48 protein-coding genes (1 of these 48 running past the window's edge) are annotated in these 57,671 nt (G+C 60.8%); 18 read left to right on the top strand and 30 right to left on the bottom strand.

Going from position 1 to position 57,671, the window contains the following annotated elements:
- From H8F23_RS07980 to H8F23_RS07955, 6 genes are all read right to left on the bottom strand, one after another.
- Window positions 1–290 carry the 5' portion of an acetyl/propionyl/methylcrotonyl-CoA carboxylase subunit alpha gene (locus tag H8F23_RS07980; RefSeq protein ID WP_194933977.1) on the bottom strand. 1,672 nt of this gene lie to the left of the window's left edge, so only the first 290 of its 1,962 coding nucleotides appear in the window; the start codon lies at window positions 288–290; the stop codon falls past the left edge of the window.
- A 110-nt stretch (window positions 291–400) separates the two neighbouring features.
- On the bottom strand, window positions 401–1,198 hold the full coding sequence (locus H8F23_RS07975; RefSeq protein WP_194933976.1) for an enoyl-CoA hydratase/isomerase family protein: 798 nt from the start codon (window positions 1,196–1,198) through the stop codon (window positions 401–403).
- A complete protein-coding gene (gene atuD, locus H8F23_RS07970; RefSeq protein WP_194933975.1) occupies window positions 1,195–2,352 on the bottom strand; it encodes a citronellyl-CoA dehydrogenase in 1,158 nt (385 codons plus the stop codon). The genes H8F23_RS07975 and atuD overlap by 4 nt, the downstream gene beginning before the upstream one ends.
- Window positions 2,353–2,382: 30 nt before the next feature.
- Window positions 2,383–3,999, bottom strand: a complete 1,617-nt coding sequence (atuC, locus tag H8F23_RS07965) for a geranyl-CoA carboxylase subunit beta (protein ID WP_194933974.1) — start codon at window positions 3,997–3,999, stop codon at window positions 2,383–2,385.
- A 3-nt stretch (window positions 4,000–4,002) separates the two neighbouring features.
- Window positions 4,003–4,872 (bottom strand): SDR family oxidoreductase, encoded by an 870-nt coding sequence (locus tag H8F23_RS07960; RefSeq protein ID WP_194933973.1) that lies wholly within the window; start codon window positions 4,870–4,872, stop codon window positions 4,003–4,005.
- Between the two features lie 12 nt (window positions 4,873–4,884).
- Entirely contained in the window at window positions 4,885–6,669 is a 1,785-nt protein-coding gene (locus tag H8F23_RS07955) for an acyclic terpene utilization AtuA family protein (protein ID WP_194933972.1), read from the bottom strand.
- Between the two features lie 184 nt (window positions 6,670–6,853).
- On the opposite strand from H8F23_RS07955, the gene H8F23_RS07950 reads away from it, so the two are divergent.
- From H8F23_RS07950 to H8F23_RS07940, 3 genes are all read left to right on the top strand, one after another.
- A complete protein-coding gene (locus H8F23_RS07950; RefSeq protein WP_093435063.1) occupies window positions 6,854–7,477 on the top strand; it encodes a TetR/AcrR family transcriptional regulator in 624 nt (207 codons plus the stop codon).
- Window positions 7,478–7,569: 92 nt separating this feature from the next.
- The gene (locus H8F23_RS07945; protein ID WP_093435061.1) at window positions 7,570–8,367 is read left to right on the top strand and encodes a substrate-binding periplasmic protein; all 798 of its coding nucleotides are present in this window, start codon (window positions 7,570–7,572) and stop codon (window positions 8,365–8,367) included.
- A gap of 87 nt (window positions 8,368–8,454) precedes the next feature.
- Window positions 8,455–9,468 carry a GNAT family N-acetyltransferase gene (locus tag H8F23_RS07940; protein ID WP_194933971.1) on the top strand — a complete coding sequence of 338 codons (1,014 nt, stop codon included), beginning with the start codon at window positions 8,455–8,457 and terminating at the stop codon, window positions 9,466–9,468.
- A gap of 135 nt (window positions 9,469–9,603) precedes the next feature.
- On the opposite strand, the gene H8F23_RS07935 is transcribed toward H8F23_RS07940, so the two are convergent.
- On the bottom strand, window positions 9,604–10,158 hold the full coding sequence (locus H8F23_RS07935) for an RNA polymerase factor sigma-70 (protein ID WP_141127401.1): 555 nt from the start codon (window positions 10,156–10,158) through the stop codon (window positions 9,604–9,606).
- 371 nt (window positions 10,159–10,529) lie between these two features.
- Here H8F23_RS07935 and H8F23_RS07930 point away from each other — a divergent pair, with 371 nt between their 5' ends.
- Together H8F23_RS07930 and H8F23_RS07925 are read left to right on the top strand one after the other, a co-directional pair.
- Window positions 10,530–23,528: a non-ribosomal peptide synthetase gene (locus H8F23_RS07930; RefSeq protein WP_194933970.1), complete on the top strand. Its 12,999-nt coding sequence runs from the start codon at window positions 10,530–10,532 to the stop codon at window positions 23,526–23,528.
- 182 nt (window positions 23,529–23,710) lie between these two features.
- Window positions 23,711–24,526 (top strand): alpha/beta fold hydrolase, encoded by an 816-nt coding sequence (locus H8F23_RS07925; protein ID WP_194933969.1) that lies wholly within the window; start codon window positions 23,711–23,713, stop codon window positions 24,524–24,526.
- Window positions 24,527–24,629: 103 nt separating this feature from the next.
- Here the strand turns inward: H8F23_RS07925 and dsbG are convergent, their stop codons facing one another.
- Genes dsbG through dsbD form a run of 3 tightly spaced genes read right to left on the bottom strand, consistent with a single transcriptional unit; the run spans window position 24,630 to window position 28,023 of the window.
- Entirely contained in the window at window positions 24,630–25,400 is a 771-nt protein-coding gene (gene dsbG, locus H8F23_RS07920; protein ID WP_034155195.1) for a thiol:disulfide interchange protein DsbG, read from the bottom strand.
- Window positions 25,376–26,257, bottom strand: coding sequence for a TlpA family protein disulfide reductase (locus H8F23_RS07915; protein WP_194933968.1), 882 nt, complete (start codon window positions 26,255–26,257; stop codon window positions 25,376–25,378). The genes dsbG and H8F23_RS07915 overlap by 25 nt, the downstream gene beginning before the upstream one ends.
- On the bottom strand, window positions 26,257–28,023 hold the full coding sequence (gene dsbD, locus H8F23_RS07910; RefSeq protein WP_194933967.1) for a protein-disulfide reductase DsbD: 1,767 nt from the start codon (window positions 28,021–28,023) through the stop codon (window positions 26,257–26,259). Before dsbD ends, H8F23_RS07915 begins: the two co-directional genes overlap by 1 nt.
- 153 nt (window positions 28,024–28,176) lie before the next feature.
- On the opposite strand from dsbD, the gene H8F23_RS07905 reads away from it, so the two are divergent.
- From H8F23_RS07905 to H8F23_RS07885, 5 genes are all read left to right on the top strand, one after another.
- The gene (locus H8F23_RS07905) at window positions 28,177–28,857 is read left to right on the top strand and encodes a response regulator (protein WP_007908710.1); all 681 of its coding nucleotides are present in this window, start codon (window positions 28,177–28,179) and stop codon (window positions 28,855–28,857) included.
- Window positions 28,857–30,179, top strand: a complete 1,323-nt coding sequence (locus tag H8F23_RS07900; protein WP_034155190.1) for an ATP-binding protein — start codon at window positions 28,857–28,859, stop codon at window positions 30,177–30,179. The genes H8F23_RS07905 and H8F23_RS07900 overlap by 1 nt, the downstream gene beginning before the upstream one ends.
- A 208-nt stretch (window positions 30,180–30,387) precedes the next feature.
- Entirely contained in the window at window positions 30,388–30,873 is a 486-nt protein-coding gene (locus H8F23_RS07895; RefSeq protein WP_194933966.1) for a GNAT family N-acetyltransferase, read from the top strand.
- 142 nt (window positions 30,874–31,015) lie between these two features.
- Window positions 31,016–32,428: an aspartate aminotransferase family protein gene (locus H8F23_RS07890; protein ID WP_194933965.1), complete on the top strand. Its 1,413-nt coding sequence runs from the start codon at window positions 31,016–31,018 to the stop codon at window positions 32,426–32,428.
- A gap of 83 nt (window positions 32,429–32,511) precedes the next feature.
- Window positions 32,512–32,736 carry an MbtH family protein gene (locus tag H8F23_RS07885; RefSeq protein WP_016985437.1) on the top strand — a complete coding sequence of 75 codons (225 nt, stop codon included), beginning with the start codon at window positions 32,512–32,514 and terminating at the stop codon, window positions 32,734–32,736.
- A gap of 178 nt (window positions 32,737–32,914) precedes the next feature.
- Here H8F23_RS07885 and H8F23_RS07880 read toward each other — a convergent pair whose 3' ends face one another.
- The 8 genes from H8F23_RS07880 to H8F23_RS07845 are packed head-to-tail and all read right to left on the bottom strand — an operon-like array spanning window position 32,915 to window position 39,178.
- Window positions 32,915–33,820 carry a metal ABC transporter substrate-binding protein gene (locus H8F23_RS07880; protein WP_194933964.1) on the bottom strand — a complete coding sequence of 302 codons (906 nt, stop codon included), beginning with the start codon at window positions 33,818–33,820 and terminating at the stop codon, window positions 32,915–32,917.
- Window positions 33,821–34,720 carry a metal ABC transporter permease gene (locus H8F23_RS07875; protein WP_007917717.1) on the bottom strand — a complete coding sequence of 300 codons (900 nt, stop codon included), beginning with the start codon at window positions 34,718–34,720 and terminating at the stop codon, window positions 33,821–33,823.
- Window positions 34,720–35,568, bottom strand: a complete 849-nt coding sequence (locus tag H8F23_RS07870) for a metal ABC transporter ATP-binding protein (RefSeq protein WP_228759153.1) — start codon at window positions 35,566–35,568, stop codon at window positions 34,720–34,722. Before H8F23_RS07870 ends, H8F23_RS07875 begins: the two co-directional genes overlap by 1 nt.
- Window positions 35,565–36,494, bottom strand: coding sequence for a metal ABC transporter substrate-binding protein (locus tag H8F23_RS07865; RefSeq protein WP_093435032.1), 930 nt, complete (start codon window positions 36,492–36,494; stop codon window positions 35,565–35,567). Before H8F23_RS07865 ends, H8F23_RS07870 begins: the two co-directional genes overlap by 4 nt.
- Before the next feature lie 35 nt (window positions 36,495–36,529).
- A complete protein-coding gene (locus H8F23_RS07860) occupies window positions 36,530–37,105 on the bottom strand; it encodes a DUF6162 family protein (protein ID WP_194933963.1) in 576 nt (191 codons plus the stop codon).
- Entirely contained in the window at window positions 37,102–37,443 is a 342-nt protein-coding gene (locus tag H8F23_RS07855; protein ID WP_093435028.1) for a hypothetical protein, read from the bottom strand. Before H8F23_RS07855 ends, H8F23_RS07860 begins: the two co-directional genes overlap by 4 nt.
- Window positions 37,440–37,982 carry a thiamine pyrophosphate-binding protein gene (locus H8F23_RS07850; protein ID WP_194933962.1) on the bottom strand — a complete coding sequence of 181 codons (543 nt, stop codon included), beginning with the start codon at window positions 37,980–37,982 and terminating at the stop codon, window positions 37,440–37,442. Before H8F23_RS07850 ends, H8F23_RS07855 begins: the two co-directional genes overlap by 4 nt.
- Window positions 37,979–39,178: a PepSY-associated TM helix domain-containing protein gene (locus H8F23_RS07845; RefSeq protein ID WP_093435024.1), complete on the bottom strand. Its 1,200-nt coding sequence runs from the start codon at window positions 39,176–39,178 to the stop codon at window positions 37,979–37,981. The genes H8F23_RS07850 and H8F23_RS07845 overlap by 4 nt, the downstream gene beginning before the upstream one ends.
- A gap of 406 nt (window positions 39,179–39,584) precedes the next feature.
- Here H8F23_RS07845 and leuC point away from each other — a divergent pair, with 406 nt between their 5' ends.
- Both leuC and leuD read left to right on the top strand, forming a co-directional pair.
- Window positions 39,585–41,003, top strand: coding sequence for a 3-isopropylmalate dehydratase large subunit (leuC, locus tag H8F23_RS07840; protein WP_194933961.1), 1,419 nt, complete (start codon window positions 39,585–39,587; stop codon window positions 41,001–41,003).
- On the top strand, window positions 41,000–41,614 hold the full coding sequence (gene leuD, locus H8F23_RS07835; RefSeq protein ID WP_194933960.1) for a 3-isopropylmalate dehydratase small subunit: 615 nt from the start codon (window positions 41,000–41,002) through the stop codon (window positions 41,612–41,614). The genes leuC and leuD overlap by 4 nt, the downstream gene beginning before the upstream one ends.
- A gap of 117 nt (window positions 41,615–41,731) precedes the next feature.
- Here leuD and H8F23_RS07830 read toward each other — a convergent pair whose 3' ends face one another.
- The 4 genes from H8F23_RS07830 to soxR form a co-directional block, all read right to left on the bottom strand.
- Window positions 41,732–42,646, bottom strand: coding sequence for a LysR substrate-binding domain-containing protein (locus tag H8F23_RS07830; protein ID WP_194933959.1), 915 nt, complete (start codon window positions 42,644–42,646; stop codon window positions 41,732–41,734).
- Between the two features lie 61 nt (window positions 42,647–42,707).
- Complete coding sequence (locus H8F23_RS07825) at window positions 42,708–43,583, bottom strand: alpha/beta hydrolase (RefSeq protein ID WP_194933958.1); 876 nt, start codon at window positions 43,581–43,583, stop codon at window positions 42,708–42,710.
- A 176-nt stretch (window positions 43,584–43,759) separates the two neighbouring features.
- Window positions 43,760–44,218, bottom strand: coding sequence for a VOC family protein (locus H8F23_RS07820; RefSeq protein ID WP_194933957.1), 459 nt, complete (start codon window positions 44,216–44,218; stop codon window positions 43,760–43,762).
- 105 nt (window positions 44,219–44,323) lie between these two features.
- Window positions 44,324–44,776, bottom strand: coding sequence for a redox-sensitive transcriptional activator SoxR (gene soxR / locus H8F23_RS07815; protein WP_150694230.1), 453 nt, complete (start codon window positions 44,774–44,776; stop codon window positions 44,324–44,326).
- A 93-nt stretch (window positions 44,777–44,869) separates the two neighbouring features.
- Between soxR and H8F23_RS07810 the strand changes: the two genes are divergently transcribed.
- On the top strand, window positions 44,870–45,223 hold the full coding sequence (locus tag H8F23_RS07810) for an antibiotic biosynthesis monooxygenase (RefSeq protein WP_093435009.1): 354 nt from the start codon (window positions 44,870–44,872) through the stop codon (window positions 45,221–45,223).
- On the opposite strand, the gene H8F23_RS07805 is transcribed toward H8F23_RS07810, so the two are convergent.
- From H8F23_RS07805 to msuE, 4 genes are read right to left on the bottom strand one after another with little or no spacing between them, the layout of a single operon-like run.
- Window positions 45,220–46,323 carry a sigma-54 interaction domain-containing protein gene (locus H8F23_RS07805; RefSeq protein WP_099756810.1) on the bottom strand — a complete coding sequence of 368 codons (1,104 nt, stop codon included), beginning with the start codon at window positions 46,321–46,323 and terminating at the stop codon, window positions 45,220–45,222. The two genes, H8F23_RS07810 and H8F23_RS07805, sit on opposite strands and share 4 nt — an antisense overlap.
- Window positions 46,324–46,359: 36 nt before the next feature.
- Complete coding sequence (locus tag H8F23_RS07800) at window positions 46,360–47,547, bottom strand: acyl-CoA dehydrogenase family protein (RefSeq protein ID WP_194933956.1); 1,188 nt, start codon at window positions 47,545–47,547, stop codon at window positions 46,360–46,362.
- 45 nt (window positions 47,548–47,592) lie between these two features.
- The gene (ssuD, locus tag H8F23_RS07795; RefSeq protein ID WP_007949711.1) at window positions 47,593–48,738 is read right to left on the bottom strand and encodes an FMNH2-dependent alkanesulfonate monooxygenase; all 1,146 of its coding nucleotides are present in this window, start codon (window positions 48,736–48,738) and stop codon (window positions 47,593–47,595) included.
- Window positions 48,739–48,748: 10 nt separating this feature from the next.
- Window positions 48,749–49,312, bottom strand: coding sequence for an FMN reductase (msuE, locus tag H8F23_RS07790; RefSeq protein WP_093434995.1), 564 nt, complete (start codon window positions 49,310–49,312; stop codon window positions 48,749–48,751).
- Between the two features lie 390 nt (window positions 49,313–49,702).
- Here msuE and H8F23_RS07785 point away from each other — a divergent pair, with 390 nt between their 5' ends.
- From H8F23_RS07785 to H8F23_RS07770, 4 genes are all read left to right on the top strand, one after another.
- Window positions 49,703–49,960 (top strand): hypothetical protein, encoded by a 258-nt coding sequence (locus H8F23_RS07785; RefSeq protein ID WP_093434993.1) that lies wholly within the window; start codon window positions 49,703–49,705, stop codon window positions 49,958–49,960.
- 101 nt (window positions 49,961–50,061) lie between these two features.
- On the top strand, window positions 50,062–50,676 hold the full coding sequence (locus H8F23_RS07780; RefSeq protein ID WP_034155169.1) for a LysE family translocator: 615 nt from the start codon (window positions 50,062–50,064) through the stop codon (window positions 50,674–50,676).
- 205 nt (window positions 50,677–50,881) lie between these two features.
- On the top strand, window positions 50,882–52,048 hold the full coding sequence (locus H8F23_RS07775; RefSeq protein WP_194933955.1) for a cysteine desulfurase family protein: 1,167 nt from the start codon (window positions 50,882–50,884) through the stop codon (window positions 52,046–52,048).
- A 56-nt stretch (window positions 52,049–52,104) separates the two neighbouring features.
- Window positions 52,105–53,913, top strand: coding sequence for an aminopeptidase P family protein (locus H8F23_RS07770; RefSeq protein WP_194933954.1), 1,809 nt, complete (start codon window positions 52,105–52,107; stop codon window positions 53,911–53,913).
- Between the two features lie 42 nt (window positions 53,914–53,955).
- On the opposite strand, the gene H8F23_RS07765 is transcribed toward H8F23_RS07770, so the two are convergent.
- Both H8F23_RS07765 and H8F23_RS07760 read right to left on the bottom strand, forming a co-directional pair.
- Window positions 53,956–54,552 (bottom strand): 2-hydroxychromene-2-carboxylate isomerase, encoded by a 597-nt coding sequence (locus H8F23_RS07765; protein WP_194933953.1) that lies wholly within the window; start codon window positions 54,550–54,552, stop codon window positions 53,956–53,958.
- A gap of 35 nt (window positions 54,553–54,587) precedes the next feature.
- A complete protein-coding gene (locus H8F23_RS07760) occupies window positions 54,588–55,316 on the bottom strand; it encodes an SDR family oxidoreductase (protein ID WP_194933952.1) in 729 nt (242 codons plus the stop codon).
- Between the two features lie 91 nt (window positions 55,317–55,407).
- Here H8F23_RS07760 and H8F23_RS07755 point away from each other — a divergent pair, with 91 nt between their 5' ends.
- The gene (locus tag H8F23_RS07755; protein ID WP_194933951.1) at window positions 55,408–55,971 is read left to right on the top strand and encodes a TetR/AcrR family transcriptional regulator; all 564 of its coding nucleotides are present in this window, start codon (window positions 55,408–55,410) and stop codon (window positions 55,969–55,971) included.
- Window position 55,972: 1 nt separating this feature from the next.
- On the opposite strand, the gene H8F23_RS07750 is transcribed toward H8F23_RS07755, so the two are convergent.
- Both H8F23_RS07750 and rhtA read right to left on the bottom strand, forming a co-directional pair.
- A complete protein-coding gene (locus tag H8F23_RS07750; protein ID WP_093434980.1) occupies window positions 55,973–56,254 on the bottom strand; it encodes a hypothetical protein in 282 nt (93 codons plus the stop codon).
- Window positions 56,255–56,422: 168 nt separating this feature from the next.
- The gene (gene rhtA / locus H8F23_RS07745; protein ID WP_095048642.1) at window positions 56,423–57,310 is read right to left on the bottom strand and encodes a threonine/homoserine exporter RhtA; all 888 of its coding nucleotides are present in this window, start codon (window positions 57,308–57,310) and stop codon (window positions 56,423–56,425) included.
- Window positions 57,311–57,671 lie beyond the last annotated feature (361 nt).

The raw sequence follows: 57,671 nt of genomic DNA, 5'->3' as shown, positions 1-57,671 counted from the left end.
CAGGCACGGGCGAATTCGGCGTTTTCCGAAAGAAAGCCGTAGCCGGGATGGATCGCGTCAGCACCGCTGCGGCGAGCGGCGTCGAGGATCGCAGGGATGTTGAGGTATGACTGTTGAACGGGGGGCGGACCAATGCGAACGGCTTGGTCAGCCATCTGAACGTGCAGGGCATCGGCGTCGGCATCACTGAAGACGGCGACGGTGCGATAGCCCAAGGCTTGGGCGGTGCGCTGGATGCGGCAGGCGATTTCACCGCGGTTGGCGATCAGGATTTTGTGGATGGCGGGCATGGTGATCTTCCTGAGTATTTTGCGGTGAAAGTGATGGCCTCATCGCGAGCAGGCTCACTCCTACATTTGGAATGCATTTCCCCTGTAGAGTGAGCCTGCTCGCGATGCTTTTAAGTGGCCCACCGAGGTTTACGCTTCTGCACAAAAGCCATGGTTCCCTCCACACCTTCATCGCCAGTCACTGCCTCGCTAAACCACTGCGCCGCCTCATCAAGCAGTTCACTCGAAGGCTGACCGGCACTCGCCAACAACAATTTCTTGGTCATGGCATTCGCCTCCGGCGCGCAACACAGCACATGTTGCAACACCTCATCCAGCCGCTCGGCCAGCGCTTGGGCATCCTGCTCGACGAAATGCACCAGCCCCAGACGGCGTGCCTGATGGCCATCGAAACGTGCGGCGGTCAGTGCCAGTCGACGGGTTTCGGTGAGGCCGATGCGCTGCACCACAAACGGCGCAATCTGCGCCGGCAGTAAGCCGAGGCTGGTTTCCGGCAGGCCGAATTGCGCCTGATGATCGGCAATCGCGATGTCGCTGACACAGGCCAGACCGAAACCACCGCCGAGCACAGCGCCTTGCAGCACGGTGATCAGCACTTGCGGCGTGTGCTGTGCTTCCTCCAGCAGGGCGCCGAACGCCCGGTTCAGAACGCGATAAGCCTCGGTGCCTTGAGCACGAGCGCTGGCCATGTCCTTGATATCGCCACCGGCACAGAAATGCCCGCCGGCACCGCTGAGCACCAACGCCCGAACAGCGCGGTCATCACGCACAGCCGCCAGCACCGTGCGCAGTTCGCTGACCATCTGCAGGCTCATCGCATTTCGACTGTCCGGCCGATGGAGGGTGATGTGCAGCACGCCGCCATGCAGTTCCAGCAACAGCGTCTGACATTGCGGCAGGCTGCTCATTTCTTTTTCCCCGGGAGGATGCCCATCAGTTTGCAGATAATCCCCAACATGATCTCGTCGGCGCCGCCGCCAATCGATACCAGCCGGACATCGCGGTAGGCGCGGGCCACCGGGTTGTCCCACATGAAACCCATGCCGCCCCAATATTGCAGGCAGCTGTCGCTGACTTCGCGGCCGAGGCGCCCGGCCTTGAGCTTGGCCATCGACGCCAGCCGCGTGACGTCCTGGCCTTTCACGTACTGCTCGGTGGCTTGATAGACCAGCGCGCGCAGGCATTCGATTTCGGTCTGCAATTCGGCGAGGCGGAAGTGGATGACCTGATTGTCGATCAGTGCATTGCCGAAGGTCTTGCGCTCTTTGCAGTACTCGATGGTGCTGTCGACGCAATATTCCAGCCCCTTGATCATGTTTGCCGCGCCGAACAGGCGTTCTTCCTGAAACTGCAGCATCTGCATCATGAACCCGGCGCCTTCATGGCCGATGCGATTGCGCTGTGGCACGCGCACGTTGTCGAAAAACACCTGGGCGGTTTCCGAGCTGCGCATGCCGAGCTTGTCCAGGTGCGAGCTGAGGCTGATCCCCGGCGTGTTCATCGGCACCATGATCAGCGATTTGTTGATGTGTGGTTTGTCGTCCGAGGTGTTGGCCAGCAGGCAGATGAAATCGGCGCGCGGCGAGTTGGTGATCCACATCTTGCTGCCGTTGATCAAATAGTCGTCGCCGTCCTTGCGCGCGGTGGTTTTCAGCCCGGCGACGTCGGAGCCTGCACCGACTTCAGAGACGCCGATGCAACCAACCTGCTCGCCAGTGATCGCCGGGCGCAGGAACTCTTCGCGCAATTCATCGGAGCCGAAACGGGCGAGGGCAGGCGTACACATGTCGGTCTGCACGCCGATCGACATCGGAATGCCGCCGCAATGAATGGTGCCGAACTCTTCGGCGGCGACAATCGAATAGCTGTAATCGAGACCCATGCCGCCGAATTTTTCCGGTTTGGATATACCGAGCAAACCGAGGTCGCCGGCCTTGCGGAAAATCTCGTGGATCGGGAAGCGTCCGGCTTTTTCCCATTCGTCGACGTGCGGATTGATCTCGTGCTCGACAAATTGGCGGACGGTACGGCGCAGGGCTTCGTGTTCCGGGGTGAAGATCATTGTTATTGTTCTCCGTAGGGTCCGTGGCGGTCAGAACCGGCTGACGCCGAAGCTATTGGGTTGCAGCTTGCGAATGTCGGCTTCGTGGCAAATGTCCAGCAAGTAGCCGAGCAGCGTGCGCGTATCGCGTGGATCGATCAGCCCGTCGTCCCACAGATTGGCGCTGCCGTAGAGCGCGGTGGACTGGCTGTCGAGTTTCTGCGCGGTGACCTGTTCGAGCATGTCGAGCATCTTCGGGTCCGGCGTCAGGCCGTCCTTAAGTTGTTTGGCTTCGGTGACGATGCGCAATACCTTGCCGGCCTGCGCACCGCCCATGACCGCCGTGCGACTGTTGGGCCAAGCGAAGATGAAGCGCGGATCGAGACCGCGTCCGCACATCGCATAGTTACCGGCCCCGTACGAGCCGCCGACGACGATGGTCAGTTTAGGCACCCGCGCGTTGGCCACCGCTTGAATCAGTTTCGAGCCGTGTTTGATCACGCCTTGCTGTTCCGATTCGGTGCCGACCATGAAACCGGTGGTGTTGTGAAAGAACAGCAACGGCGTCTGGCTCTGGTCGCACAACTGAATGAACTGCGCCGCTTTGCTCGCACCGTTCGGCGTGATCGGGCCGTTGTTGCCGATAAACCCGCAGGCGCGGCCCTGAATCTTCAACTGGCCGCAAACAGTTTGCTGATCGAACTCGCCCTTGAATTCCAGAAAGCAGGATTCGTCGGCGATGCGCGCGATGATTTCCCGCACGTCGTAAGGTTTTTTCGGATCGTCGGGGATCAGCCCGAGCAATTCATCGATGGGGTAGAGCGGCTCTTTGTATTGCGGCTCCGGCAACCACGGCAGTTGCTCGTTCCACGGCAACATACGGAGGATTTCACGGACCTGACGCACGCCATCGGCATCGTTTTCAGCGAGGTATTCAGCCGTGCCGGCGACTTGCGCATGCATCTCGGCGCCACCGAGTTCTTCATCGGTGGCAACTTCGCCGGTGGCCGCTTTGAGCAGTGGCGGACCGGCGAGGAACAGCTTGGCCTTGCCGCGCACCACCACCACGTAATCCGACAGCCCCGGCTGATAAGCACCACCTGCCGTGGCCGAACCATGCACCACGGTAATCTGCGGCAAACCCATTGCCGACATCCGCGCCTGATTGGCAAAACTGCGCGCGCCTTCGACAAAAATCTCGGCGGCGTAATTGAGGTTGGCGCCGCCACTTTCGGCAAGGGTGATCACCGGGAGTTTGTTTTCCTGGGCGATCTGTTGCAGACGCAGGGATTTTTTCAGGCCAGTGGGCGAGATCGTCCCGCCCTTGATTGCGCTGTTGTTCGCCACCACCATCGCGCGAATGCCGCAGACGTAACCGATACCGGCGATCAGTCCGCCACCGGCGGAACTGCCGTCCTTGTCGTCGTGCAACTTGTAGCCGGCGAGGCTGGCCAGTTCGAGAAACGGCGCGCCGGGATCGAGCAACAGATTCAAGCGCTCACGGGGCAGCAGTTGCCCGCGCTTGTCGAACCTGGCTTTGGCTTCGGTGGCCTTGTTCAGCAGGCTCTGTTCGAGTTGCTGCACGTGTTCGATCACCGCGAGCATGGCCGTGCGGTTGCGGGCAAACGCTTCGCTGTGCGGGTCGAGTCGGGACTGGATCTGCGGCATGGCTTACTCCTTGTCCTTCAGCACATCGGGTAAATACGCGCGGTGGAAACCGTTGAACGACTCGCTGTGGGTCGCCTTGTGCAACGGCCATGCACGGCTGCCGAGGCTGGCCGCGCCGTCGATTTTCAAGGTGCTGCCACTGATAAATGCGGCGGCCGGGCTCAGCAAAAAAACAATCGCCGCACTGACTTCCGACTCGGTACCGATACGCTTGAGCGGCACGTGTTCGCGCAGGGTCGGAATCACCGCTTTGAATGCGCCTTCGTAAGTGTCCATGCCGCTGGAGGCAATCCAGCCCGGCGCCACCGCGTTGACCCGCACGCCGGCATAACCCCATTCGAACGCGGCAGTCTTGGTGAAGTTGTCCATGCCCGACCGCGCCGCGCCAGAGTGACCCATGCCGGGCATGCCGCCCCACATGTCGGCGAGCATGTTGACGATGTTGCCGCCGTGTTTGCTCATCGACTGGTTGAACACTTCCCGCGCCATCAGAAAACCGCCGACGAGGTTGGTGCGCAGCACGGTTTCGAAACCTTTCTGATTGATCGAGGCCAAGGGCGACGGGTACTGGCCGCCGGCATTGTTGACCAGACTGTGGATCGGTCCGTGTTCAGCAATCAATTCGCTGACCAGTTGTTTTACCGCTTCTTCATCGCGGATATCGCAAGCCTTCCAGTGCGCGCGGCCACCGTCCTCGGCGATTTCGTCGGTGACCTTTTGCAGCTTCTCCGGCTTGCGCCCGACCAGCAGCACCTTGGCACCAAGGGCCGCCAGTTCATGGGCGGTGCAGCGACCGATGCCACTGCCGCCACCGGTGACGATGATGGTCTGGCCGCTGAACAGACCAGCGTGGAAAATCGACGCGTAAGCCATGCAAACAATCCTCTAGTCGAGCTGTTCGGCGATGCTCTGCGGCACCGGGATCTGGATTTCCAACAGTTGCTGGGCGAAGGCTTTGCCTTGCGGATCGATGCGCAGACTGGCCACGCCGCCACCGCCGAGGGCGTTTTCCAATAGAAAATTCAGACTGTGGGTGCCGGGCAGATACCAGCGTTCGACCCGGCCGTGGATCGGGTCGAGTACGTGGCTCATCCAGTCGACAACCACGGCCGGGGTCAGCGCTTCGGCGATCCATGGCAGGTATTCGGGTTTGCGCGGCATCACGCCGATGTTGCTGTGATTGCCCTTGTCACCGGAGCGCGCGACGGCCAGTTTTACCAGCGCCACACTGGCATCGGCGCGGACCTGTGGTTTGGGCGGCTGATGGGGCAGGGGCAAATCCGCGCTGTCGAGTGCGCAGAGCGAAGGCAGGGCGCATGGATAACGTTGACCGGCCATGTCGATCTGTACTGTGCAGGCGCTTTTATCGATCAGGAATGAAAACAGACGAATCAGCGGATACACCGTTGGCCGCCCGCCGACGATGCCGGTCAGCCCCGGCGCCATGCCGGTCGCGGCCTGGGCAATTTCCCGGGAAAACAGTACCAGCGCCTGTTTGCTCGGATGGCGCACGGCGAGCTTGATCACCACTTCGCGGCTGTCGCGGCGCTGGCCGTGGGGGCCGTAGGTGGCTTCGCTGCCGAGCAGTTCGATGTTGATTTCGCTGTAGGGCGCCCAGCCGCGCTGGCTGAACATTTGCGAAGTCTTGTCGATGATCGACTGACTGACGCGCTGCGCTTTTTCCACTGCATCGATACCGGCGATCAGGCAACTGGCGGTGCAACGAAACCCGTCCGGGTAGGTGGCGCTGACCTTGTATTTACCGCTCGGTGGCAGGCCTTTGGCGCCCTGCACGTGCACGGCATTCTTGCCTTGTCGCTGAAGTTTGACCTCGGTGAAATCGCAGACCACGTCGGGCAACAGATAGGCCTGCGGATCGCCGATTTCATAAAGCATTTGCTCGCCGACGGTCAGCGGTGTGACCAGTCCGCCTGAGCCTTCCGGTTTGCTGACGATGAACTGGCCGTCGGCGCTGACTTCCACGATCGGAAAGCCGATGTGCTCGTAATCCGGCACTTCGCGCCAATCGGTGAAATTGCCGCCGGTGCATTGCGCGCCGCATTCGATGATGTGCCCGGCCAATGCGGCCTGGGCGAGTTTGTCGTAGTCGTGCCATGACCAGCCGAATTCATGCACCAGCGCCGCACTGACCACCGCGCTGTCGACCACGCGCCCAGTGATGACAATGTCGGCCCCCAGGCGCAGCGCTTCGGCAATGCCCGGCGCGCCAAGGTAGGCGTTGGTCGACACGCACATTGGCGGCAGCGGGGCGCCGCTGAACATTTCGGTGATGCCGCTGAGCTGTTTGAGCTGTGGTTGCAGGTCATCGCCCAGTAAAACGGCGATTTTCAGTGCGACGCCGGCCTTGTCGCAGGCCGCTTGCAGGGCGGCGGCACAGGCTTGCGGATTGATCCCGCCGGCATTGCTGATCACGCGGATGTTCTGCTCGGCCAGTTGTGGCAGCAGTGGTGTCAGCACGTCGATGAAGTCGCCGGCAAACCCCGCCTGCGGGTCCTTCATGCGTGCCCCGGCCATGATCGACATCGTGATCTCGGCCAGGTAATCGAACACCAGATAATCCAGCTTGCCGCCCTCCACCAGTTGCGCGGCGGCGGTAGACGTATCTCCCCAGAATGCACTGGCGCATCCGATGCGAACGGTGGTGGGCATTTTTATCTCCGACTCAGCAACCTGCGACAGAAGTGTCCTGAGGCTACCAAGCAAGCGCTTGGTTTGTAAACAGTTGAAACTATCTTCTGCCCAAGCGCTTGCTTGGTTGCCGCTGGCGGCTTAAATTGCGCGCAACCCTGCGGTTTCAGGGGGCAACAGACTGATCGACTGTAGGAGAGAACGGGTGGACGAGCAAAAAGCCCTGAGGGTCATGCGCGATTTGGTTGATGAAGGCCAATTGACCGACCCCGACAGCGCCCGCGGCAAATTGCTGCAAGTGGCTGCTCACCTGTTCCGCAACAAAGGCTACGAACGCACCACGGTGCGCGATCTGGCCGGCGCCGTCGGCATTCAGTCGGGAAGCATTTTTCATCACTTCAAAAGCAAGGATGAAATCCTCCGGGCGGTGATGGAAGAAACCATCCGCTACAACACCGCGTTAATGCGGGCAGCCCTGGCCGATGCGGCCAATGTGCGCGAACGCGTGCTGGCGCTGATTCGCTGCGAACTGCAGTCAATCATGGGCGGCAGCGGTGAAGCCATGGCAGTGCTGGTTTATGAGTGGCGTTCGCTGTCCGAAGAAGGCCAGGCCAAAGTGCTGGCACTGCGCGATGTCTACGAGGACATCTGGCTGCAAGTGCTGGGTGAGGCCAAGGACGCAGGATTTATCCGTGGCGATGTATTTATTACCCGACGTTTCCTCACTGGCGCACTGTCCTGGACGACCACCTGGTTCCGTGCCGGCGGCAGTTTGAGCCTCGATCAGTTGGCCGACGAGGCGCTGATTCTGGTCCTCGAAGCGCGTTGAAGCACTTTCTATCCGGCCGGGAAACTGGCTAACTGGGCGAAACCGCCTAGCTTGAATGCATTGATCGGTATTTTTTCGGGGAGTGGGGTGTTTTGAAGTCTTTGCCAATTCGGACGGCCGCGGGGTTGATGCTCGCAGCGCTGGCTGCATTTTGGGTATTGCCCGCTCAGGCAGCGCAATTGGTCCGGGTCGGCGCGGCGCATTTTCCGCCTTACACCGTTCGCCCGGAAAACGGTGCCGACACAGGCCTTCTGCCGCAATTGGTCGAGGCCCTCAATCGCCTGCAAAGCGACTATCAGTTCGTCCTCGTGCCCACCTCGATTCCCCGGCGTTTCGGTGACTTCAAGCAGGGCCGGATCGACATGGCAATTTTCGAGAACCCCGATTGGGGCTGGAAGGAAATTCCCCACACAGATGTCGACATGGGTCTTGAGGATGCGGAAATTTTCGTCGCACAACGCGAAGATGGTCGGCAGCAGAATTATTTCGCCGACCTCACTGGCAAGCGCCTGGCTCTGTTCAGCGGTTATCACTACGAGTTCGCCAACTTCAACGCTGACCCGAAATACCTCGCACAGAATTACAACGCCACGCTGACCTATTCCCACGACAGCAACCTGCTGATGGTGCTGCGCGGGCGTGCCGATGTTGCCCTGGTGACCCGTTCCTATCTGTTCGATTACCTGCTGCGTAACGAAAAAGTGCGCGACGAGTTGCTGGTGTCGCAGCGCATCGATCAGGTCTATCACCATTACGCGATTCTTCGTCCGACCGCGCCGATCACCGGCGCGGCGTTTGGCAAGTTGTTGCAGGGTTTGCGCGACAACGGTGAAATGCTGAAGATTTTCGATCCGTACAAGATTGCCGTAGTGCCGGTGCCTCACCACTGAGGCACCGATTTGCGGGCAAAGCCTAAATTTTCCCTCCCGGATCACGTCCCATCGTTGAACTGTCGACGATTATCGTGAGCCCGACCCATGTCCAATCTGAATGACCTGACTTCCCTGGCCTTGCCTGCGGGCAGTCAACTGATCGCTGATGTCAGCGAAAACCGTCTGAGCCTGAGTCTGGACGGACAACCGCTGATCCGCTTGCGCCTCGATCGAGACGCAAAGGGACCGATCCAGATCGATGAGCGTTTTGCGTTGCCGCCCGGGCAGGCGTTGTGGGCAGCCTGTTACTGGCTGTTCGCACGGGATCCGGCGTGCCGTCAATTGACCTGGCAACTTGATCAGCCACCGACCGAAGCCTTGCTCAGTGGCTTGCTGGTGAGCACCGAAGTGGCCGGCGAATATCGCTGCGAGCGCACGCTGTTCTGGCAGTTGCCGCAACCGTGGCTCGGCACTTCGCTGGCAGGCAGCTATCCGCAGCAAATGGTCATCAGCCAGGGCAAGCGTCATCCGCTGCGGCCGGTCAAACCGCGCGGTGAAGTGTATCGGCGTTTCGATGCCCGTCTTGGTGCGTGGATTTCCCTGCGCACTGTAGAGATCGAAGCAGACCTGTCGCGCTTCAACCGCTGGCAGAACAGCCCGCGCGTTGCCAGTTTCTGGCAGGAAGAGGGCAGCATCGAGAAGCATCGCGAATACCTGAGCAAGCTCGATGCTGACCCGCATACGCTGACGCTGATTGGCTGTTTCGATGATCAGCCGTTTGCCTATTTCGAAGCCTATTGGGCCAAGGAAGACCGCATCGCGCCGTTCTATGATGCCGACAATTATGATCGCGGCATTCACATGCTGGTCGGCGAGGAAGAGCACCGTGGCCCGCATAAAGTGGCGAGCTGGTTATCGGCGCTGGTGCATTACCTGTTTCTGGATGATCCGCGCACTCAGCGCGTGGTCGCCGAGCCGCGGGCCGACAACGCGAAGATGATCGGCCATATGCAGAATCAGTGCTTTCACTGTGAGAAAGAGTTCGACTTCCCGCACAAGCGTGCGGCGCTGATGATGCTGGGGCGTGAGCGGTTTTTTGATCGGTGCAAACTGGCCTGAGGTCGCGGGGCTTGAGATCTATGGCGGATTCAAGTCCGCCTTCGCGAGCAAGCTCGCTCCCACATGGGTTCTGCGTACACAGATCCAATGTGGGAGCGAGCTTGCTCGCGAATGGCTTGACGCCGAATTCAGATCTTAACGACGACCCGCAATCACCGCATCCCGACGACTGCCCGAGACCTTGCGGCAGTGCACTAGTGCATCACGAATCATGAAATTGACCAGGGTTGGCGAAACGCCCAGTTCCTTGGCGATGTCCTTTTGCGGCACGCCGTGCAGCCGGTACATCTCGAACGCATAGCGCGTGCGGCTGGGCAGTTCCGTCAGCGCGTCGGCGATGTTTTCCAGGGTCGAGAAATTGATATGCGAGGTTTCCGGCGAAGCACCCTGGATGACCACATTCAGCCCTTCCTCTTCAGGGCCGGAGTACTTCTGCTCAAGCGCCTGTTTGCGGTAGTGATCGATGGCGAGGTTGCGCACGATCTGGAACAGATAGCTCAGTTGAGCCTTGATCGACGACGTGATCGGTGGCGCCGATTGCAGTCGGAAAAACGCATCCTGCACCACATCTTCGGCGCGCGAACGGCAGCCGGTAATGCGGGCTGCAATCTTGACCAGAATCAGTCGATTGTCGACGAATGCCTGAAGTAGCGGTGAATCGCACTTGCTTGTGGATACTTGTTCCGTCATGGAAATCACCTTGCTGCCAAATAGGTTCGTGGGACGCCTTGGGGGATGGGGGCGTCCTACACATCGAGCGACAAATTATGTTGAATGATAATGATTGTCAATTGAGAAAGAGAAGTAATGCGCCACAAAGGTGCGTTCTGAGAACTGCGACACGCCGCCACACCCCAGCCGCATTGGCTCTCCTGCCCGCCGACTAATTATTTCAAGACGTCATCCGTTCTCATTGGTGAATGGTTCCGGGCGCACAACCCCGGCCACACCACATTCCGCAGCCTTGCGTGGTCGGCACAGACCGCGCCCTGCATGCCCTTCGAGGGGCGTGACGCAGCAACCCGATTCCATTAGCAAGCCGAATTCAGGCAGGAAACCTCATGACCGACGCGTTCGAACTCCCCAGCACCCTGGTCCAAGCCCTCCAGCGCCGCGCGGCCCTGACGCCGGATCGACTGGCCTTGCGTTTTCTCGCCGAAAACGAAGAGCAGGCTGTGGTACTCAGTTATCGTGAGCTGGATGAGCGCGCGCGCACCATTGCGGCAGCGCTGCAAGCCGAGGCTGCCTTTGGTGATCGTGCGGTATTGCTGTTTCCCAGCGGTCCGGATTACGTCGCGGCATTTTTCGGTTGCCTTTACGCCGGCGTGATCGCAGTGCCGGCCTATCCGCCGGAATCCGCGCGCCGTCACCATCAGGAGCGTTTGCTGTCGATCATTGCCGACGCCGAACCGCGTCTGCTGCTGACCAGCGCCGACCTGCGCGACGCCTTGCAGCAGATCGAGGGGGCGCCACCGTTGTTGTGTGTCGACACCCTCGACAAGACACTGGCGCAACACTGGGTTGAACCGAGCCTGCCGCAAGACCACATCGCTTTCCTGCAATACACCTCCGGCTCGACTGCACTGCCCAAAGGCGTGCAAGTCAGCCACGGCAATCTGGTCGCCAACGAACTCCTGATCCGTCACGGTTTCGGCATCGACGTGAACCCTGACGATGTCATCGTCAGCTGGCTGCCGCTGTACCACGACATGGGTTTGATCGGTGGTCTGCTGCAGCCGATTTTCAGCGGCGTGCCATGCATTCTGATGTCGCCGGCGTACTTCCTCGGTCGGCCATTGCGCTGGCTGGAAGCGATCAGCGAATACGGCGGCACCATCAGCGGCGGACCGGACTTCGCCTATCGCTTGTGCAGCGAACGGGTCAGCGAGTCGGCGCTGGAACGTCTCGATCTGAGTCGCTGGCGCGTGGCCTATTCCGGTTCCGAGCCAATCCGTCTCGACACTCTTGAGCGCTTCGCCGAGAAGTTCGCCGCATGCGGTTTCAGTGAGCACAGCTTCATGGCCTCGTACGGTTTGGCCGAAGCCACGCTGTTCGTCGCCGGCACCCCGCGCGGCACCGGCATCCCGGCACTGCGCGTCAATGATCAGGCGCTGGCACAAAACCGCGCCGAGCCGGGCGATGGCAGCCCGATCATGAGTTGCGGCATCAGCCAGCCGGAACACGCGGTGCTGATCGTCGAGCCGAGCAGCCTCGATGAACTGGCCGACAACGCTGTCGGTGAAGTCTGGGCCGCCGGCCCGAGCATCGCCCACGGTTACTGGCGCAACCCCGAAGCCAGTGCCAAGACGTTCGTTCAGCACGCCGGCCGTACCTGGTTGCGCACTGGCGATCTGGGGTTTATGCGCAACGGTGAACTGTTCATCACCGGTCGCCTGAAAGACATGCTGATCGTGCGCGGCCACAACCTGTATCCACAGGACATCGAAAAAACGGTCGAGAACGAAGTGGAAGTGGTGCGCAAGGGCCGCGTCGCTGCGTTCGCGGTCAATCAGGATGGCGAGGAGGGTATCGGCATCGCGGCGGAAATCAGCCGCAGCGTGCAGAAAATCCTCCCGCCGGAGGCGTTGATCAAAGCCATTCGCCAAGCCGTGGCTGAGGCTTGTCAGGAAGCCCCGAGCGTGGTGGTGCTGCTTAATCCCGGCGCCTTGCCGAAAACTTCCAGTGGCAAATTGCAGCGCTCGGCGTGCCGTAATCGTCTGGCCGATGGCAGCCTCGACAGCTACGCGGTGTTCCCGTCGAGCACCGCTGAAAGCCAGGACGCAGTCACCAGCGCCTCAGAACTTGAAGCCTTGATCGGCAAAATCTGGGCTGAGCAACTCAACGTCAAACAGGTCAATGCCGACGACCACTTCTTCCTGCTCGGCGGCAACTCGATCGCCGCTACGCAAGTGGTCGCCCGCGTGCGTGAAGAACTCGCGCTTGAGCTGAACCTGCGCCTGTTGTTCGAAGCTCCGACCTTGGCTGCGTTCGCCGCAGCCGTTGCGCAACAGCAGCAGGACGGCGGCAGCGCCCAAGGTGCAATCTCCGTGTTGTCGCGCAGCGAGCCGATGCCGCAATCGCTGGCGCAAAACCGTTTGTGGATCACCTGGCAACTCGACCCACAGAGCAGCGCCTATAACATTCCCGGTGCCCTGCGTTTGCGTGGCGAACTGGACGAAGACGCTTTGCGTGCCAGCTTCCAGCAACTGATCGAACGCCACGAATCCCTGCGCACGCGTTTCTTCGAGCGCGACGGCGTGGCTCTGCAACAAGTGACTGCCGGCACCGAATTCAACCTGCAACTGATCGACATCAGCGACTTGCCGGCGCCTGAGCGCGAGGCCCGTGCGCAACAAATCCGCGAAGACGAAGCACGCACCCGGTTCGACCTGGAAAAAGGTCCGCTGCTGCGGGTGACGCTGGTGCGCCTCGATGATGAGGATCACCAATTGCTGGTGACGCTGCACCACATCATTGCCGACGGCTGGTCGCTGAACGTACTGATCGATGAATTCTCGCGCCTGTACGCCGCCGCTTCGCAAGGGCTGACGGCCAACCTCGCGCCATTGCCAACCCAGTACGCCGACTACGGCAGCTGGCAGCGTCAATGGCTGGCGCAAGGCGAGAGCGCGCGGCAACTGGCCTGGTGGAAAGCGCAGTTGGGCGACGAGCATCCAGCGCTGGAACTGGCCACCGATTACCCACGCTCCGCCAAGCAAACTCACAGCGCCGCACGTCACACCGTGCGTCTGGGCGCGAGCCTCAGCGATGCGATCCGTAACACGGCACAGGCTCAGCAATCGACCCCGTTCATGCTGTTGCTCGCGGCATTCCAGAGCCTGCTGCATCGCTACAGCGGTCAGCGCGACATCCGCATCGGCGTACCGAACGCCAACCGTCCACGCCTGGAAACCCAGGGCCTGATCGGCTTCTTCATCAACACCCAAGTGCTGCGTGCAGAGATTGATTCGCGCCTGTCATTCGTTGCGCTGTTGGCCCAGACCCGCAACGCCGCACTCGGTGCCCAGGCGAATCAGGATCTGCCCTTCGAACAACTCCTCGAAGCCTTCCCGCAGGCCCGCGAACAAGGTCTGTTCCAGGTCATGTTCAACCACCAGCAACGTGATTTGAGTGCGCTCAAACGTCTGCCGGGTCTGCTCGCCGAAGAACTGCCGTGGCACAGCCGCGAAGCCAAGTTCGATTTGCAATTGCACAGCGAAGAAGATCGCAACGGTCGCCTGACCCTGTCGTTCGACTACGCCAGCGAACTGTTCGATGTGGCGACCATCGAGCGTCTGGCCGAGCATTTCAGCAACCTGTTGCGCGACGTCTGCGAACGTCCGGAGCAAGCCATCGGTGATCTGCAACTGCTGACCGCCACTGAGCACGATCAGCAACAGCACTGGGGCGTTGCGCCATGTACCCCGGCGCAACAATGGCTGCCAGAACTGCTCAACGAACAGGCGCGCCTGACCCCGGAACGCACCGCGCTGGTGTGGGACGGTGGCAGCCTCGATTTCGCCGAACTGCACACGCAAGCCAACCGCCTTGCGCATTACCTGCGCGATAAAGGCGTCGGCCCGGATGTCTGCGTGGCCATCGCCGCCGAGCGTTCGCCACAACTGCTGATCGGCCTGCTGGCGATCATCAAGGCCGGCGGCGCCTATGTGCCACTGGACCCGGATTATCCGGCCGATCGTCTGGCTTACATGCTCCGTGACAGCGGCGTCGAACTGCTGCTGACCCAGACCGAATTGCTCGGCCGCTTGCCGGCCAGCGCCGGCGTCAGTGTCATTGCCATGGACGCGTTGCACCTGGAAAACTGGCCGAGCCAGGCACCGGGTCTGCACCTGCACGGCGATAATCTCGCCTATGTGATTTACACCTCGGGTTCCACCGGCCAGCCGAAAGGCGTCGGCAACACCCACGCGGCACTGGCCGAGCGTCTGCAATGGATGCAGAACACCTACCGCCTCGATGAAACCGATGTGCTGATGCAAAAGGCACCGATCAGTTTCGACGTGTCGGTGTGGGAATGCTTCTGGCCACTGATCACCGGCGCGCGTCTGTTGATCGCCGGCCCCGGTGAACATCGCGATCCACATCGCATTGCCCAACTGGTTCAGGCCTATGGCGTGACCACGCTGCACTTTGTACCGCCGCTGCTCGCGCTGTTCATCGACGAACCACTGAGCGCCGAATGCACCAGCCTGCGCCGGGTGTTCTCTGGCGGTGAAGCGTTGCCAGCCGAACTGCGCAACCGCATCCTCGCGCAGCTGCCGGCGCTGCAATTGCACAACCGTTACGGCCCGACTGAAACCGCGATCAACGTCACCCACTGGCATTGCACCACTGCCGATGGTGAGCGCTCGCCGATCGGTCGTCCGCTGGGCAACGTGATCTGCCGCGTGCTCGACGCCGATCTCAATCCGCTGCCGGCCGGTGTGCCGGGTGAACTGTGCATCAGCGGCATCGGTCTGGCTCGCGGTTACCTTGGTCGTCCATCGATGACCGCTGAACGCTTTGTGGTCGATCCATTGGGCGAGCAGGGCGCGCGGTTGTACCGCACCGGCGACCGTGCGCGCTGGACATCCGATGGCGTGATTGAATACCTCGGCCGCCTCGATCAGCAAGTCAAGCTGCGTGGCTTCCGCGTCGAACCGGAAGAAATCGAAGCACGCTTGCTCGCCCAGGACGGCGTCGCCCAAGCCGTGGTGCTGGTGCGCGAAACTGCTGCCGGTGCGCAGCTGATCGGCTACTTCACCGCGACCGATGCCAGTGAAAATCCTGACGAGCAAATCACGCGCCTGAGAACTGCGCTGGCCGCCGAGCTGCCGGAATACATGGTCCCGGCGCAACTGATGCGTCTGGATGCCATGCCCCTCAGCCCCAGCGGCAAACTCGACCGCCGCGCCTTGCCCGAGCCGCAATGGCAAGTGCGTGAACACGTCGAACCGATCACTGCACTGGAACAGCAGATCGCCGCGATCTGGCGCGAAGTGCTCGGTCTGCCTCAAGTCGGCCTGCGTGACGACTTCTTCGCCCTTGGTGGCCACTCGCTGCTGGCCACGCAAATCATCTCGCGTACTCGTCAGGCCTGCGACGTCGAGCTGCCGTTGCGCGCCTTGTTCGAACACAGCGAACTGGCTGATTTTGCCGAACAGATCCGCCTGATCCAGGCCAGCGGTCGCACCAATAAACAACCGCCGATCGACAAGGTCGACCGCAGCCAACCGGTGCCGTTGTCGTACTCGCAACAGCGCATGTGGTTCCTCTGGCAGATGGAGCCGGACAGCCCGGCGTACAACGTTGGCGGCATGGCGCGCCTGCGCGGCGTCTTGCATGTCGAGTGTTTCGAGGCCGCGTTGCAAGCGCTGATCCTGCGTCACGAAACCCTGCGCACCACCTTCCCGAGTGTCGACGGCGTCGCCCGCCAACAAGTGCATGGCGAAACCGGTGTGCGCATGGGCTGGAAGGATTTCTCAAAACTAGCCGCCGATGTGCGTGAGCAAAAGGTTCAGCAACTGGCCGATGACGAAGCTCATCTGCCGTTCGATCTGGAAACCGGCCCGCTGCTGCGCGCCTGTCTGGTGAAGACTGCCGAGCAAGAACATTACTTTGTCCTGACCCTGCACCACATCGTCACCGAAGGCTGGGCGATGGACATTTTCGCCCGGGAACTCAGTGCGCTGTACGAAGCCTTTGTCGATGACCGTGATTCGCCGCTTGAGCCGCTGCCGGTGCAGTATCTCGACTACAGCGTCTGGCAGCGCAACTGGCTGGAATCCGGCGAGCGTCAGCGTCAGCTCGACTACTGGACCGCGCAACTCGGCCGTGAGCATCCGCTGCTGGAATTGCCGGGCGACCGTCCGCGTCCCCCAGTGCAAAGCCATCAGGGTGAGCTGTTCCGTTTCGACCTCAGCGACGATCTTGCCGCGCGGGTTCGTGCGTTCAATGCGCAAAACGGTCTGACCCTGTTCATGACCATGACCGCCGCGCTTGCCACGCTGCTTTACCGCTACAGCGGCCAGACCGATCTGCGCATTGGCGCGCCGGTGGCCAACCGCATTCGCCCGGAAAGTGAAGGGTTGATCGGTGCGTTCCTCAACACCCAAGTGCTGCGCTGCCAGCTCGACGGCATGATGTCGGTCGGCGAACTGTTCGAGCAGGTGCGTCACACCGTGATCGAAGGCCAGTCGCATCAGGATCTGCCATTCGATCATCTGGTTGAAGCCTTGCAACCGCCGCGCAGCGCTGCGTACAACCCGCTGTTTCAGGTGATGTGCAACGTGCAGCGCTGGGAATTCCAGCAGAGCCGCATGCTCGCCGGCATGACTGTCGAATATCTGGCTAACGATGCGCGGGCGACCAAGTTCGACCTCAATCTGGAAGTCACCGACCTCGACCATCGCCTCGGTTGCTGCCTGACTTACAGCACCGATCTGTTCGACGAGCCGACCATCGCGCGCATGGCCAAGCATTGGCGCAATCTGCTCGCAGCGCTGATCGCCGATCCGCAGCAGCGCCTCAGTGAATTGCCGCTGCTCGATGCGCCTGAGCAACAGCACCTGCTCGACAGCCTCGGCATCGAGTCGGGCGAGCATCGTCTCGATCAGTGCATCCATCACCTGTTCGCCGAACAGGCGCTGGCCCGCAAAGACGCGCCGGCCCTGACCTTCGCCGGGCAGACCCTGAGCTACGCCGAACTCGACGCCCGCGCCAATCGTCTGGCCTGGGCCTTGCGTGAGCGCGGTGTCGGCCCGCAAGTGCGGGTCGGTCTGGCACTGGAGCGTTCACTGGAAATGGTCATCGGCCTGCTGGCGATTCTCAAGGCTGGCGGTGCGTATGTGCCGCTGGACCCGGAATACCCGCTCGACCGTCTGCATTACATGATCGAAGACAGCCGCATCGGCCTGCTGCTCAGTGATCGCGCCATGTTCAAAGCCCTTGGCGATCTGCCGCCAAGTGTGGCGCGCTGGTGCCTGGAGGAGGACAGTGCGGCACTCGCCGCTTACCCGGCCAGCGAGCTGCCGTTTATCAGTCTGCCGCAGCATCAGGCGTACCTGATTTACACCTCGGGTTCGACCGGCAAACCGAAAGGCGTGGTGGTTTCCCACGGCGAAATCGCTATGCATTGCCAGGCCGTGATTGAGCGGTTTGGCATGCGCCCGGATGACTGCGAATTGCACTTCTATTCGATCAACTTCGACGCCGCCACCGAGCGCCTGTTGGTGCCGTTGCTCAGCGGTGCGCAAGTGGTGTTACGTGCGCAGGGTCAGTGGGACGCGGAAGAAATCTGCGATTTGATCCGTATGCACAAAATCAACGTGCTCGGTTTCACCCCGAGCTACGGCAGTCAGTTGGCGCAGTTCCTCTCGACGCAAAACGAAATCCTGCCGGTGCGGATGATCATCACCGGTGGCGAAGCATTGACCGGTGAACACCTGCAACGGATTCGCGCGGCGTTCAAACCATCGATGTTTTTCAACGCTTACGGCCCGACGGAAACCGTGGTCATGCCCCTGGCCAGTCTGGCGCCGGAGGTGCTGGAAGAGGGCGCCGGCAGTGTGCCGATCGGCAGCGTGATTGGCGCGCGCGTGGCGTACATTCTCGACGCCGATCTGGCGCTGGTGCCGCAAGGTGCGACCGGTGAATTGTTCGTCGGCGGTGCCGGTCTGGCGCAGGCTTATCACGATCGTCCGGGTATCACCGCCGAGCGTTTTGTCGCTGACCCGTTCGCCACCGATGGCGGGCGCATGTATCGCACTGGCGACCTGGTACGCCAGCGTGCCGATGGTTTGGTGGAATATTTGGGACGAATCGACCATCAAGTGAAAATCCGTGGATTCCGTATCGAACTGGGCGAAATCGAAACGCGTCTGCTCGATCACGACTCGATCCGCGAAGCCGTGGTGCTCGCCCTCGATGTGCCAAGCGGCAGACAACTGGTTGGTTACCTCGTCACCGAGGTCGCCGAACAAAGCGAAGCCAGACAGGCTGAACTGCGCGAAGCCCTGAAATCGCACCTCAAGGCGCAATTGCCGGATTACATGGTGCCGACCCACCTGATTCTGCTGGCGAGCATGCCGCTGACCGCCAACGGCAAACTCGACCGTCGCGCCTTGCCGGCGCCGGACCCTGAGTTGAATCGTCAGGACTACGTCGCGCCGAGCAATGAGCTGGAAATCAGCTTGGCGCAGATCTGGTGCGAAGTGCTCAACGTCGAGCAGGTCGGCCTCAACGACAACTTCTTCGAACTCGGTGGCGACTCGATTCTGTCGATTCAAGTGGTCAGCCGTGCGCGTCAGCAAGGCATTCATTTCAGCCCGCGTGATCTGTTCCAGCATCAGACCGTGCAAACCCTCGCCGCTGTGGCCAGTCGTACCGAGCAGGTGACGGCCGAGCAAGGCCTGGTGGCTGGCGAATCGGCCCTGACGCCGATTCAACATTGGTTCTTCGACACGGAAATCCCAGAGCGTCAACACTGGAACCAGGCGTTGTTACTGGAGCCGACTGTGGCGCTGGAGCCGCACCGTCTGGAGCAGGCGCTGCTGGCGGTGATCGAGCAGCATGACGCCTTGCGTCTGCGCTTCAGCGAGGCCGACGGCCAATGGCAAGCGACGCATCAACCGGTCTCCGATGCGGTGGTGTTGTGGCAAGTGCGCGTGACCTCGATGGACAAGTGTGAAGCACTGTTCGCTGATGCCCAGCGCAGTCTCGATCTTGAACAAGGCCCGTTGGTGCGTGCCGTGCTGGTCGATGGCCCTGAAGGTCAACAACGCCTGTTTATCGCCATCCATCACTTGGTCGTCGACGGCGTGTCGTGGCGCGTTCTGCTCGACGATCTGCAAACGGTGTATCGCCAACTCGACGCCGAACAAGCGGTGAAACTGCCGGCGAAAACCAGTGCCTTCAAAGACTGGGCGGCACGTTTGCAGGCCTACGCCGGCAGCGAATCCCTGCGCGAAGAACTCGACTGGTGGCAGACCCAACTGGCCGGGCCGAACGCTGATCTGCCCTGCGAAAATCCACAGGGCGGCCAGCAGAATCGTCACGCACAAACCGTCAGCGTGCGCCTCGATGCCGAGCAAACGCGGCAGTTGCTGCAACAAGCTCCGAGCGCTTATCGCACTCAGGTCAATGACCTGTTGCTGACCGCATTGGCGCGCGTACTCTGCCGCTGGAGTGGGCAACCGTCGGCGCTGATTCAACTGGAAGGTCACGGCCGCGAAACCCTGTTCGACGAGATCGACCTGACCCGCACTGTCGGCTGGTTCACCAGCGCTTACCCGTTGCGTCTGACCCCGCACAACATCGAAGAAGCTGCGGGGCAGGGCGCTTCGATCAAGGCGATCAAAGAACAACTGCGCGCCGTGCCGCACAAAGGCCTCGGCTACGGCGTGCTGCGTTATCTCGCCGATGACCTCAGCCAGCGCAGCATGGCCGCGCTGCCAAACGCGCCGGTCACCTTCAACTACCTCGGCCAGTTCGACCAGAGCTTTGGCAGCGATGCGCTGTTCCGTCCGCTGGACGAGCCGGTCGGTGCCGCTCACGATCCGCAGGCGCCGTTGCCGAATGAATTGAGCATCGACAGCCAGGTTTACGGCGGTGAATTGCTCCTGCGCTGGACCTACAGCGCCGAGCGTTACGAGGCGCAGACCATCAACGATCTGGCCGATGCCTATTTGGGTGAACTGCAAAGCCTGATCGCCCATTGCCTGCAAGACGAGGCCGGTGGCCTGACGCCATCGGACTTCCCGCTGGCCAGGCTGACCCAGGCGCAACTCGATGCCTTGCCAGTGCCGGCCGCGCACATCGAAGACGTTTATCCGCTGACGCCGATGCAGGAAGGCATGTTGCTGCACACCTTGCTCGAACCGGGCACTGGCCTGTACTACATGCAGGATCGCTACCGCATCAACAGCGAACTCGACCCGCAGCGTTTCGCTCAGGCCTGGCAAGCGGTGGTCGCCCGTCACGAAGCGCTGCGAGCCTCGTTCTGCTGGAACGTCGGCGAAGACATGCTGCAAGTGATTCATACGCCGGGTCGTACGCCAATCGAATATCTGGACTGGAGCGCCATTGCTGAAAACGAGCAGGAACCGAAGCTGCAAGCCCTGCTGAAAAGCGAGCGCGAGGCCGGTTTCGATCTGCTCAATCAGGCGCCGTTCCACCTGCGCCTGATCAAGGTCGGCGCGGCGCGTTACTGGTTCATGATGAGCAACCACCACATCCTCATCGATGCCTGGTGCCGCTCGTTGCTGATGAACGACTTCTTCGAGATTTACACCGCGCTGGGTGAGGGTCGTGAAGCGCAACTCGCTGTACCACCGCGTTACCGCGATTACATTGGCTGGCTGCAACGTCAAAGCCTCGCCGAAGCGCGGCAGTGGTGGCAGCAGAACCTGCAAGGGTTCGAGCGCACCACGCCGATTCCGAGCGACCGTCCGTTCCTGCGTGAACATGCCGGTGAGAGCGGCGGCATGATCGTCGGCGACCGCTACACGCGCCTCAATGTCGAGGACGGTGCGCGTCTGCGGGAACTGGCGCAGGCCCATCAACTGACCATCAACACCTTCGCCCAAGCGGCGTGGGCGCTGGTGCTGCGCCGTCTGAGCGGTGATCGTGATGTGCTGTTCGGCGTTACCGTGGCCGGGCGTCCGGTGGACATGCCGGAGATGCAACGCACCGTCGGCCTGTTCATCAACAGCATCGCGCTGCGGGTGCAGATGCCGGCTGATGATGAACGCAGCAGCGTGCGTCAGTGGTTGAGTGGTCTGCTCGACAGCAACATGCAACTGCGCGAGTACGAATACCTGCCGCTGGTGAACATTCAGGAACAAAGCGAATTGCCGAAAGGCCAGCCGCTGTTCGACAGCCTGTTCGTCTTCGAAAATGCCCCGGTGGAAGTCTCGGTACTGGACCGTGCGCAGAGCCTCAATGCGACCTCGGACTCGGGCCGTACCCACACCAACTTCCCGCTGACGGCGGTGTGCTACCCGGGCGATGACCTTGGCCTGCACCTGTCGTATGACCAGCGTTATTTCGACGAATCGACCATCGAACGCATGCTCGGCGAGTTCAAGCGTCTGCTGCTGGCGCTGGTCGATGGCTTCCATGGCGACATGGCCGATCTGCCGCTGCTGGGTGCCGAGGAACAGGACTTCCTGCTGCACGGTTGCAACCAGAGTGCCCACGATTATCCACTGGAGCAGAGCTACGTGGCGCTGTTTGAAGCGCAGGTTGTCGCGCATCCGCAGCGCATCGCCGCCAGTTGCCTGGATCAGCAACAGAGCTATGCCGAGCTGAACCACAACGCCAACCGTCTCGGCCATGCACTGGTCGCCGCCGGTGTGCAGATGGATCAACCGGTGGCCTTGCTCGGCGAACGCAATCTCGATCTGCTCGGCATGATCATCGGCAGCTTCAAGGCTGGCGCGGGTTATCTGCCGCTGGATCCGGGCCTGCCGAGTCAGCGTCTGCAACGCATCATCGAGCTGAGCCGCACGCCGGTGCTGGTCTGCTCCAAAGCATGCCTTGAGCAGGCGCAGACCTTGCTGGATGAATTCAGCTGCGCCAATCGCCCGCGCTTGCTGGTGTGGGAAGAGATTCAAGCGGCGGCGACATCGGCGCAGAACCTCGGCATTTACAGCGGCCCGGACAACCTCGCTTACGTGATCTACACCTCGGGTTCGACCGGCCTGCCGAAAGGCGTAATGGTCGAACAGCGCGGCATGCTCAATAACCAGTTGAGCAAGGTGCCGTATCTGAACCTGAGCGACGCCGATGTGATTGCGCAGACTGCTTCGCAAAGCTTCGATATTTCGGTCTGGCAATTCCTTGCCGCGCCATTATTCGGCGCGCGGGTGGACATCGTGCCGAACACCATCGCCCACGATCCGCAAGGTTTGTTGGTGCACGTGCAAGCGCAGGGCATCACCGTGCTGGAGAGTGTGCCGTCGCTGATTCAGGGCATGCTCGCCTCGGATCGCCTGAGTCTGGATGGCTTGCGCTGGATGCTGCCGACCGGTGAAGCAATGCCGCCGGAGCTGGCGCACCAATGGCTGCTGCGTTATCCGGACATTGGTTTGGTCAACGCGTACGGCCCGGCGGAGTGCTCGGACGACGTGGCGTTCTTCCGTGTCGACATGGCGTCGACGCGCGGCAGTTACTTGCCGATCGGCACGCCGACCGACAACAACTTGCTCTATCTGGTCGATGGCGCGCTGGAACTGGTGCCGTTGGGCGCAGTGGGTGAGTTGTGTGTTGCCGGGACCGGCGTCGGGCGCGGCTATGTCAGCGATCCGCTGCGCACTGCGCCAGTGTTTGTGCCGAACCCGTTCGGTGCGCCGGGCGAGCGTCTGTATCGCACCGGTGACCTGGCGCGGCGTCGCAGCGACGGTGTGCTGGAGTACGTTGGCCGGGTCGATCACCAAGTGAAGATTCGCGGTTATCGCATCGAGCTGGGTGAGATCGAAGCGCGCCTGCATGAACAGCCGGAAGTACGCGATGGCGCGGTCGCTGTGCAGGAGGGCGTCAACGGTAAACACTTGGTCGGTTATCTGGTTGCGGCCGATTCGGCACTCAATCCGAGTGATCGACTGGAGCGGATCAAACAGCGCCTGCGCGCCGAACTACCGGAGTACATGGTGCCGCTGCACTGGTTGTGGCTCGAGCAAATGCCGCTGAATCCCAATGGCAAGCTCGATCGCAAAGCCTTGCCGGCGCTGGAGATCGGCCAGTTGCAGAGCGAGGATTATCTGGCCCCGCGCAACGAACTGGAGCAGACCTTGGCGGCTGTCTGGGCCGAGGTGCTGAAGGTCGAAAAGGTCGGTGTACGTGACAACTTCTTCGAACTGGGCGGGCATTCGTTGCTGGCCACGCAGATCGCCTCGCGGGTGCAGAAAACCCTGCAGCGGGATGTGCCGCTGCGGGCGATGTTCGAGTGCAGCACGGTGGAGGAACTGGCCGAGTACATCGATGGACTGGCGGCGAGTGATATCACCGAGGAGAAGGTTGATCGGTTAAATGATCTGATGGCGGAGCTGGAGGGCCTTTAGTTCTTTAGCGCCTGCATTGGCCTCATCGCGAGCAGGCTCACTCCTACATTTGGAATGCGTTCCCCTGTAGGAGTGAGCCTGCTCGCGATGAGGCCGGTACATTCATGTACATTACCAAGGTTGACGATAAAGAACCGGCAGCTCAGTCTGCCGGTTCTCTTTTTTTGTCGCGGGGGTGGTCGATGCCTTTTTTCACGGTGGACGGACAAGCGCTGCATTACATTGATCAAGGCTCAGGCCCGGCGGTGTTGCTGGCCGGCAGCTATCTGTGGGATCAGGCCATGTGGGCACCGCAGATTGCCGCTTTGTCGCCGCACTATCGGGTGATTGCGCTGGACCTGTGGGGCCATGGCGAGTCAGGGCGGTTGCCTGAAGGCACGGCATCACTGGATGACATAGCCCGTCAGGCGCAGGCTTTGCTCGATCATCTGGACATCGATCAGATCACCCTCGTCGGGCTGTCGGTCGGCGGCATGTGGGGCGTGCGTCTGGCGTTGTCGGCACCGCAGCGGATCAACGGTCTGGTGTTGATGGACACCTATGTCGGCGTCGAACCTGAACCCACCCGTCAGTATTACTTTTCGCTGTTCAAGCAAATTGAGGAAACCGGCGAAATCTCCGAGCAACTACTGGATATCGTCGTACCGATCTTCTTCCGTCCGGGCATCGATCCGCAGTCGGCGCTGTATCAGGATTTCCGCGCGAAACTGGCGGCGTACTCTTCGGATCGGCTGCGCGAAAGCATCGTACCGATGGGGCGTATCACCTTTGGCCGTGATGATTTGTTGCCACGGCTGGGCGAATTGAACGCAGCGACCACGCTGGTCATGTGCGGCGATCAGGACAAGCCGCGACCACCGTCGGAAACGCAGGAAATGGCTGAGTTGATCGGTTGCCCGTGGGTGCTGGTGCCGGAGGCGGGGCATATCTCCAATCTGGAGAATCCGCAGTTTGTCACCGAGGTGTTGTTTACCTTCCTCAGCGCGCGCAACCGTTAAACCGAGTGATCTTCAATCGCGAGCAGGCTCACTCCTACATTTGGAATGCATTCCCCTGTAGGAGTGAGCCTGCTCGCGATGGGGCCAGTCCAGGCACCGAAAATTATTTAGGCCCGAGAATCTTCGCCAACTTGTCCGGCGAAGGCGCGCCTTGTTGCTGTTGCAGCTCGCCCTTGTCATCCATGTAGAAAATCGCCGGCGTCGCCTGCAAATCCAGGTCTTCCATCAGTTGCATGTTCGCTGCCAGTTTGGTCTGCACGGCCGCCGGAATATCTTTCAGCGCTTTGAGCGAGCTGCCCTTGCCAGCCTTCTCGTGATCTTCCAGCGCCTTGGCCGGGTCTTTCGCCGCCAGCAACGCGGCCGATTTGCCCGGGCTGTCCTCGCGGATGATGCCGACCATGATGTGCCGCAGTTGCACCTTGCCGGCCTTGACCCATGGTCGAGCCTGTTCCCAGAACATGTTGCAGTACGGGCAGTTCGGATCGCTGAACAGGTACACCGTGCGCGGTGCATCCTTGTTGCCGTCCTGAATCCAGTTGCTCGCTTCGAACTTGGCCCAGACTTCCTTGGCCATTGGCGCGTAAACCAGTTTTTGCAGCGGCTCGCTGCTCAGATCCTTGCCGTCGGCGTCGTACAGATTACCCAGCAAAACGTGTTTGCCGTCCGGGGTCAGGTACAGCGCCATGCCACGGTTCTGATACTGCGCCGCATAACCGCGCAGACCATCGGGCGCATCGAACTGGCCGACGATTTTCGCGCCTTTGGCTTCGATCTGTTTGATCGCCGCAGGCAACTCTTCAGCAGCCTGCACCGACGGCAAGTGCAGCAGGGCGGTGCCCAGAGTCAGCGTCAGCAGGTGGCGGAGGCGGGGCATGGCAGTTTCCTTGCAGAGGTGGCCGGTGCAGTGGCCGGGATCGAATTCGGGGTTGGGGTGGCGAAGTTTTCCAGCGCACGCGCCAGGCTGGCGTTGGACAGCTCACCCAGGTGGCTGGTCAGCAGCCGACCATCAGGGCTATAGAACAGCGTAGTCGGCAATGCCATGGAACCGACGGCCTGACCCAACCGGCCGCTGCGGTCGAACAGCACGTTGTTGAGGCTCAGGCCCTGGGTTTCGAGAAACGTCGCCACGCTTTGCATGCTTTCGGCCTGGTTGACGAACAGGAAGGTCAGGTCCGGGCGTTGCATCTGAGCGTTTTCCAGCACCGGCATTTCGCGACGGCATGGCGGGCACCAGGTCGCCCACAGATTGATCACCAGTGGACCGCCCTGATAATCACGGAGCTGAATGGTTTCCCCGGCCGCATTGCGCAGGGAGATGTCCGGCAGACGGGTGCCTTGTTCGTAGAGGTTCAACGACAATGTCGCCAACAGCCAGAACGCCAGGCCGCTGGCCACGCCAAACCCCAACGGGCGACGCAGCCCTGGACGGCGCCAGCCGCGATACAGGGCGACCAGCAACAATACGATCACCCCCGGCCAGGCGAGGAACCCACCGTCGCGCAAATCGATGATTTGCCACGGGTCATTGCGATAGTGCGGCCAGTACAGCAGCACAAAAGCAATTCGCGCCGCGAGCATGCCCAGCAGAAACAGACTGAACAATGCTGACTCGGGGTTATCGCCGCCACGTTTGGCCACCCGCCAGCCGACAAAGGTCGCCAGCGCCAGGGCACTGATCAGCAGCAGGTGGTTAAGCGCGATGGCAAAGGTGCCGAGGGTGAAAGTCAGCATTAATTGGCATCTCGGGTGGCAGTCCAGTGTTGCAGGAACGTCTCGGCGTCGACTTCGCCGGTGATGCGCTGGCTGCGGCGCTCCAGACCATCAGCACCGATCCAGATGAACGTCGGCGGTCCCGGCACTTTGTAACGGCTGAGCAGTTCAGCGCTGGCGGCATTGTCGTCGGTGACATCAAGCCTGAGCAGGCGCACGTTACTCAGCGCCTGCATCACGTTGTCTTTGCCAAACACCTGCTTCTCCATGATCAGGCAAGACTTGCACCAGTCGGCGTAGTAATCGAGCAGCACCCACTGACCCTGAGCCTTGGCGGCATCGAGTTCGCGTTGCAGCGCCGCCGGCTCCTTGATCGTGGTGAACGCTTCATGACCCGAAGGCGCGGCGGTGCCAGCGCGGCCGGCACTGTAGACCTGCAACGGTTGATACGGATCATCGCTGCCGCCCGCCGCACCAATCACCAGCAAACTGCCCCACAGCCCGAGCAGCAGCGAACTGGCGCCGAACAACTGCGCAACGCGGCCAAAACCCTCGGACTGTTTCCAGGCGCAGAACGCGGCGATCAACAGCAGCGCACCGCACAGGCCCAGCCATAACGACGCATCCAGCACCGGGCGCAACATCACCAGCGCAGTGGCGAGGAAGAAGAATCCGAACACGCCTTTGAGCAGGTTCATCCACGCACCGGGTTTGGGCAGGAAGCCATTGCCAACGGTCACCAGCAACAGCAGCGGCACACCGATGCCGATGCCCAGCGAAAACAGAATCAAACCACCGTGCAGCGCGTTGCCGGTCTGCGCGATATACAGTAAGACACCCGCCAGTGGCGCGGTCATGCACGGGCCGACCAACAGACCGGACAATGCACCGAGCGCTCCGGCACCGATCACGCTGCCACCGCTGCGACTGCGCGAGGCGTGTTCCAGGCGATCGCGCAGGGCCACCGGCAATTGCAGTTCAAAGAAGCCAAACATCGGCAACGCCAACACCACGAAGATCGCGGCAAAGGTCCCCAGCAGCCATGGATTTTGCAACCATGCCTGCAGGTTCGCGCCGAGCAGCGCGGCAATCACGCCCATCGCCGCATACACCAGCGCCATGCAAATCACATAACTGCCGGCCAATACGAATCCGCGACGCGGAGTGGCACCGCTGCCGACCACCATACCGGCCAGAATCGGCAGCATCGGCAATGAGCACGGTGCAAAGGCCAGCAGCAAACCGAAACCGAAAAACGCCAGCAAGCTCCAGCCCAACGCGTGTTCTTGCAGGCTGCTGGCCAGGGCTTGATCCGGTGCCTGGTCGTTCGTTGTCGTTGTTACCGCTGTTGTCGCCGGTGTTGTCGTGGCTGGCGCTTTACCGCCCAGGTCGATCACCCGGGTTTGCGGCGGATAGCACAGGCCGGCATCGGCACAGCCCTGATAGCCGACCTTGATCTGCCCCGTGGCCGAGGCTGGAATTTTAATTTCCAGCCCTTGGCGATAGACCGGTTGCTCACCGAAAAACTCGTCGCTGTGGGATTCGCCTTCAGGCAGCGCGGGCTGTTGCTCTGCGCTCAGCCCTTCGAATTTCAGGCGTTTCTGATACAGGTAATAACCGTCGGTTATTTGCCAGAACAACTGGGTTTCACCGGACTCCAGACGTTCGGAGGTGAGCACGAATGCCTGGTCGACCGGCAGAAACTCCGGTTTGGTATCAAATGGATTGTTCCCGGCCTGGGCCAGGCTGGAAATCAGCAGAGCAAACAAAAGAAAAAAATGACGCATGGAGGAGCCTTGTCCCTGTGCAAGTGAGGTGCACAATGGGCGGCGGCGATTAACCGATGATTAACCGCCACGCCCTTGTCGCTGTGACGTTCGGGGCATAATGTCAGCTTAATCGGCCAACTGCCTAATCGGCTTTTTTCTACGGGACTTACCATGCACGTACTGGTTTGCGAAGACGATGAGCTGATCGCCAGCGGCATCGTTGCCGGTCTCACGGCTCAGGGTTTGACCGTTGAGCACGTCAACACTGCCTCGAAGGCGCGGGCGATGCTCAAGGTCGCTGAATTCGACGTGATGGTGCTCGATCTCGGCCTGCCCGACGAAGATGGCCTCAAGTTGCTGCAACAACTGCGTCAGAGTGGCCTGGAGATTCCAGTGCTGATTCTGACCGCGCGCGACTCGGTCACCGACCGCGTTGACGGCTTGCAGGCCGGGGCTGACGATTACCTGCTCAAGCCGTTTGATCTGCGCGAACTGTTCGCCCGCCTGCAAACCTTGTTGCGCCGCGTCGCCGGGCGCAGCGTCAATCTGATCGAGCATGGCGCGCTGACGTACGATCCGAGCAGCCGCGAAACCACCCTGGCCGGGCAACCGGTGGACTTGTCGCGCCGCGAGCAATCGCTGTTGCAGGCGCTGCTGCACAATCGTGGCCGGGTGCTGTCCACCGAGCAGTTGAAGGACAGCGTCTACGGCTTCAACGATGAACTGGAAAGCAACGCGCTGAACGTGCACATCCATCACCTGCGCAGCAAACTGGGCAAAGGCATCGTTGAAACCGTGCGCGGTCTGGGCTATCGCCTCGGCCCGGCCGACGGTGGAGATCAAGGCAAGTGATGAGCCTGCGACTGCGCTTGAGCCTGACCCTCGGCGCTGCGTTTGCGCTGATCTGGGCGCTGGCGGCGGCCTGGATGCTCAGTGACCTGCGCAATCAGATGATGTTTTCCCTCGACCAGCGTCTGGTGGCCTCGGCGCGCATGGTCGCCGGGCTGCTGGAACAGTTGCCGACACTGCCGAGCAAAGGCGAGGGCACGCATTTCAGTGCCGAACAACTGAATATCCCCGGCGGCATGGCCTGTCAGGTCAGTTCCTTGCGCGGGGAAATTCTCGCGCGCAGCCACAACAACCCCGAACAAGCCCTGGAAGCCGAGAAAATGGGCTTCCATGACCAGATGATCGACGGTGCACCGTGGCGCAGCTTCACCCTCGCCCGCGGCGATGTGCGCATTACTACGGCCGACCGGCAGATCGAGCGCGAGGCGCTGAACATGTCGATCCTGCTGGCGGCGTCGGTGCCGGTGGGCGTGGCGCTGCTCGGCTGCCTGTGCCTGTTGTGGCTGGGCATCGGCCAGGGGCTGGCGCCGCTCAACCGTCTGCGTGAGGCGCTGATGCGGCGCAATGCCGACTCGCTCGAGCCGTTGCAGATCCAGACCTTCCCCAGCGAATTGAAGCCGCTGCTGGAAACGCAAAATCAGTTGTTTCAACGCATCGGCAAGACCATCGAGCGTGAGCGCCGTCTGACCGGTGACGCGGCCCATGAACTGCGTAGCCCGCTGACGGCGATCAAGACCCACCTGCAAGTCGCGCGCATGACCGATGGCAGCGCCCGCGATCAGTCGCTGGCGCGGGCCGAGGAGGGCGCCGATCGCTTGCATCGCACCCTCGAACAGTTGTTGTTGCTGGCGCGGGTCGAGGGCAGCCTGTCGTTCGATGACGGTTCGCAGTGCAGCGCCGAGCAAGTGGCACGCCTGGCGATCCAGGACGCCACGGGGGGAGAGCGTTTGCGCATCAAACTGCAGCTGCCCACCGACCTGTCAGCTGCACCGCTGCAGATGCCGGCCGTGCTGTCGATTGCGGCGCTGCGCAACCTGCTCGACAACGCCTTGCGCCATACGCCCGAAGACTGTGCGGTTGAGTTGAGCCTGGAAACCATTGGCAACCGCGTGCGGTTTGTCGTGCGTGATCATGGCCCGGGCATTGCACCGGATGATCTGCAACACCTGACCCAACGCTTCTGGCGCAACGGCCAGAGCACCGGTTGCGGCCTTGGCTTGGCGATTGTCCAGGCGATCGTTCAGCGCTGCGACTGCGCCCTGCATTTCGACAGCCGCCCGGATGGCCTGCGTGTCGAGCTGACCATGCCATTGCAGCCTGTCTGATTCCAGCACAGCCTGTGTAGGAGCTGCCGAAGGCTGCGATCTTTTGATTTTGTTTTTCAGGATCAAGATCAAAAGATCGCAGCCTTCGGCAGCTCCTACAGGAAATCGCGCCAGGCACATCAAATGTAACTTCTCGATGTTCGCTATCCGGCTGAAGTGGGGGTAAGTTCGACGCAGCTTTGACTCAATGGATTGAGGGAATTGCGCCATGGAAGCACCCATCTGCATTCGTCCCGCCACACTGGCCGACGCCGGCATCATCAGCCGCATCATCGAACGATCGATACGCATCGGTTGCGCACTCGACCACCGCAACGATCCGACACGGGTCAGCACCTGGATCGCTCAGCAATCCGCCGACTTCATCAGCGCCCGCCTCGCCGACCCGCACTTCTATTTATGCATGGCTTTACTGGCGGACAAACCGGTCGGAGTCGGCATGGCACAGGCCAGTGGTGACATTTCCCTGTGTTACGTGCAGCCGGAATCCTTTCGCCGGGGCGTCGGGCGGGCGCTGATGCTCGATCTGGAGGGCTGGTTGCGGGTTCGCGACGTTGCTCAAGCGGCCCTCAACAGCACGCGCACCGGCCGTGCTTTTTATTGCCGTCTGGGCTATCGCGAGTCAGCGCCGCTCGTTGAATACCAAGGCGTGCAGACCCTGCCCATGCACAAGTCGTTGGCAGCGCCGGCCTGACAACACGATCACGGGCTAAATCCTCGAGCCCCTTAAGCGTTTCCAGAACAGGAAAACCTGCAAGTGCGCCCCGTGATCGGAATGCGCACCTGTCCGGTGTGCTGTTTTGGTCACTATCCATAGCCAATTGAGGGGTCGAGAGATGTCAGTCGCCACCAGCCTTATCGAAGAGTCGTCGGCCCGGGTTACCTCGGCGCCGGCCGAAACGCTCTACCAGTTCAACGAATCGCCATTGCTGGCTCGTCAGGCCCGGCAGGAGTCCAACGCGCGCAGCTATCCACGACGCATTCCATTGGCACTGAAGCGCGCCAAAGGCCTGTATGTCGAAGACGTTGAAGGGCGCACGTTCATCGACTGCCTCGCCGGGGCCGGCACGCTGGCGCTGGGGCATAACCACCCGGTGGTGATCGAAGCGATCCAGCAGGTATTGGCCGATGAATTGCCATTGCATACCCTCGACCTGACCACACCGGTCAAGGATCAGTTCGTCCAGGACCTGTTCGGCCTGCTGCCGCCCGCCCTGGCAGCGCAAGCGAAAATCCAGTTCTGCGGCCCGACCGGCACCGATGCCGTGGAAGCGGCATTGAAGCTGGTACGCACGGCGACCGGGCGCAGCACCGTGCTGTCGTTCTCCGGTGGTTATCACGGGATGAGCCAGGGCGCGCTGAGCCTGATGGGCAGCCTGGGGCCGAAAAAGCCGCTGGGTGCGTTGCTCAGCCATGGCGTGCAGTTCATGCCGTTCCCGTATGACTACCGTTGCCCGTTCGGCCTCGGTGGCGCGGCGGGTGTGAAGGCCAACCTGAGCTATCTGGAAAACTTGCTCAACGACCCGGAAGCCGGCGTGCAACTGCCCGCAGCGGTGATCGTCGAAGCGGTGCAGGGCGAGGGCGGTGTGATTCCGGCGGACATCGAGTGGTTGCGCGGCTTGCGCCGGATCACCGAAAAGGCCGGTGTGGCGCTGATCGTCGACGAGATCCAGAGCGGTTTCGCCCGCACCGGCAAGATGTTTGCCTTCGAACACGCCGGTATCACCCCGGATGTGGTGGTGTTGTCCAAAGCCATCGGCGGCAGCCTGCCGTTGGCCGTGGTGGTCTATCGAGATTGGCTCGACACCTGGCAGCCGGGCGCGCACGCCGGCACCTTCCGTGGCAATCAGATGGCCATGGCGGCAGGTTCTGCGGTGATGCGTTATCTGGTTGAGCACAAGGTCTGCGAACACGCTGCTGCCATGGGCGAGCGCCTCAGCGAGCACCTGCACATCCTGCAACGCGACTTCCCGCAACTGGGCGACATTCGTGGTCGCGGCCTGATGCTCGGGGTCGAGTTGGTCGAGCCGAACGGCACGCCGGATGCGCTTGGTCATCCGCCGGCGTTTGCGCGACTGGCGCCGCTGGTCCAGCGTGAATGCCTCAAGCGCGGGCTGATTCTGGAGTTGGGTGGTCGGCATGGCGCGGTGGTGCGTTTCCTGCCGCCGCTGGTGATCACTGCCACCGAAATCGACCGTGTCGCGGAAATCTTTGGCCGTGCTTTGGCCGCTGCCACCGCTACGCTGTAATTTTTTCGCCGCGCCGAACGTTCTTTCTACATACCCGGCTGCACTCAGCGTGCAGCCCACCCTTATAACGATGGAGAACCAGCATGACGTCAGTATTCGACCGCGAGGACATCCTCTTTCAGGTCGTGGTCAACCACGAAGAGCAATACTCGATCTGGCCGGACTACAAAGCCGTGCCGCAAGGCTGGCGCACCGTGGGCAAGAGCGGCCTGAAAAAGGAATGCCTGGCCTATATCGAAGAAGTCTGGACCGACATGCGTCCGCTGAGTCTGCGCCAGAAGATGGAAGGGCAGGCCGCCGCGCAATAAGCGGCCGGGCAAAAAGAAACCCGCTGGACTGGAAACAGTCAGCGGGTTTTTTCATTCCTTGGGTTTGTGTTGGCCGGGCTGGCCTCATCGCGAGCAGGCTCACACCTACATTTGGAATGCGCTCGCCCTGTAGGAGTGAGCCTGCTCGCGATGAACGATAATGCGGTTCCGGCTGAAACTAAGCCCCGCTCAAGCCCTTGAGCAGCAAATCAACATTGCCTTCCAGCTCCGCCACCGGATCTACCGCATCGGTACTCAACACCACCAGATGACTGCCTGACTCGGCAATTGCCGCTTTCAGCGGCTCCGATGGCTGACGATGATGCAGCACCACCGCCACATCATTGTCCTTGAGCGTCGCCGTCAGTTTTTTCAGATCCTCCGGCGTCCATTCCGCATCAGGGCGTGGATCCTGGCCAACCAGCTCCAGATTCAGACTACCGATCAGATAACCAAAGTGATCGCTCAAACTCATTACGCTCAGATTGTCGGCACTGGCCAACCGCGCCTCGCTGTCGGCGCTGAGTTTCAACAAGCGCTGCTTCAGCGTCGCCAGGTTCGCCTCGATCACGGGTTTGGCGCCCGGTGCCAGGCGCACCAGATCCGCCGCCATCACGTCCGCCATGCGCCCCATGTTGTTGCTCGCCAGCCAAGGTTGACTGTTCAAGCCATCAACCTTCAGATCCGGTTGCACGGCAATGCCCGGCAGGGCGGCGTCGACCGGGCGCGCCGCGTCGACTTCAACGATGCGAATATTGCTGCGACGGGCGATCGGGTACAGCGGATCATCGGCCCACAGCGAGCGCACGCCAATCACCGCATCGGCGCTCGTCGCCAACTTGCTCAGCGCCGGTGCACCGCGCCCGGTGAAGTATGCGTTCTGCCGGCTGCCCGGCAAGTTCGCCGGTGCCGCGCGTTCAAGCTGGACGTCAGTGCCTTTGAGCAGCACTTCGCCCAAGCCATAGGTGATCGGCAACGAGGCCAGCACTCGCAGCGGTTTAGTGTTATCGGCGGCCATCAACGGCGTGCAGATCACGCCGCACAGAGTCATGGCCAAGGTCAGTTTGCGCAGTGAAAAAGTCATTTATCCAAGATTCCCTTTCAGACTCGGGACAACCCCGCGCGCAATGGCGGCGAGGGCGAAGGCAATGCCAGCGACCAGAATGATCGCGGCGCCGGATGGAATCGGCAGGTCAAACACGATTGGCGCAAGGATTCCGCACAGTGTGCTGACCGTGGCGATCAACACCGAGCACCAGAAGAAACCCTTGAGCGACTGGCTGAGCAAACGTGCCGCCGCCGCTGGAATCACCAGCAGCGCGCCGACCAGAATCGCGCCGATGACTTTCACCGCTGCGACGGTGATCAGCGTCACCAGAATCACGAACAGATAATCCAGAGTCTTCACCGCCACCCCGCGCACTGCCGCCAGTTGCGGGTTGAAACTGGCGAGCATGATGCGGTTGTACAGCGGCAAGGCCAGGGCCATGACCAACGAACCGACGATGGCCAATACCGCCAGATCGTTGCCGTTAACCGTGAGTACCGAGCCGAACAGCACGTTCTCGAGAATGTGCACGTTGATCTTGCCCGCGAGAATCAGTAGCAGACTCGCGCCCAGTGCCAGTGACACCGAGAGGAATACGCCGATCAAAGTGTCCGGTGCCAGACCGGTACGGTTGCGCAGGTAATTGAGCAGGATGCCGAACAGCAGGCAGTAGCCGAACAGGCTGCCGTACGGCCCGGTGTAAGGTTCGCCGAGCAGAATGCCGATGGCCACACCGGTGAGCGCCGCATGGCCCACCGCTTCGGAGAAGAACGCGAAGCGCTTGACCACCACCAGCGTGCCGAGGCCGCCGAGCACCGGGCCGATCAGCAAGCCGGCAAGCAACGCATTGACCACAAAGCCGTAGGCCAGCGCTTCCGGCAGATACCCGGACGAGGCCCAGCCTTGCACCATCAAACGAAAGGCTTCGTAACTCATCAGGCAGCGCTCCGTGGATGGGTCGAGAACAAGGTCAGCAGACGTTCCGGGGTCAGCGCCTCTTGTGGTGAGGCATCGAACAGCACGCGGCGGTTCAGACCAGTGACACGGCTGGCCAGACGCCCGACCGCTTCCAGATCGTGCTCGATCCACAGCACGGTGATGCCCGCTGCACGCCAATCGCCGAGCAGACGTTCGAACACTTGAATCCCGGCTTCATCAAGGGCCGACATCGGTTCATCCAGCACCAGCAATTGCGGCGCCGGGATCAGCCCTTGGGCGAGCAGCACCCGCTGCCGCTCACCGCCAGACAGCGCGCCCATGCGGCGCTTGCGTTTGTCCTGCATGCCGACGCGTTCCAGCGCTTCACCAATGGCGCCGGCGTAGCGCTTGCTCAAACCGAGAAACGCCGGACGGCGCTGGCACATGGCAGCCATGAAATCGTCAACGGTCATCGGCAGACCGCGATCGAATTCCAGCGCCTGCGGTACATAACCGATGGTGCCGGGTTCGCCGGGCCATTGCAGGCTGAGCTGGCCCTGATGGGGCATTTGTCCGAGCAGGGTCTTGATCAGCGAACTCTTGCCGCCACCGTTGGGGCCGACCAGGGCGTGCACGCTGCCGGGTTGCACCTGGAAGGTGACGTTGTCCAAAATCGTCGTGCGCCCCAGCGTCAGACAAACCTCCGCAAAATCCAGCGTCGGCCCCAATCCCTGTAGGAGTGAGCCTGCTCGCGATAGCGGTGTGTCATTCAACAATGATGCCGGCTGATCCGGCGCCTTCGCGAGCAAGCTCGCTCCCACAGGGTGCTCGGTGTCCTGGAGGTTGAGGGTTTCTCTGGAAGTCATGCGCCAGACTCCTGAATCGCCCGCACCACGGTGTTGAGGTTGCCGGTCATTTCCTTTTCGTACTTGTCGGCGGTGTATTCGCCGTAGGAAATGTGCGACAGCGGATACAGCTTGACGCCGGACTCACGCTGGATGGTGTCGACGTAGGTGGACGGGAAATCCATCTCCGAGAAGATCACTTTCACGTCCAGTTCTCGCAACTGGTCGATGGTCTTCTTCAACTGGCTTGGGCTCGGCTCGATACCGTGGGCCGGCTCGACCACGGCGGTCACTTCCAGGCCGAACTCACGCAGCAGATAGTCGTAAGCCGCGTGCACCGTGGCTACGCGCAGTTCGGCGTTCGGCGCTTGGGTCAGCTTGGCCAGGGCGTCGGCGCGCATCTGCCGCAGGCGTTTGCCGTAGGCGCGGGCGTTCTGGGTGTAGGTCTTGGCGTTGTCTGGATCGAGTTTGCCCAGTTCGCGGGCAATGTTGTTGACCTGGGCAATGGAAGCGCTGATCGACAGGAACGTGTGCGGGTTCACCACTTTGCCGGCGCCGCGTGCGGCAACCCCGGTGGCGGCCAGCAACGGCACGTTCTCGTTGGCTTCGATGGTTTTGATGTTCGGCGTTTCGCTGGCAGCGATCATGCGGTCGGCGAAGTCGTCATGGCCAACGCCGTTGAGCACGATCACATCCAGCCCGCTGATGCGTTTGATGTCTTCGGCCCGTGGCTCGTAGGCATGCGGGTTGAAACCGGCCGGGATCAGCGGCACCACCTCGGCCTTGTCGCCGACGATATTGGCCACATAGCTGTAGTAAGGGTGCAGGGTGATGCCGATGCGCAGGCGTTTGGCCTGATCGGCACTGGCCAACGGGCTCAGCAGGCAGGCACACAGGCCCAATAAAAAGAGGCGTAACAATGGACGGCGTGGCGATGAAATAGACATGGGCAAGCGGTCTTCTCTCGGAGGAGGGCGAGGAATCAATGGCGATGTTCGCGGGTAACCCCGGCATCGTATTGCGCGACGATCTGTTTCCAGCCGGCAGCGGACAGCGCCGCCGCAGTGAGTGGCGCCGGGGCCTGAGCGGCAGCATCGCGGCTGAGCCAGATGTCCGGCGCAGCCTTGTCGTCGGCGCTGAGCAGCATCACAAACGAACCGGCGACGGCCGGATTCTGGCTTTGGCCGAAATACGCGGCGTCCGCCAGCAATTGCCAGGCATGACCACCGCGGCTGACCGAACTCGCATCCTGGGCAAATGGCGCAAACCCTTCGTCGGCCAGATTCTGCGGCGTCGGCAGGGCTTGTTGTTCCTCGCGCAGCAAGCGGATTTCATCGAGGGTCACCCGCAGGTCGGCATAGATGCCTTGCTCGGCAGCACTGAGGTCGCGGCGTGCGTCGAGCTGGTGAGTCGCCACTGGCTCGGGCTCATGGGAAACCCCACGCCACGCGACCACGGAACCGGCGACCGCGAGGATCAACAGACACAACAGCAGCACATTGAGGGTTTCATGACCGGCACCGGCCGGGCGCACGATTTGGGTGGTGGGCGTACTCATGGGGCTTCGATATCCGCTTGGTCGATTTCCACCACGTGGCCCGGGCCCGCGTCGAACAGCACGTAAAATTCGCTGCCGGGTTTCTTGAACGTCAGTGTGGAATCGGCGCCGAGCTTGCCCGGCACCAGAATGGTTTCGTCGTAACCGATCACATCGAGGGTCACCCCCGGCGCACCGCTGCCGTCGGAGAATCCGCCGGTGCATTTGATCTGTTCGGCGTCGATGGCGGTGCATTCGCACATCGGATTGTGGGCCAGCGCACTGGCGCTGAAACCGGCGCACAGCACCAGCAACGCGGCCTTCAAGCGCAGGCGGGAAGAGCGTTGGGAACACGTCATGGTTTGACTCCTTGTTTGTTCAGCCAGGCGAAGGTGGCGGGGGAGGCCTGACTCAGGGGAATCGAAGCCTGATGCATGCTGCCGTCCCAGCCTTCCATGGTGATCCACAGTTCGGCATCGGGTCTGGTCTTCTCCGGGATCGGCATCTGCGTGCCCATGCGGTAAGGCGTGCCGAAGAAAATCGTACCGGCGGCGCGCAGGCTGCGTGGCTTGCCGATGCGCAGGTAGGTGGCCTTGACCTGCTCGACACAGGCATCGCACAGGGCCGCGCTGAAGTCTTTCATGTAGCCGGCCGGGCCAGTGAGCACCGGCGCTTCGTTGCGCAGTTCGGCCAGGCGCAGGCTCCACGGGCCGACCTGGATATTGCCGATTTCATGTTGGCCCAGGCCGCTGTCACCGCGAAACAGCGAGGCGTCGGCGAAGTATTTGGGCATGAACCCCAGCGGGATCAACAGCAGCAGGACATTGATGTGGAAGCGCCATGTGTGCCAGAAACGCGCGAGTCGAGAAGGCTGTGCCTTGGTGATGGATTTGCTCACAGGCTGGCCTCCGAGGTTTCACGGCTCATCGCCGGTTGTGCCTTGAGGCGGTGTTTCTTGTCTTCGCGCTTCAACGCGTTGGCGGTGGCCAGCGCAGTGCGTTTGGTCCAGATCAACAAGCCGCTGAGGATCATCATGCTCAGGATCAAACCGAAGAAGAACCAGATCAGCTTGATCCAGATGCCGCCGAAATCGCCGGTGTGCAGTGGCCGCATGGACTCGGTGACGAACTCCAGCGACGAACGATCGGACAGAAGCCGTGAAGCGGCGATGTCGCCGTTGTATGGATTGAGCGTGGCGGTCTGGAACATCAATGGATACCAGCCGCGCCCACCGACGCTCATGTGGCTGTAGGCATTGCCCGGCAGGCTGACGAAGCTGGCTTCCAGCCCAGGAATCTTCTCTTGCGCGAGCTCGACGGCACGGTCCAGGCTGATCCGTGGCGGCGGTGTGCCGGCGGCAGAGATCGGCACGCTCTCGCGGGACATGGCCGGAATGATCGGCTCGCTGGAAATGGCGATCTGGTTGTCGAACAGAATCGCCCGAATCAGAAACCAGATCCCGGTGATGGAAATCACCGCAATGAACCAGATCGACCAGATACCGCACAAGCGGTGGAAGTCACCCCAGAAGATCCGCGCGCCGTGACGCACGCGCAGGGTCGGACGCAGAAAACCTTTCCAGAAGCGTTTGTAGACCACTAGACCTGTGATCAGCGACACCAGCATCGGCACGCCGAGGAACGACACCAGATACCAGCCCCAACTGAAACCGTTGGTGAACGGCACCAGCCACCAGCCATGCAGGGCGCGGGTGAAGGCCTTGAAATCGAACGTCGGGGCAGGGCCCTGAATCACCCCGGTGTAAGGATTGACGTAGACCGTCTGCGAACGACCGTCCGGATAGCTGACCGCAACGTCGAGGGCGAAGTGGGATTCGTCGGGACGACTGATGCTTTCAACGAGGGTCTGCGGTTCGGCTGTTTTGATCGCTGCCATGATCTGGTCATAGCTGAGCAGCGGCGCATCGTCCGCAGGCTGGCTGGCGCGCATCTGCGGGTTGGCCAGCCAGACGATTTCCTGGCTGACCACCGCCAGCGTGCCGGTGACACAGACGATCAGGACAAAGAACCAGATCGGTAACGCCAGCCAGCTATGAACGAGGAACCACAGTTTGGAGCGGGATTTCTTCGACATGATTGCGCGTCTTGATAGCGGTGAAAGGGCGCGTGGCCACGGGCTTCGCAGCACGGCAGACCCCGAAAGACCGAACGTGGCTTTTGCCTACGCGAACGGCCTGCATCTCTATAGGACGAATGAGCGGGACAAATCCCGAAAGGTGATATGAAAGCAAATGTTTCCCAATTCCCCGATCACTACGGTTGCCCCTGTAGGCGTGAGCCTGCTCGCGATGGCACAGGCTCAGCCGGCGTCATCATTGACTGGATCACCGCAATCGCGAGCAGGCTCACTCCTACAAGGGTTTACCGCGTGCATGGGATCAAACACGATTCATGGATGACGCCATCACTGTCTGCCAATTGATGGCCGACCCGCGCTCCCTATGATGGGAATCACCTGATTTCCCTGAGTGAGCGCCTTGATGACCGCCAGAACCCTCTATGACAAACACATCGATTCGCACACGGTGTGCCGCCTCGACGATCAGGGGCATGTCCTGTTGTATATCGATCGTCAGGTGATCAACGAATACACCAGCCCGCAGGCTTTCAGCGGTTTGCGCGCGGCCGGGCGCGATGTCTGGCGGCCGGGCACGGCGCTGGCGGTGGTCGATCACGTCAACCCGACCACGCCTGTGCGCATCGCAGCAATGCCCGACGCCGGCGGCGCGCGCCAAGTGTCGTATCTGGCGGAGAACTGCCGGGACTTCGGCATCGAGTTGCTGGACATCCTCGACAAGCGTCAGGGCATCGAACACGTTATCGCCCCCGAGCAGGGCTTTATTCTGCCCGGTATGGTCATTGCCGCTGGCGACAGCCACACCACCACCTATGGCGCACTCGGTGCTTTCGGTTTCGGCATCGGCACCTCCGAGATCGAACACCTGCTGGCTTCGCAGACGCTGGTCTACAAACGCTTGAAAAGCTTGCGCGTGACGGTTGACGGCGGGTTGGCGCCGGGTTTGACCTCGAAAGACGTGATCATGGCGCTGATCGGCCGGATCGGCGCGTCCGGGGCCAGCGGTTACGCGATCGAATTCTGCGGCTCGACCATTGATGCCCTCAGCGTTGAAGCACGCATGACCATTTGCAACATGGCTGTCGAGGCGGGTGCGCGCGGCGCATTCATGGCCCCGGATGACAAAGTCTTCGCCTATCTCAAGGACAAGCCGCGTGCGCCGCAAGGTGAGCTTTGGCAACGGGGCGTGGAGAAGTGGCGCGAACTGCGCAGTGATCCCGGTGCGCGGTTTGACCGCGAGATTCACCTCGACGCCAGCGTCCTGGAACCGATGGTCACCTGGGGCACCAGCCCCGATCAGGCCGCTGCAATCGGTGCGCGGGTGCCGGATCCGCAAGCGATCAGCGATCCGGTCCTGCGTCAGGACATGCGCCGCGCCCTCAGTTACATGGGCCTCGAAGCGGGCATGGCGCTCAGCGACATTGTTATCAGCCACGCCTTTATCGGCTCGTGCACCAACGCGCGGATAGAAGACCTGCGCGATGCCGCCAGCGTCGTGCGCGGTCAGCAAGTGGCCGGGCATGTGCGGGCGATGATCGTCCCCGGCTCCAGCGAAGTTCGCGCTCAGGCCGAGGCCGAAGGGTTGGCGCAGATCTTTATCGATGCCGGGTTCGAGTGGCGTCAGTCCGGCTGCTCGATGTGCCTGGCGATGAACGACGACGTACTTGCGCCCGGCGACCGCTGCGCGTCGAGTACCAACCGCAATTTCGAAGGCCGTCAGGGCGCCGGTGCGCGCACTCATTTGATGAGCCCGGCCATGGTCGCCGCCGCTGCGATCTGCGGTCGACTCACCGATATCCGCCAATTTGGAGAACGCCCATGAGCCTGCAACCCTTCACCCACGTCAGCGGTCGGGCCGCACCTTTACTGGCGGCCAACGTCGACACGGACGTGATCATGCCCAAGCAATTCCTCAAAGGCATTGATCGCCAAGGACTCGATCGCGGTCTGTTTTTCGATCTGCGGTTTCTACGCGATGGCAGCCCCGATCCCGATTTTGTGTTGAACAAGCCGACATGGCAGGGCGCGAGTTTTCTAGTAGTCGGAGCGAATTTTGGCTGCGGTTCCAGCCGTGAACACGCGGTGTGGGGGTTACAGCAGATGGGCATCCGCGCATTGATCGGCAGCAGTTTTGCCGGGATCTTCTACGACAATTGCCAGCGTAACGGGGTGTTGTTGATCACGTTGGAGGAGGCGCAGGTGCAACGCATCGGACAACTTGTCAGTGAGCCTGAAACGGCGCGGATCGGTATTGATCTGGAGGCACAGCAGATCAGTCTGGCGGATGGCACGGTGATCGAGTTCCAGATTGATACTCTGCGCAAGACTGCATTGCTGCTCGGCCTGGATGCCATCGGCAGCACCCTGCAACGGCGCGAACAGATCAAGGCCTTCGAACGCGAGCATCTGGCCAACAACCCTTGGCTGTCCTGACCCACCACTGATCCCCTTGTAGGAGTGAGCCTGCTCGCGATAGCGGTGGATCAGTCAAAGTTGCTGTGTCTGACACACCGCTATCGCGAGCAGGCTCATTCCTACAGGGGGGGTGGGTTACAGCGACAATCCTTTGAAATGCGCCTGCAAAAACTCCACACACGCGCGCAGTTTCCCCGAGTGTGCCAGCCGCGTCGGGTACACCGCCCAGACGTTGGCGCTCTGGCTGTAATCGTCGAGCAGCTGCACCAAGCGTCCTTGCTCCAGCAACGGTTTCACATCCCACAACGACCGCAACAAAACCCCACGCCCGTCCAGCGCCCACTGCAAAACAATCTCGCCGTTGTTTGATGACAATGGCCCGCTGACCCGCACGCTCTCTTGCCTGCCGTCGCGATCCAGATTCCAGATCCCAAAGGCGTTGTCGCGCTCCTTGATCACCAGGCAATCGTGCTGTTGCAACTCGTCCAGCGTCTGCGGCGTACCGCGCCGTTGCAGATAACCGGGAGCGGCGCACAGCACCCGCCGGTTACTGACCAGACGCCGTCCGATGTGCTGGCCGGGAATGTCATCACCGACGCGGATCTCCAGATCGAAGCCTTCGTTGATGATGTCCACCACCCGGTCAAACAGGTCGAGGCGAATCTCCAGTTCTGGATAACGTTCGGCCAGCAACGACACCGCCGGCGCGACGTGATTGCGACCGAAACCGAAACTGCTGCAAATGTGCAAACGCCCACGTGGGCTGCCGTGGGCGTCGGACAGTTCGTCGTGCAGTTGCTGGAAATCATCGAGAATGCGCAACGCCCAGCGCTGTACGCGCTCACCGTCCTCGGTCAGCGAGACGCGGCGACTGGTGCGGTGCAGCAGGCGCGTGCCGAGGGTGGTTTCAAGAATCTGGATGCGTTTGCTGACGTAGGCCGGTGACAGGCCCAACTCATCCGCTGCAGCGGCAAAGCCGTTCTTGCGGATTACGGTGAGCAGTACGCGCAGGTCTTCGGGCAGGGGCACGCTGTCTTTCTTCTGGGGCATGTCAAAAACGAACACTGGCGGCAGAAGCCGCCAGCATAGCACCGAGATCCGGCGGCTCGGCTCAGCGCAAAAAGGCCAATGCTTCGGCGAGCAACGGTTCGGGGATTTCTTCGGCAATGTAGTGGCCGGCGGGCAATGCCTGACCGCTGACGTTCGACGCCACTTGCTGCCATTCCTTGAGCGGATCGAAGCAGCGCCCGACCGTACCTTCGGCGCCCCACAACACGCGCAGCGGTAGATTCAGCTGATGCCCGGCGGCAATGTCGGCGCGGTCGTGCGCAAGATCAATGCCGGCGCTGGCGCGGTAGTCTTCGCAGATGCCGCGAGCGCTGCCCGGTCGTTGCAGGCAGCGCAGGTATTCGCCAAAGGCTGCATCGGTAAACGGCTTGAACCCGGCGCTGCGGCTGCCCATCACGCTGCGCAGATAGCCTTCCGGATCCGCTTCGATCAGGGTTTCCGGCAGTGGTGCCGGGCGAATCAGGAAGAACCAGTGCCAATACGCGCGGGCGAAGGCTTCGTTGGTTTGCGTATACATCGCCAGGGTCGGGGCGATGTCGAGCAGCATCATGCGCTGCACGGCGTTCGGGTGATCAAGCGCGAGACGATGGGCGACCCGCGCGCCACGGTCGTGAGCGAGAATCGAAAACTGCTCGAAGCCCAGCGCCTGCATCAATTCGACATTGTCGCGGGCCATTTCGCGTTTCGAGTAATGGGCGTGCAGCTCATCAGCGGCCGGGCGGCTGCTGTCGCCATAACCGCGCAGGTCGGCGGCGACCACGGTGAAGTGTTCGGCCAGTTGTTCGGCAATCTTGTGCCAGATCACATGGGTCTGCGGGTGCCCGTGCAACAGCAACAGGCCCGGGCCGCTGCCGCCGAGGCGGTAGGCGATGTCGACGCCGTTGACGTGGCGCTGGTCTTTGCGGAATCCGGCAAACATCGGGCTGATCCTTGTTCAGGGGGCTGGTTGGCTGCATCCTGAAATCGTCCGGCGTTCGCGGCAAGGGGCAAAGCGTGGTGGGCCGGTTCATGAAGTGTGTTGATGACGCTCGGGTTGCCAGTGCCGGCCCCTTCGCGAGCCTGCTCGCGAAAAGGTCAGCCCAGACAACCAAGAAGCTAGCCTTGGCTAAACATCTCCATCGCCCGCTGCTTGATCTGTTCTTCAGTCAGATCTTCCTTGCGCGAGGCCAGAAACCACAGATGCCCATACGGATCCTTCAACGTGCCGCTGCGATCACCGTAAAACTGATCCTTGACCTCGGACACCGTCGTCGCCCCCGCGTCCAGCGCTCGCTGAAAGAACTTGTCGACATCGGTCACGTACAGATGCAAACCAACTGACACGCTTTTATCAGGATTGCTCAACGGTCCCTGATCGCACGGCGAACCGAGCATGATCGCGCTGTCGCCAATACGCAGTTCAGCGTGGCCGATGCCGCCGTCGGGCATGTCCAAACGCATGACTTCGGTGGCGCCGAAGGCTTTTTTATAGAAATCGATGGCCTCGGCCGCTTTGTGGATGCCGAGATACGGGGTAATGCTGTGATACCCCTCGGGGATGGGTTTGACGCTCATGACGTTCTCCCTGAATTGTTGTTCTATGGGACAGGACTCCACCGGATTTGTGGAAGATTCACTATAGAACCGTCCTCGCCGTGCAGGTTTTTGCCCGACGAGCAGTCAATCCTTTGGAAAGTGCGGCCCCGGGCCTTGTTCGCCGAGCACATCGCCCTGATTGCGCAGCGGGCAAGCCTCCATCGACAAACACCCGCAACCGATGCAGCCATTGAGCCGGTCACGCAGTAGCGTCAGTTGTTCGATCCGTTCATCCAGTTCCCGGCGCCATTGCTGCGAAAGGATTTTCCAGTCCGCCGCGCTGGGCGCACGATCATCCGGAAGGATTTTCAGCGCCTCGCCAATCTCCGCCAATGGAATCCCCAGCCGCTGCGCGACTTTGATCAACGCCACCCGGCGCAGCACTTCGCGCGGATAACGGCGCTGATTGCCGGCATTGCGCTGGCTCTTGATCAAGCCTTTGGACTCATAAAAGTGCAGGGCGGTGACGGCGACACCGCTGCGCGCCGCGACTTCGCCGACTGTTAACTGCTTGTGCACATTTTCTTTGCTGATCATCTGCAGACAGCTCTTGACCTTGACTTAACTAGAGGTTTTACCCTGCAGGTCTTCGAGTCGCAAGGCTCGTCTTACGCTGAGTGGGGGCATTCCATGAACAACCGCAGTTTTACCCAATTGATCGAATTTGAAATCGAACCACGCCAACAACCTGCGCTGGTGACCGCACTATCGAGGCAAACCGAGCGTCTGGCTCAGCGCTACGACGGTTTTGTCAGTGCCAGTGTGCAGGCCAGCGATGACGGCCGGCGCGTGCTGAGTTTTCTCCAGTGGCAGACCCGCGAGGCTGGGGAGGCGGCGTTTCGCAGCTTTGAAAGCGGCGAGCAGGACTTCTGGCAGCTGATTCACACCCATCAGGCGAAAACCATCACCTTCAATTCGTTTCAGGTGTTGAGCAGCATCGCCCGCAGTCCCGACGATGCGCTGCACTGCCATCTGGTTGGCTAGATCGACAACTGGATCAAGCGCTCGCCTTGCAGGTTTTCTGTGAGTCGCCGCTTGTTCACCGCCAGTTCGCCGATCTTGATCAGCCGCGTGCGCGTGACGTTGCGGCTCAGACCGAGCAGTGCTGCGGTGTGCACCTGGTTGTAATGGCAAAAGCGATACGCCGCGCGCAGCAAGGCGTCTTCGACTTTCTCGTGCAAAGCACCGGCCTGTTGCGCGAACAGTTTTTGAAAGGCCTGTTCCAGCAACGCTTCCGGTGAATCATCAGCGCTGCTGTGATGATCGTCCGGGCGCTCGATACGCAGGTTCGACAGGCGCAGATCATCGCGTTCGATCACGCCGTTGCGGCAGATCAGCAGGGTGTGATGGATGACGTTTTCCAGTTCACGAATGTTGCCCGGCCAACTGTAGCCACGCAGTTTGTGCTCGGCACCGGGGCTGATGCTGACGCGGCCATAACCGAGGCGCTGGCTGTAGGCCTCGATAAAATGGCGCGTGAGCGGGAGGATATCGCCGGGACGCTCACGCAACGGGCTCAATTCCAGATTGACCACGTTGAGGCGGTAATACAGATCCTCGCGGAAATGGCCGGCATTGATGGCTTTCTCCAGCTGCACGTTGGTCGCTGCCAGCACCCGCACATCGATGGGAATGCTTTTGCGCGAGCCCAGCCGCACCACTTCGCGCTCCTGCAACACCCGCAGCAACTTCACCTGAATCGCCATCGGCAGATCGCCGATCTCATCGAGAAACAACGTGCCGCCATCCGCTTCCTCGAACCACCCGGCCTTGGCACTCAGGGCACCGGTGAACGCGCCTTTTTCATGACCGAATAATTCCGCTTCCACCAGCGACTCGGAAAACGCCCCGCAATTGACCGCGATAAACGGCCGATGACGGCGGTTGCTGAGGTTATGAATATGCCGCGCTACCAGCTCTTTGCCGGTGCCGGTCTCACCGATGATCAGCACACTGGCTTCACTCGGCGCAACCTGTTGCAAATGCGCGAGCAGGGCCTGGGATTTCGGGTCTTCGAACACCTGCGCGGTGGCGCGGATCGACGTGGCGAGCGCGGGGGAGGGCGGTAGGGTCAGCAGTTGCATGAGCTCGTCCTTCTTTTTAGTTCAAATGCAGGCAGGTCAGGAATAGAAAGTCGGCACCGGCAGCGACTGGTTCAGCGCCCAGTCGCCCAGCTCATGGAGTTTGTAGTCCAGCGGGTCGTGCAGGGTTTGCGTGCGCAGGTTGCGCCAGTGGCGATCGAGGCGCAGGGAAGCGTGGGTGGAACGCGCGCCGGTCACTTCGAACAGACGGCTGCAAATCTCCAGGCCCTGACGGCTGGCGGCAACTTTCGCGGTGGCAATCGCTGTCGCGACTTGGCCGCGCTCTTCGGCGCTGAGATTCGCGCCTTTGGCCCAGGCCTCATCGAGCAACGCCGCCGCCCGTTCGACCAACAGGCGAATGCCTTCCAGCGCCACCCAGAACTCGCCGTAATGCGCGAGCACGTAGGGATCTTCGCGCACATCGCGGGCCGTGGATTTATGCCAGAGCCGGGTTTCGCTGAGGGTGTATTGCCGCGCTTCTTCAAAGGCGCCTTCGGCAATCCCGAGAAACATGTGTGTGAAGGTCAGCTGTGCGATCAGTGGCCGTAAACAAGCGAACGGCGTGCTCAACGGACCGGGATCGAGCAGCAGTTCCGATTCTTCGACGCGTACTCGTTCAAACGTCGCGCTACCGCTATCGGTCTGGCGCTGGCCGATGTTGTTCCAGTCGTTGTGCAGGGTGATACCACTGCGGCCGCTGGGAATCGCCGCGATCAGTAACTTGCCGCCGGCGCTTTCATCGACGGCCGAGGCGATCAGCATTTGTGAGTCGCTGGCGCCGGAACAGAAGCTTTTCTTCCCGGAAAACTCGCGCCAGCCACCGAGGTCCTTGACCACGGTACGGGTGTCGAGCGGGTTCAGTGCGTTGCCCCAGAACCAGTTCTGCCGCGCGGTCTGTTCGAACCACGGCTGCCATTGTTCCGGCCGGGAAAACAGGCGCACGGTGGCGAGCATCAAATGATGAAAACCGAAAACGTGGGCGATCGAGCTGTCGACCTTGGCGAATTCGCGAACGACCTGCAGGGTTTCACTCCAGCTCGCGCCGAGGCCGCCGTAGCGGGTGGGAATGCTCAGGGCCAGCAGGCCGCTGTCGCGCAGGGCATCGCGCTCGACTTTTGGCGTGCCACCACGTTCGTCACGTTCGACGGCGGTCAGGGCAAACTCGGCAGCCAGTTGGCGGGCGCTCTGCAATGGGGATAACAAAGTACTTTGCGGTTTGGCGGTCACACCAACACTCCTGAATTCACTCAGCTCCTACACAAGAGATCCGGTTTACGCCGAGGCTTTTGTGGGCAGCACATCGTTGGCAATCATTTCGCCAAACGGCCCGGTCAGATTGGTCACGCCACGCCCGGCCAGACTGGCGTAAGGCTCGGGCAACAGCGGGAACACCAGCTCGGCAAAGCGGTAAGCCTCCTCCAGATGCGGGTAACCGGAAAAGATGAAACTCTCGATGCCCAGATCCGCGTATTCCTTGATCCGCGCCGCCACTTGCTGCGGATCGCCGACCAGCGCCGTACCGGCACCGCCACGCACCAGACCGACACCGGCCCACAGATTTGGAGCGATCTCGAGGTTATCGCGACGACCATCGTGCAAAGCCGCCATGCGTCGTTGACCTTCCGAGTCGAAGCGCGAGAAGGATTTCTGCGCGGCCTCAATGGTCTCGTCGCTGATGTGTTCGATCAGTTTGTCCGCCGCTTTCCACGCCTCTTCGGCGGTCTCGCGCACGATCACATGCAAGCGGATGCCGAACTTCACCTTGCGCCCATGCCGCGCCGCTCGTTCGCGCACGTCGGCGAGTTTTTCCGCAACCGCGGCGGGTGGTTCGCCCCAGGTCAGATAGACATCGACCTGTTCGGCGGCCAGATCATGCGCGGCATCGGAGGAGCCGCCGAAGTACAGCGGCGGATAGGGTTTCTGCACGGGCGGATAGAGGGCTTTGGCGTTCTGCACCTTCAGGTGTTTACCGTCGAAATCCACCGCCTCGCCCTGCAACACGCGGCGCCAGATTTTCAGGAATTCATCGGTGACTTCATAGCGCTCGGCGTGACTGAGAAAACTGCCGTCGCCACGGTTCTCGTCCGGATCGCCGCCGGTCACGACGTTGATCAGCAAACGGCCGTTGGATAACCGGTCAAGCGTCGCAGCCATGCGCGCCGACACCGTCGGCGAGATGATTCCCGGACGGATCGCCACCAGATAACGCAGACGTTCGGTCAACGGCACCAGCGCCGAGGCGATCACCCAGGAGTCTTCGCAGGAGCGTCCGGTGGGGATCAGCACGCCGTGGTAGCCGAGGCTGTCAGCCGCCTGCGCCACTTGTTTCAGATAGTTGAGGGTGACCGGGCGCGCACCTTGGGTAGTGCCCAGATAGTGACCATCACCGTGGGTCGGCAGGAACCAGAAAACATCCATGAACGGCTCCTCAGGCGATTTTCAGCAAGGGTTTGATTTGTGTGGCGAACAGCGGCGCGGCACGTTCGGCCGCCAAGCGGATGCGCGCCTTCAGCAGCTCGCTGGTGATCTGGTAATCGGCGAAGTCGGCTTCGGTGGCGTACACGCCGATCGGCAAGGTCATGGCCTGGAAGAAGCTGAACAGCGGGCGCAACTGGTGATCGAGCACCAGCGCATGGCGTTCGCTGCCGCCGGTAGCGGCTAGCAGCACCGGGGTGTCGATCAAGGCGTTGAGGTCGATCAGGTCGAACAAGTGCTTGAGCAGGCCCGGGTAGGAACCGCGATAAACCGGAGCGGCAACGATCAGCAGATCGGCCTGTTCAATGGCTTGCAACTCGGCCTCAACCTCTGCACTGAGTTCCTGACGCGACAGCGCGCCGCCGAGCGGGCGAGCGATATCACCGAGTTCGATCAAATGGCTTTCAATGGACAAGTGCTCGGCCAGTTCGGCGATCAAAGCTTGGGTCAGTACCAGGGTGCGGGACGGACGCCAGGTGCCGCCGGAGAGGGCGACGACTTTCAGGGGACGCGACATGATCAGTTCCTTTTTTCAACAGTTGCTCAGCGAGCAGTGAGTGAGTCACCGGGTCAGAGCAAGCGCTGTACCAATTCCTGGAAGCCCCGGTTTACAAGGCGTTGAGCGTTAGCGCGGCGGTCGCCCCTGTGAGTAGCAGGGCGCTTTGTTGAATCAGTGTTGGCTGAGCAACAGTTGCTGGAGCAACAGTGCTCAGCGCATGCAGGGAGTTATAAAGGCAGTTTGTTATTCCGCAAAAGAACGTTAATTGATATTTATAGAACGTTAAGAGATATGCGCCAGCACGTGTCGATTTCCTGATAGCCACTATTGAGCGCGTTGATTTCTGCGCAAGCGTGCCCGGGCGTAGCCTTTGTCCATCGACTCCCCATTGCTCGCCAGGACGCTCCCATGAATCGTTTACTGACTGTCTCCCTGTTGCTCGCTGTCTCCGTACTCGCCGGTTGTGCCGGACATGTTTCGCCTGAACTGCGTCCTTACACCGATGAAGAATCCCGCGAATTGGCGATGGAAGCACTGAATCGCAGCGGCTTGTCCTTCGACGAATACCACGCCAAAAAAGCCCAACTGCTCGGCCAGTCGCAGTTCGACAAAAAAGCTGAAATGAGCGCCGAACGTGCCGTACAGCTGCACGGTCGTCCTAGCTGAAAACAAACTGTACTGCTGGAAGTTTTACCCAACTGTCCGTGGGCTTGCCGGGCGGCGTGGGATAGGGTCAACACCTGAATGACCCTGATGGATTGCCTGCCATGAACCTCTCGCTTGACCTGCTGCTGGGCTTTGCCCTGTTTGCCCTTGTCACCTCGATTACGCCGGGGCCGAACAACACCATGTTGCTGGCATCGGGGGTGAACTTTGGCTTCAATCGCACCATTCCGCACATGCTCGGGATCACTTGCGGTTTCTTCGTTCTGGTTGTCGCAGTGGGCTTCGGCCTCGGTGCGGTGTTTCAGACCTACCCGATTCTCTACACGGTTCTGCGCTATGTCGGCGCGGCCTATCTGCTGTATCTGGCTTGGAAAATTGCTCACTCGGGACCGGTCGGCGACAGCGCCGAAGGCGAGGCGAAGCCGATCAGCTACCTCGGCGCGGCCGCGTTTCAGTGGGTCAATCCCAAGGCGTGGATCATGGCCATCGGCGCCATCAGCACCTACACGCCGATGCAGGGTTATTTCACCAATGTCGTGGTGATTGCCGCGGTGTTCGCCATCATCAACCTGCCCAGCGTCGGCGTCTGGGCGGCGTGTGGCACGTTGTTGCGCAATGTGCTGAAGGATCCGCGCTGGTTGCGCGTGTTCAACTGGGGCATGGCGGCGCTGTTGGTGATTTCGCTGTACCCGTTACTTCTCGAAAGCTTTAGCTGACGCATCGCTTCAACCGCAGGCCGGATGCCTGTTAAGCTCGACTTCAGGAGCGTTCCTACGCACTTTTAAATGAAGTTGTTCTTCTTTAACGGCATCCGATCAGGTATTGATGACGCTCTCGAACCGACGCGCAGCTCACAAGGCTGCGCCGTGCCGTTTGCAGACACGAGCCTCCTGATCCCGGAACACGCTCTGCGAGTCTTTTATGAACACACGTCCGTTGTATTTCGATTACGCCGCCACCACCCCGGTTGACGAGCGGGTCATCCAGGTGATGATCGAGTGTCTGGGGTTTCACGGTAACTTTGGCAACCCGGCTTCCAGCTCCCACGCGTTCGGCCAGCAAGCCCGACACACGGTCGAGCAGGCCCGCCGACAGGTCGCCGCACTGGTCGGCGCCAAGGCTGAGCAGATCGTCTGGACCTCCGGTGCCACCGAGTCCAATAATCTCGCGCTCAAAGGCGTGGCGCAGGCCCGCGGTGTCCCCGGCGGCCACATCATTACCAGTCAGATCGAACACAAAGCCATTCTCGATACCGCCCGCCAATTACAGGACGCCGGCATCGCCGTGACCTATCTGGTGCCGGACGCCGATGGCCTGATCACCCCGCAAGCGGTCAGTGAAGCCATGCGCGACGACACCTTTCTGGTGTCGCTGATGCTGGTCAACAACGAGTTGGGTACCGTCAATGATGTTCAAGCGATTGGCGAAGTGGTGCGTAGTCGCGAGGCGTTGTTCCATGTCGATGCGGCGCAGGGCGCCGGCAAAGTGGCAATCGATCTGGGGCAGTGGCCGGTGGATCTGATGTCCTTCTCCGCACACAAACTCTACGGCCCCAAAGGCATCGGCGCGTTGTACGTCGGCCCTCGGGCGCAGCAGCGGTTGCAGGCGCAGATTCACGGCGGCGGACACGAAGGTGGCTTGCGCTCCGGGACGTTGGCGACGCACCAGATTGCCGGCATGGGCGCAGCGTTCGCGCTGGCCGCCGAGACGTTCGATGATGAGAAAAAAACTATCGTCGCGTTGCGTGAACGCTTGCTCGAACAACTGCTCAGCCTGCCGGGCGTACGCCTCAATGGTTGCGCCACTCAGCGCATTCCGCACACTTTGAGCCTGACCTTCAGCGAAGGCGAATTCAACAGCGCGGCGTTGAGCCATTCGATTGCCTTTTCCGCGACCTCGGCCTGCAACTCGGCCAGTAACACGCCATCCCACGTGTTGTTGGCGCTGGGACATGATGCACATCTGGCAGGTCGCACCATTCGCTTGAGTCTCGGCCGTTTCACCACCGCCGAGGATATCGACAAGGCTTGTGCATTGATCAAGACCGCCTGCGCCAGTGCTCCGGCATTCTGGGCGACCGGGCTTTAAACGAGCCGACCTCTCGGCTACGAACAATAACGATGAAGTGATTAGCAGGAGACATGATGAGTACCCAGACCTCGACCGAAGGATCGGTGCCCCAGCGCCTGGCGCAGACCCGTGAACTGATGCGCCGTGAAGGCATTCATGCGTTGTTGGTGCCGTCCGCTGACCCGCACTTGTCGGAATACCTGCCGGGTTACTGGCAGGGCCGGCAGTGGTTGTCGGGCTTCCATGGTTCGGTCGGGACGTTGATCGTCACCGCTGATTTCGCCGGTGTCTGGGCCGACAGCCGTTATTGGGAGCAAGCGACCAAGGAGCTCAAGGGCAGCGGCATCGAACTGGTCAAACTGCAACCGGGTCAACCGAGTCCGCTGGACTGGCTGGCCGAGCAAACACCGGAAGGTGGTGTGGTCGCGGTTGACGGTGCGGTGATGGCCGCGGCATCGGCGCGTACCCTGAGCAGCAAGCTGGAAGCACGCGGTGCGCGTCTGCGTACCGATATCGATCTGCTGCAGGAAGTCTGGAGTGATCGTCCGGGCCTGCCGAATGCACCGATCTATCAGCATCTGCCACCGCAGGCGACGGTCAGCCGTGGCGAGAAACTCGCCAAACTGCGCGAAACTTTGCGGGAGCGCGGGGCCGACTGGCATTTCATCGCCACCCTCGACGACATTGCCTGGCTGTTCAACCTGCGGGGCGGCGATGTGTCGTTCAACCCGGTGTTTGTTTCGTTTGCCTTGATTGATCAGCAGCAGGCGACGTTGTTCGTGGCGCTGAGCAAAGTTGACGGCGAATTGCGCGCTGTGCTGGAACAGGATGGCGTAACGCTGCGTGATTACAGCGAAGTCGCTGATGCCCTGCGTGCCGTGCCGAGTGGCGCGAGCCTGCTGGTCGACCCGGCGCGCGTTACCAGCGGCTTGCTGGATAACCTCGACAGCACGGTGAAGCTGGTCGAAGGCCTGAACCCGACCACGTTGGCCAAGTCGCAGAAAAGTGAAGCCGATGCTCAACACATCCGCCAAGCGATGGAACAGGACGGTGCGGCGCTGTGCGAATTCTTTGCCTGGCTGGAATCTGCGTGGGGCCGCGAACGTATCACCGAACTGACCATCGACGAGAAGCTCACCGCTGCTCGCGAACGTCGTCCGGATTATGTGTCGCTGAGCTTCAACACGATTGCCGCGTTCAACGCCAATGGCGCCATGCCGCATTACCACGCTACCGAAGAAGAGCATGCGGTGATCGAGGGTGACGGCTTGTTGCTGATCGACTCGGGCGGCCAATACCTGGGCGGCACCACGGATATCACGCGAATGGTGCCGGTCGGTACGCCGAGCGAAGAGCAGAAGCGCGATTGCACGCGCGTGTTGAAAGGTGTGATTGCGCTGTCGCGTGCGCAGTTCCCGAAAGGCATTCTCTCGCCGCTGCTGGACGCCATTGCCCGTGCGCCGATCTGGGCCGACAGCGTGGATTACGGTCACGGCACCGGTCACGGCGTTGGCTATTTCCTCAATGTCCATGAAGGCCCGCAGGTGATTGCCTATCAGGCCGCGCCGGCACCGCAGACGGCCATGCAGCCGGGGATGATCACGTCGATCGAGCCGGGTACATATCGTCCGGGCCGTTGGGGTGTGCGTATCGAGAACCTGGCGATGAATCGCGAGGCGGGTAGCAGCGAATTCGGTGAGTTCCTCAAGTTTGAAACCTTGACGCTGTGCCCGATCGACACGCGTTGCCTGCTGCCGGCGCTGCTGACTGAGGAAGAGAAGCAATGGTTTAACGCTTACCACGCACAAGTGCGTGAGCGCTTGAGTCCGTTGCTTGAAGGGGCTGCGCTGGAATGGTTGAACACCCGTACTGCGGCGATCTGATCGGCTGAATTCAGGCGCTGTGTCCAGCGCCTGAATGATCGCTTAGCCTTGGCGCAAGGCTTCCTCAACGAAGTCGAGCCGATCCTGGCCGAAGAACAGCTGATTACCGATGAACATGCTGGGGGCGCCGAACACGCCGCGTTTAACCGCCGTTTCGGTGTTCTCCTTAAGCGCTGCTTTGACAGATTCATCGTTGCTCAGCGCCAGAACTTCCTGCGGGTCGAAACCGTTTTCGCTCAGTACCGCGACGACAGTCGCGGGCTCGTCGAGGCTGCGTCCTTCAACCCACAGCGCCGTGAACAGACAATCGATAAACGCCTCAAAGCGTTCTGGCTGACGCAACTGGATACCCGTGACGGCACGCATCAGCATCAGTGTGTTGATCGGGAAATGCGGATTGAATCTCAGCGGCACCCCGTAGCGTTTCGCGTAGCGATCCAGATCCTGAAACATATACCGACCCTTCGCCGGAATCATTGCCGGTGACGCGTTGCCGGTTGCCTTGAATACGCCACCGAGCAGCATCGGGATGTAAATCAGCTCACTGTTCGTCTCGGCACAAATCTTCGGCAATTGGGTGTAGGCCAGATAGGTGGCAGGGCTGCCAAGGTCGAAATAGAACTCCACGGTTTTAGTCATTTTCGCGTCTCTGTCGTTATTGTTATGGCGTTCGCTTACCAGCGTTCATTCCAGGGGCGCAGATCCAGCTCGAACGTCCAGGCATCCCGCGGCTGACTGTGCAGATACCAGTAGTTCTCGGCGATGTGCTCGGGATTGAGGATGCCATCCTGATCCTTGGTCGCGTACTTTTCGGGAAAACTGTTGCGAATGAAATCGGTGTCGATCGCTCCATCGACCACCACATGGGCGACGTGGATGTTCATCGGCCCGAGCTCCCGCGCCATGCTTTGCGCCAGGGCGCGGATACCGTGCTTGGCACCGGCGAAGGCGGCGAATCCGGATGAGCCGCGAAGTCCGGCGGTGGCTCCGGTGAAGAGAATCGTGCCGCGATTGCGCGTGACCATGCGTTTGGCTACTTCCCGAGCATTGAGGAAGCCTGAGAAGCAGGCCATTTCCCAGATCTTGAAATATTTGCGGGCAGTTTCTTCGAGGATGCTGCATGGCACATTGGCGCCGATATTGAACACAAAGGCTTCGATCGGACCGAGGCGGGTTTCGATGTCTTCGATCAGGGTGATGACGTCTTCTTCCTTGCGCGCATCGCAGGCAAAGCCGTGGGCCTCGCCGCCTTCAGCCTTGATCGCGTCCACCAGCGGTTGCAATTTGTCGGCGCTGCGCCGGGTAACGCAGGCGACGAATCCCTCCCTGGCAAAACGCTTGGCAATCGCCCCACCCGTGGCATCGCCGGCGCCAACCACTAATACGACCTTCTTGTTATTCATGGGTATATCCCTTTATTAAACGATCGTTAAGTGAACGAACGTTATGCTAGGATCCAGATCACGTCAAGGCAGTCGATTCGAGGGCAAACACATGCGTTACTCCGCCAGTCACAAGTTGGAAACCCGGGAAAAGCTATTGCAGAGCAGCTCGCTGTCAGCAAAGCGTTCGGGGTTTTCCACGGTAGGCGTCGACGGATTGATGAAGGCTATCGGATTGAGTGGCGCGGCGTTCTACAGTCACTTTTCGTCGAAAGATGCGTTGTTCACCGCCATCGTCGAGCGAGAGTTGGGGCAAAGCCTTGAGCGACTGGGGGGCGAGGGCGCGCAGGATCGTGAGCGACTGGAGCGCTGTCTCAAGCACTATCTGAGCATGGCTCACGTAGAACAACCTGAAGCCGGTTGCGCGTTGCCGGCGCTGGGCGCGGAAATTGCCCGATCGGATATCCAAGTACGCGAGCAAGCCGAGTTATGGATTCGTCGGCTGCAAGAGCGCTGGGCACAGATACTTGAGAGTGAGACCCTGGCATGGTCGGTGCTGTCGCAATGCGTTGGGGCATTGGTGGTGGCGCGTATGTTGGCCACGCCGGACGTTCAGCAAGCGGTGCTGAAGTCCAGTCATGAAGAGATTGGCCGGCAGATCGCCGGGCAGCGCTGATCTATTTACAGATGACAATCATGCTGCGACTGGTGTAACCCGCAGGATTGAGACCGAACGGGTAATCGCCGGGTTCTTCCACTGTGTCACCGGATTTGGCGATGACCTTATAGCCTTTCGGCAAGCAAGCATTGGCGGCGCTGGCGTAGCATTTGTCCCAGGAGGACGATAGCCCTGAGCAGTTGATGTGCAGCCCTTTTTTTCCGCGTTTTACCTTGGTTTCCGAAGTCGCCGCACAACCCGCAATAGCCAGTATGGCGATCAGTATCAAAATTCGTTTCATTACCGTCCTTATAGCGGCCACGAGTCTAATGCTCGGGTTTGCCTGTGTTCGCCTGCGCTCTAAGCGTTTTGAAATCCCTGTCCGAAAAAATCCATGTCTGGCATTGGGTTACGGGTCTAAACATGGCCTAAATACGCACCAATTGCCAGACCTTCGTCAAAACCTCTTTCAATCAGCCGCTATTGCAGGCTTCGCGGCGCTACCCATGGTCATGGTTGCGCCGACAGACGCCAGAATAATGCACAGGATCGCCATCCATTGTGACAGTGTGAGGAATTCGTGCAGAAACAGCAGGCCCGATAAGGCTCCGAAAGCCGGTTCGATACTCATCAGTGTGCCGAATGTCCGTGCCGGCATGCGGGTAAGGGCGACCATCTCCAGTGTGTAAGGGAGGGCGGTGGATAGAATGGCGACGCCAATGGCAATGGGAATCAGGGAGGGGGTCAAAAGCGCTGAACCAGCATGCACGATGCCAATAGGGGCCACGAACAATGCCGCGATCATTACGCCTAATGCAGCGGTCGTCACACCGTTATCGGCACCTGCCTTCTGGCCGAACAGGATATAGAGCGCCCAACAGATACCGGCTCCCAGTGCATACCCGGCACCGACCAGATCGATTCCGGCGCTGGTGGCACCTGTTGGAATCAGCAACATCAATCCCGCGGCGGCGAGAGCGATCCAGAGAAAGTCGATGGCACGACGGGAGGCATAGATGGCTACAGCCAGAGGCCCGGTGAACTCGAGGGCAACGGCAATCCCCAGCGGCACAGTACGCAATGACATATAGAAGAGGAAGTTCATTCCGCCTAGAGCCATGCCGTAAACGATGACCGTGCGTAGCGACTTGGCGGTCAGCCTGGCTCGCCAGGGACGCAGTATCAACAGCATGATTACACTGGCAAAGATCAGCCGCAGCGTAGTGGTTCCCTGAGCGCCAACGATGGGGAACATGCTTTTGGCAAGTGAGGCGCCGGACTGGATTGATGCCATGGCTATTAATAGCAGGCCAACCGGGAACAGCATTGAGGCAAGAGAGCGTGGCTGGTCATTCATTGCGCGGCATCGTCCAAGGTAAAAAAACAGGGTTTTATTTTGATAGTGGGCAATATACTGCGCATTCGTTGCGATTACGTCTATATAGAGGTCGTCTTTTCCGCCAATCGATAGAAAAGTGAAATTAACGGTTGACGGCAGATTCAGGATGTCTATAATTCGCCCCACTTCCGGCGCAGTCGAAACGGAAAACTCCTTGAGATTCAATGAGTTATGCAGGTTTCGACAGCAGGTTGCTTCAGTTCATCGAAGCCAGAAGGAAGTTGAAAAAGAGGTGTTGACAGCAGCGTGTAACGCTGTAGAATTCGCCTCCCGCTGACGAGAGATCGGAAGCGCAAGTGGTTGAAGTTGTTGAAGAATT

The sequence above is a fragment of the Pseudomonas neuropathica genome (assembly GCF_015461835.1).
GTDB lineage: Bacteria > Pseudomonadota > Gammaproteobacteria > Pseudomonadales > Pseudomonadaceae > Aquipseudomonas > Aquipseudomonas neuropathica.
Note: the sequence above shows the minus strand (reverse complement) of the source record. Positions and strands in the feature narration are given on the sequence as shown.

Bases quoted from the DNA above. Each gene is read 5' to 3' on its own strand.
- H8F23_RS07870 (WP_228759153.1), bottom strand. From the start codon at position 35,568: ATGACTTCCAGAGAAACCCTCAACCTCCAGGACACCGAGCACCCTGTG.
- H8F23_RS07960 (WP_194933973.1), bottom strand. From the start codon at position 4,872: ATGGCTTACGCGTCGATTTTCCACGCTGGTCTGTTCAGCGGCCAGACC.
- H8F23_RS07895 (WP_194933966.1), top strand. From the start codon at position 30,388: ATGGAAGCACCCATCTGCATTCGTCCCGCCACACTGGCCGACGCCGGC.
- H8F23_RS07810 (WP_093435009.1), top strand. From the start codon at position 44,870: ATGAACAACCGCAGTTTTACCCAATTGATCGAATTTGAAATCGAACCA.
- rhtA (WP_095048642.1), bottom strand. From the start codon at position 57,310: ATGAATGACCAGCCACGCTCTCTTGCCTCAATGCTGTTCCCGGTTGGC.
- H8F23_RS07805 (WP_099756810.1), bottom strand. From the start codon at position 46,323: ATGCAACTGCTGACCCTACCGCCCTCCCCCGCGCTCGCCACGTCGATC.
- H8F23_RS07890 (WP_194933965.1), top strand. From the start codon at position 31,016: ATGTCAGTCGCCACCAGCCTTATCGAAGAGTCGTCGGCCCGGGTTACC.
- H8F23_RS07955 (WP_194933972.1), bottom strand. From the start codon at position 6,669: ATGCCCACCACCGTTCGCATCGGATGCGCCAGTGCATTCTGGGGAGAT.
- H8F23_RS07760 (WP_194933952.1), bottom strand. From the start codon at position 55,316: ATGAATAACAAGAAGGTCGTATTAGTGGTTGGCGCCGGCGATGCCACG.
- dsbG (WP_034155195.1), bottom strand. From the start codon at position 25,400: ATGCCCCGCCTCCGCCACCTGCTGACGCTGACTCTGGGCACCGCCCTG.
- H8F23_RS07865 (WP_093435032.1), bottom strand. From the start codon at position 36,494: ATGTCTATTTCATCGCCACGCCGTCCATTGTTACGCCTCTTTTTATTG.
- H8F23_RS07830 (WP_194933959.1), bottom strand. From the start codon at position 42,646: ATGCCCCAGAAGAAAGACAGCGTGCCCCTGCCCGAAGACCTGCGCGTA.
- H8F23_RS07825 (WP_194933958.1), bottom strand. From the start codon at position 43,583: ATGTTTGCCGGATTCCGCAAAGACCAGCGCCACGTCAACGGCGTCGAC.
- H8F23_RS07935 (WP_141127401.1), bottom strand. From the start codon at position 10,158: ATGACGGAACAAGTATCCACAAGCAAGTGCGATTCACCGCTACTTCAG.
- H8F23_RS07820 (WP_194933957.1), bottom strand. From the start codon at position 44,218: ATGAGCGTCAAACCCATCCCCGAGGGGTATCACAGCATTACCCCGTAT.
- H8F23_RS07885 (WP_016985437.1), top strand. From the start codon at position 32,512: ATGACGTCAGTATTCGACCGCGAGGACATCCTCTTTCAGGTCGTGGTC.
- H8F23_RS07900 (WP_034155190.1), top strand. From the start codon at position 28,857: ATGAGCCTGCGACTGCGCTTGAGCCTGACCCTCGGCGCTGCGTTTGCG.
- atuD (WP_194933975.1), bottom strand. From the start codon at position 2,352: ATGATCTTCACCCCGGAACACGAAGCCCTGCGCCGTACCGTCCGCCAA.
- H8F23_RS07765 (WP_194933953.1), bottom strand. From the start codon at position 54,552: ATGACTAAAACCGTGGAGTTCTATTTCGACCTTGGCAGCCCTGCCACC.
- H8F23_RS07750 (WP_093434980.1), bottom strand. From the start codon at position 56,254: ATGAAACGAATTTTGATACTGATCGCCATACTGGCTATTGCGGGTTGT.
- ssuD (WP_007949711.1), bottom strand. From the start codon at position 48,738: ATGGATGTTTTCTGGTTCCTGCCGACCCACGGTGATGGTCACTATCTG.
- soxR (WP_150694230.1), bottom strand. From the start codon at position 44,776: ATGATCAGCAAAGAAAATGTGCACAAGCAGTTAACAGTCGGCGAAGTC.
- H8F23_RS07975 (WP_194933976.1), bottom strand. From the start codon at position 1,198: ATGAGCAGCCTGCCGCAATGTCAGACGCTGTTGCTGGAACTGCATGGC.
- H8F23_RS07905 (WP_007908710.1), top strand. From the start codon at position 28,177: ATGCACGTACTGGTTTGCGAAGACGATGAGCTGATCGCCAGCGGCATC.
- leuD (WP_194933960.1), top strand. From the start codon at position 41,000: ATGAGCCTGCAACCCTTCACCCACGTCAGCGGTCGGGCCGCACCTTTA.
- H8F23_RS07930 (WP_194933970.1), top strand. From the start codon at position 10,530: ATGACCGACGCGTTCGAACTCCCCAGCACCCTGGTCCAAGCCCTCCAG.
- H8F23_RS07925 (WP_194933969.1), top strand. From the start codon at position 23,711: ATGCCTTTTTTCACGGTGGACGGACAAGCGCTGCATTACATTGATCAA.
- H8F23_RS07940 (WP_194933971.1), top strand. From the start codon at position 8,455: ATGTCCAATCTGAATGACCTGACTTCCCTGGCCTTGCCTGCGGGCAGT.
- H8F23_RS07915 (WP_194933968.1), bottom strand. From the start codon at position 26,257: ATGCTGACTTTCACCCTCGGCACCTTTGCCATCGCGCTTAACCACCTG.
- atuC (WP_194933974.1), bottom strand. From the start codon at position 3,999: ATGCCGCAGATCCAGTCCCGACTCGACCCGCACAGCGAAGCGTTTGCC.
- H8F23_RS07770 (WP_194933954.1), top strand. From the start codon at position 52,105: ATGAGTACCCAGACCTCGACCGAAGGATCGGTGCCCCAGCGCCTGGCG.
- H8F23_RS07775 (WP_194933955.1), top strand. From the start codon at position 50,882: ATGAACACACGTCCGTTGTATTTCGATTACGCCGCCACCACCCCGGTT.
- dsbD (WP_194933967.1), bottom strand. From the start codon at position 28,023: ATGCGTCATTTTTTTCTTTTGTTTGCTCTGCTGATTTCCAGCCTGGCC.
- leuC (WP_194933961.1), top strand. From the start codon at position 39,585: ATGACCGCCAGAACCCTCTATGACAAACACATCGATTCGCACACGGTG.
- H8F23_RS07855 (WP_093435028.1), bottom strand. From the start codon at position 37,443: ATGACGTGTTCCCAACGCTCTTCCCGCCTGCGCTTGAAGGCCGCGTTG.
- msuE (WP_093434995.1), bottom strand. From the start codon at position 49,312: ATGTCGCGTCCCCTGAAAGTCGTCGCCCTCTCCGGCGGCACCTGGCGT.
- H8F23_RS07755 (WP_194933951.1), top strand. From the start codon at position 55,408: ATGCGTTACTCCGCCAGTCACAAGTTGGAAACCCGGGAAAAGCTATTG.
- H8F23_RS07845 (WP_093435024.1), bottom strand. From the start codon at position 39,178: ATGTCGAAGAAATCCCGCTCCAAACTGTGGTTCCTCGTTCATAGCTGG.
- H8F23_RS07860 (WP_194933963.1), bottom strand. From the start codon at position 37,105: ATGAGTACGCCCACCACCCAAATCGTGCGCCCGGCCGGTGCCGGTCAT.
- H8F23_RS07880 (WP_194933964.1), bottom strand. From the start codon at position 33,820: ATGACTTTTTCACTGCGCAAACTGACCTTGGCCATGACTCTGTGCGGC.
- H8F23_RS07875 (WP_007917717.1), bottom strand. From the start codon at position 34,720: ATGAGTTACGAAGCCTTTCGTTTGATGGTGCAAGGCTGGGCCTCGTCC.
- H8F23_RS07785 (WP_093434993.1), top strand. From the start codon at position 49,703: ATGAATCGTTTACTGACTGTCTCCCTGTTGCTCGCTGTCTCCGTACTC.
- H8F23_RS07780 (WP_034155169.1), top strand. From the start codon at position 50,062: ATGAACCTCTCGCTTGACCTGCTGCTGGGCTTTGCCCTGTTTGCCCTT.